We start from the raw sequence: 56466 nt of genomic DNA, 5'->3' as shown, positions 1-56466 counted from the left end.
GGTCGGTATGCGTTCGGCGTAGTCCCAGTTGCTCATCCAGCCGATCGTGACCGCCTTGCCGTCCGGCGCGTTGGCGAAGGTTCCGGCTGCATAGTAATCGGCGCCGTGGTCGAGCCACTGGTAGCGCGAAGGATCCGAACCTGGCGGCGCCACGTTCTCCGGCGTGAACGTCCTGCCGTCGAAGCGGCCGACGAAATACATCGCGCCGGATCCGCCCGCAATCGACCACGGATTGACGTTGACGATCATCACCCACTTCTGCTGGCGGCTGTCTCCATCGAGAGGCAGCGGGAACAGATCGGGCATCTCCCAGAGTGCCCCTTGATGAGGAATGCCGGGAAGACTGAAGTCGCTGAGGAAGTCCCAGTCGATGAGATTGTTCGAGCGGTACATCTTGACGACCTGGGCATCGGCCACGACGGTGGTCATCAGCCAATAACCTCCCGGCGCATACCACGACACCTTCGGATCGCGAAAATTTTTCGATTCCGGGTTGAGCGTCAACACCGGATTGCGTGCGTACTGGCGCCACGTCTTGCCGTCATCCGTGCTGTAGGCGAGCGATTGCGCCTGAGTGCCCGGCCGATGTCCGGAGCCGGCCTTGTATGCGCTCGTATAGAGCGCGATCAGCGGCGACGAATTCGCCGTGCCCAGGCCGGACGTATTGTGTTCGTCCACGACGATGGAGCCGGAAAATATCTCCTCGGTGTCATTGGCGCGCATGGCGACAGGCTGCTCGCTCCAGTGAAGGAGATCGTGGCTGGTGGCATGTCCCCACGACATGTTGCCCCATGCGTTGCCTTCCGGATTGTATTGATAGAACAGGTGATACAGGCCCTTGTAGAAGACGAGCCCGTTGGGGTCGTTCATCCAGTTGCGTTGCGGCGTGTAGTGAAGCGCCGGGCGCCATTGTGTCGTGCCGGCATCGGCTTCGCCGGGCAATGCCGACGGCGCCGCGTATGCCGCGCTCGAAACGCTCAGCATGGCGAACAGCCAGGCTGCCAGCCGGCGCGGTTTGGACCTGTTGGGACGTTGCGGGTCGTACATGAATTGCCTTTTGCCTGCTTGCGCACGCGCGTCAGCGGAAATGCCGCCGCGCTCCGCGAGCGCAGTGAATGAATACTCATGGGCTCGACCGGCTATCAGGCGGCGAGCCTGAGAATGACAGTGCCCCTGCGCCGGCTGCCGACTGTCAAGCCACGGCGCGACGTCTCGCGAATGGCGCGATTGACGGTGTTCACGTGCAAGCCGAGGAAGTCCGCCAGCATCCGTTGCGAAGGCAAGATATCGCCGGGCTTGAGGTGGCCGGATCCCACTGCCGCTTCAATCGCATTCACCACCGCGCGGTACGCGGGACCGTCGTACGAAGACAAATCTGGAATCCAAGCTTTCATCGCTGCGTTCTCACTACCGGCGCTCGCCGTTCGGACACGGCCATGACCGGACGCTCGTCCAGTGCCGTGCCATGGTCGAATGGCCGGAGCGGGCGACGAACCGAATCGTCACCCGCCCGGCCTTCGTTAGACTGCCTTGCCGCGCAGGGTCTTATTAGTTGCCGTTGCCACCTTGATTGCCCTGACCGCCCTGATTGCCCCGGCTGGCGTCGGCGTTAGCCGGAATGTCGCCGTAGCCGCCCAGACCACCCTTGCCATAGAGCCGGTCGAGGTCGGTCGAATCGCCGTGAATATTGAGCTTCACGGTCGGCGCCAGCGTGCCGCCGCGGCGCGGACCGACCGCGTCGATGAACGATTCGACCAGACCGCCCGGCATCACGTAATGCGAGTACGACTGGAAGGCTCGCGGATTCTGATTCGGGTCCAGCGCGTACGGAGCGCCGATCGGCTGATCGAAATCGGTCGGATTGCCGAGCACCAGGCCGCTGCCCTTGTTCAACGGCAGGAAGTCGCTGCGAATGCCGTTGCCGACGAAACCGTACACGCCGTCAGGACCGTCGACGCCCGCGGCATAGGTCGGCCGGTGGCTGATCGTGAACAGGTAGTACTTGCCGTCCTTGATGTAGATCTGCGGACGCTCGGTCTGATCGTTGACGCAGTTGGCCGACAGAAGCGGCGGCAGGAACTTCCACTGCGTGAGCTGCGGGTTGGTGGCCACCGCCAGACCGACGTTCGCCTTCTGATAGGTCGCGCCGGAATTCATCACCGCGTTGAGGTCTTCCTTGTACGGATCGTTGGGCGCGTAACCCAGATCGGCCTCGGTACAGGTGCGGGCGCCGCGCGGGCCCGCCGTGTTGCCTTCGAACACCATGAAGGTCTTGCCCGGATGCGCCGGGTCGACGAACACGAACGGATCCCGGAACGAGTAGTACACGTTCTGATCGCGCGACTGATACAGCTTGCCGTCCGGTTCGAGCAGCGCGTCGTGCTTGTCGAAGCCGTCGAACCACACGTGCTTGTCGTCGGCGTGGATGTGCCCGTCCGTGCGCGTGATGATCGCGATCGGCGGCGTGATGTCCTGGCCGCCCTCAGCCGTGCGGTTGAACGACAGCGCGGTGTAGTAGAGGCTGACGTTGTTGCCGTTCAGCATCCGCGCGGAGCCCGACCATTCCGCGTTCTGCGTCATCGGCGCAGTGCCGAAGACCTTCACGCTCGCGCCATCCGGGAACAGATGCCCACCGTAGGTCCATCCACCGTTCGCCGGACGCAGCGCGGCCGGAATTCCGGCACGGCGATAAAAGAAACCGATGCGCGCGTGCACGTGACGGTCGTCGAACGAATAGCCCGCGTGCGGATCGGCGGTCAGCGAGAAGATCACTTCCCAGCCCTTGAAGCTCAAGTTGTTCGCCTTGACGTCGGACAGCGGCCACGTGTCCCACACCCAGACGTTCGAGTCGATCAGCGGGAAGTCCGCCGGAATGTCCGGCATGGTCAGCGCCGCCGGCAGCGAATTCTTGTCCGCCGCCGTCGCGGTATGCGATTGCGCCTTGATCTGCCGGACATCCGCGCGCGTCCAGCGCATCGTGAAATTGCTCTCGGGGTCATACGCCTGCTGCGAGTGCGGGGTCGGCGCGGGGAATCCGTCGACCGCGTGAGCCAGCGTGGGCATCGCCGCGGCGGCCAACAGGGAACCGGAAATCAGGCCGGCGCGCAGGCGGGTGCGGGCTAACGTCGCTGGTGGAAGTGGGGGGCATTTCATCGTGACCGCGTCCTTATGGGTGAGGAGAGAACCTGTAAGATTTCGCAACAAAACCGGTTTGGATGCTAAGCCAAACCGGTTTGGAAGTCAAACGTTTGCGCAAGCCATGTAACATGCCGTGTGTTTCGGCACGGGGCGGCCTGCCAGGCCTTGCTGGCAGCCGGAAACGGGGTTCACGAGGGTGTCACGGTGAAGGTCAATTTAAAAACGCTATCCAGCTCGCTCGGTCTTTCGCGCACCACCGTCAGCCGGGCGCTGAACGGCTACGACGATGTCAGCGAAGCGACCCGCGAACGGGTCAGAAAAGCCGCCGAAGAGCTGGGCTATCACGCGGACCCGACGGCGCGCCGCCTCGCAACCGGCCGCGCGGAGGCCGTGGGCATCGTCTATCCGTTTGGGGCGTGCGATCTCGGCGATCCCCGGTTTGGCGAGGTGGTTGCCGGCATGACGGAAAGTCTTGGCGCGAAGGGGCTCGATCTCTTTATCGTCTCGGCGCGGCCGAATGCGGAACTCGAGACGTACCGCCGCCTTGTCGAAGGCAAGCTGGTGGACGGCCTGGTCGTGGCGCGTACGCTGATGGACGATCCGCGTATCCGCTTTCTCCAGGAGGAGAATTTCCCGTTTATCGCGTACGGCCGCACCAACAGCCCGGTGCCCTACGGATGGTTCGATTTCGACAATGAAGCAGGCGCCCGCGCGGCGACCCAGCGCCTGATCGATTTCGGGCACCGCAGAATCGCCATGGTCAGCGCGCCGCAGACCATCAGCTTTGCGGCGCAACGGCGCGCTGGTTTCCTGAGCGCATTGCGCGAGGCGAATATCGAGCCGGAGGCATCGCTGATCGTCGAATGCACGTTCGACAGAACGGGAGGCTACGAAGCAACGCGCGCCCTGCTGAACTGCGCCGATGCGCCGTCAGCGGTGCTGATCGACAACAACATTGCGGGCACGGGCGCGTTTCGTGCCATTGTCGACAGCGGCAGGCAGATCGGCACGGACATCTCCCTGATCGTCTACGACGGCGTGCCGCCCGATGTTGCTTTCCCGTACACGGTGACCTCGGTCGTGCAGCCTACCGGGCACGCGTCGGGCAAGATCATCGGCGAACTGATCATGGGCGCGATTGCCGACAGGGCGCATTGCGAGCAGCGCCTGGCGCTTCCCTTGATCGAGCCAGGCGACACAGACGGCCCGCCCCGCTGACAGCGCGAGTCGACCTGCGACGCGACTGCAATCAACAGTCGCTCAAAGGTTCTCTTGCGTGACCAGTTGCAGCGGCGTCTCGATGAAGCGCGACAACTCGCTCTGTTTTTTCCCTTCGGCGATGGCCTTGAGCGCGACGTCGATGCCGAACACGGCCTGCCGGTCGGCGAACTGGTTCATCGTCGCGAGCACCCGGCCGCGCGCGAGCAGCGGTTTGATGGCGTCGATATTGTTGTAGCCGGTGACGTAGACGCTGCCGGTTCTGCCCGCATCGCGCACGGCCTCGACCGCGCCCATCGCCATATTGTCGTTGCCGCACAGCAACGCGCGCAGCCGCGGATGTTCGCTCAACATCCTGGATGCCGCCGCCTTGCCTTTGCCGGCGTCCCACTCGCCGGAGCGGACGGCGACGATCTCCATGCCTGCCGCGCGCATCGCCTCTTTGCTGCCTGCGGTGCGCTGCTGCGCATTGCGGTCGGCGGAAATGCCTTCGATGATCCCGACCTCGTCGCCCGCCTTGAGTCTGCGGGCCAGATAGTTGCCCACTTCCAACGCGCCTTTGCGGTTGTTCGGACCGACGAACGGCACGGTGATGCCCGCGGCGCGCTGGGATGCCTCGTCGAGTGAGTTGTCGATGGTGATCATGATGATGCCCGCTTTGACGCCCCGCGCGACGACGGGCGTCAGCGCTTTCGAATCAGTCGGTGCGATCACGATCGCGTTCATCCTCGCACGGATCATTTCGTCGACGATGCGGATCTGGGCTGGCGTATCGGTTTCCGCTGCGGTTCCTCGAACCGTCAGATCGAACTGCGATGCGAAGTGCTTCTGGTAATTCTGCGCGGCGCTCGCCATCGCCACGGCGTACGGGTCGGCAAGAGACTTCAACACGAGCGCAACCGTCAACTTGCCGCCCTGCATCGCATCGGCGCGAGCCGCGCCTGCCAGGCCGGCCGCTGCAAGCGTGCCGGCAACCAGCACACGGCGGCGCATCCTTTGAGTCATTGCTTCTCTCTCCTCCTTGCCCAGGCTTGCGAACGGTCGCCGCGCCTTCACATAAAAACGCCGCGACATTGTACTGACTCGACTGAAGGAGCCATGCATTACTCCGTTTCGGCAGAACCCGCCAGCGCAGACAGACGGGAGGCGATCTCATCGAACAACGGCCTGCTGCCCACGTCCTCACTCAGGCACTCCGCCTTCAGTGTTTCGAGCTTCGTCACGATGCCGTGCGCCTCGTCCCGCACATCGCATCGATCCATCAATTCCTCGAGCAGACAGCCATACGCCCGCACTTCCAGCCGCTGAAGCGCAAGCCCGAGCGCCGGATCTTCAGGCGCGTGGAAAGAGGCCGCGCCAAAATCGCCCAGCAACGCCCGGCCTTGTCCGCAATGCAGAATATTGTGGGCATACAGGTCTCCGTGCATGACGCCTTGCCGATGCAAATGACAAGCTGCCGAAGCGATGCCATGTGCGATGCGTAACGCGGAAGTCAGATCGAAACGGGTGTCGGGACCGTAGATGTCGCGCGTACACGATTCCAGACTCGGCGGCCCGGCAAGGTTGCTGTATTGCGGATCGATCAGTTCCATGACGAGCCCGTGCGCGCCCGCCGGATGGTCCTTCACTTTGCCCACTACCGGAATCAGATTCGGATGATCGCCGGCACGGATGCAAGCCGCCATCTCGCAGTCCGGCAAACCATCGCTCGTCACCGCGCCTTTGAACAACTTGACGGCCACCGAGCGAGACGCGTCCCTCGCCGTCCGCAGAAGCGCCGCACGGTAGATGACACCGGAAGCGCCCTCGCCCAGTGGCTCCTCGAGCCTCAAGGTGCCCCAGTGAATCTCGGCGATCGGCGTGTCGGTCAGCGCCGCGGTCTCCCGCGCTGCGCCGAACGGATTGCCGGCATACGCGAGCCAGGAAAGCCGTGGCAGACTCGGCAGCCACGCGGGCAACTCGCTCAACTGGTTGGCCGCGAGGCGCAGAAGTTCGAGCCGCGTGCAGGCGGCCAGCGTCTCGGGTAAGGTCTGCAACCGGTTGCCGGCAAGCATCAGCTTCTGTAGCTGGGTGCAGTTGCCGATTTCGGCAGGCAGCGTTTCGATTTCGTTGTCGGTCAGGATCAGCCAGCGCAGTTGAGCGGGAAGCGATCTGCCTGACACCTTGCGTATGCGGTTTGCCTTGAAGCCGATCATGCTCAATTGCGAGCATTGCCCGAGAACTTCAGGCAGTTCGGTGAACAGGTTGTCGGAGGCGAAGACGATGCGCAGCTTGCTCAGTCGCGGCAAATCCGCGGGCAGCGTCGAGAGCGCATTGCCGGACAGGTCGAGGATTTCCAGCGTGTCGGACAGATCGAAAATCTCGCGCGGAAATTCGGTCAGTCCGCAAGCCAGTTTGAGGCGTCGGGTACCCGCCAGTTGTCCGGCCCGCAGTTGTTCAAGTGTGGTTGTCACAATCGTAGAGAAGATATCCGGGTTGCCGGTGGGCATCGTGCCCTGGGTATCGATTCTAATCCGCGGCGCGCGCGGCCACCGCGACAGCGCGAGGTGGCGAGCGAATTTTGGTCACCTCGCCTGGTCACCTCGCGTTAGTATCCGGACACGCACTGAAGGCCGACGCGAGGAATTGAATAGCAAGATCCGGCGCGCCTCCAGACAATCCGCGGGTTAAGTTATCGGCTATCGGCACGATTTCATCGCGGGTTCACGAACCCGCGTGGGCGGCCCGCCATCTGCGCCGCCAACCAGCCAGGAGTTGAGCAAAATGATCTACGCGTACAAGTTGATGGACTCTCCCGTCGGCAAGCTGAAGCTCGTTGCAAAAGGCGACCGGTTGAGCGCGATTTTGTGGGAGAACGACAAGCCGAACCGGGTGCGTCTGCATCAGATGGTCGAAGCCAACGATCGTCCGATCCTGATCGAAGCCGAGCGGCAACTGAACGAATATTTCGCCGGCACGAGAAACCAGTTCGACCTGGCGCTCGATTTCGAAGGGACCGGCTTCCAGAAAAAGGTTTGGGACGCGTTGTTGACGATCCCGTTCGGCGAAACGCGCAGCTATAAGGAAATCGCCGCGCAGATCGGGGACCTCAAGGCCGTGCGGGCGGTTGGTGCGGCCAATGGCAAGAATCCGCTCTCCATCGTCGCGCCCTGCCATCGCGTGATCGGCGCTTCCGGCGATCTGACGGGTTTCGCCGGCGGATTGGCGGCCAAGCAATTTCTGCTGTCGCTCGAATCCGGACAGACTTCGCTGGACATGAATGCGGCTACGGGCAGCGACGAAACGCAGGCGCAACCCGCACGGCAACCGTCACGATCGGCCAAGCAGACGTCGCTGTTCGGCAACGGTGGATAGGTTGGGCGTCTGTGACGCTTGGGGCTGAGCCCGGGGCTGAGCAGCATCGTCAACACAGGTGCTCAAAAAACAGAAAATCCCGCAAAACGCGGGCTTTTCTGCTGACTGCTGACTGCTACACCGACCGCTTAGAAGCGGTGACGGATACCCACCGCGCCGACAATCTGCGAGTCGGTCGACGAGCGGCTCACGCCGACGATATCCGCCGTGATGCCCTCGTCGGCCGCTCGCTGCGCACCACGCCCTTCCTGATAGCCGGATAATGGGGCTTCCGTTGACCGATCGAGAGGAGATTGCAGCGATGTCTGCCTATGAATCCAAAGTACCGCGGGCGCTGTTGACGAACGACGATGGTATCGACGCGCCCGGTCTCGCCGTGCTCGAAGCGGTTGCCGCCGAGCTCGCGCACGAAGTCTGGGTGGTCGCGCCCGAGCATGATCAGAGCGGCACGTCGCACTCGATCAGTCTGCATTCGCCGCTGCGCGTCAGCCGCCAGGGCGAGCGGCGTTTCGGCGTCGTGGGCACGCCCGGCGATTGCGTCGTGATGGGCGTGCGGCATCTGATGCGCGACGCGCCGCCCACGCTCGTTCTCTCCGGCGTCAATCGCGGCGGCAATCTCGGCGTGGAGACGATGTTCTCCGGCACGGTCGGCGCGGCCATGACGGGTCTGTTGCTCGGCCTGCCGTCGTTCGCATTGAGCCAGACTTTCAGCGATCGCGACAAGGTGCGCTGGGACACCGCGCGAACACTTGCGCCGGGCGTGATCCGTCAGTTGCTCGCGATCGAACACGATGTCCCGACCTGCCTGAACATCAATTTCCCCGATGTCGACGCCGCCGCTGCCGGCCCGCTCACGCCGACCAAGCAAGGCGTCGGGCTCGTCGAGGATATCGAGGTGCTGCCGCAGGTCGATCCGCGTGGCTTTGCCTATCATTGGCTGCGTTTCCAGCGCGGTGCGCGCGCGGACGACCCTGATAGCGAAACGGCTGTCGTGGCCTCGGGACGTGTGTCGGTGACCCCGCTTGCCTTCGATCGCACGGATGAACGCACATTCGCTAAGCTCGCTGCGTCGTTGCGCTGACGGCCGGCTCGCATGCCGCGCTCACTGCCGATACTGCCAGCTTGCGTTGCCGGTTACGGTAGCCCGTTCCCGCAATAGGCGGCGAAACCCGGGCGTTGCGCCAGGCGTTCGAAATAGTCGGACACCGCCGGGAAATGAGGACGTTCTAACGGGGTGCTGAACCAACGGTTCACGGACAGCCCCACCGGTATGTCGGCGAGCGAAAATCGCTCGCCGGCAACGAATGCCCCGGTCGCCTCAAGCTGCCCATTCAGTATGCCCATGTGCCTCGACCAATTCCGGCACGACAGACTGATCTCGTTGCGATCCTGATGAGCGGGCGACTTCCTGACCAGACCGAGAAACGCGTAGCTCCATGAACGATTCAGGTCCGTTGCCTGCCAGTCCATCCACTGATCGACGCGGGCACGCGCCAGCGGATCGGCCGGATAAAGATGCTCGCCGCCGTAGCGGGACACAAGGTAGCGAATGATCGAGTTGGATTCCCAGAGGACCAGGTCCTCGTCCTTGATGACGGGCACGAGGCCATTGGGATTCAGGGAAAGAAATTCAGGCGTGTCGGTCGATCTGAACCCCACGCCCCAATTCTCCTGTTCGAAAGGAAGTTGCAGCTCGGCACACGTCCAAAGCACTTTGCGAACATTGATGGAGGATGCCTTCCCAAGTATTTTCAGCATGCAAAGTCCTTGTAGTTGAGCGCGCGACCATTCTAGGAAAGTGCAAGCGTCGTTGAAATGGACAGTTCCATGCACATGATCCAGTCCACTTTCGAGCCGCCGCAGGTGCCCGCCTCCGATCTGAAAACCTCGCTCGAAAGCCACTGGAACCCACCTGCGGTACACGAGTACGGCGGCGCATCATGACAATAGCGTGTCAGGCGGCTACGCCTCGCCGACTATCATGTTCGAGCGCTGCGCGTAAATTTCACCTACGCTTTCTACCAGGTATGGTAGCTTCGCGATCAGCCTTCACGGCCGGCGGTGAAGATCGGCGATGTCCCGCCCGCTCAAGACAAACCGAACTGAAATCGATCCACGGTGGAGCCCGACATGACAATACTGATCCTGGGATTGCTGATCTTCTTGGGCGTGCATTCGGTGCGCATTGTCGCCGACGACTGGCGCAGCGCGCAGATCGCACGTATCGGCGAGAAGCGCTGGAAGGGCATCTACTCCATCGCTTCGGGCATCGGGCTCGTGCTGATCATCTGGGGCTACGGACTGGCGCGCGCGCATCCCGTGTCCGTATGGATTCCGCCGACATGGGCGCGGCCCGTGGCGATGCCGTTGGTCGCCATCGCGTTCATCCTGCTGCCTGCCGCGCATGTCCCGAACAATCACTTCAAGACGCTGCTCGGTCATCCGATGGTCCTGGGCGTGCTGCTGTGGGCCTTCGCGCATTTGCTGGCGAACGGCACGTTGTCGGCCATCGTGCTGTTCGGCGCGTTCCTGCTTTGGGCAATCGTCGATTTCATCGCCGCGCGGCGACGCGACCTGCTCGCCGGGACCACCTACCCGCCGGCCAACGTGGCGCGCGACGGCATGGTTATCGTCTCCGGACTGATCGCATGGGCGTTGTTTGCATTCTTACTTCACGGATGGTTGTTCGGCGTGCGGCCCATGGGGTAGGCAACGCCATGCGCCTTCAGGGCGATCCGGCAGACGTCCCGTCCTTGCCGCGACGTTGAGACGCCACGGAGCGCGATAAAGCGAAAACACCGGCCATCCGGGCCGACCGGGCCAATGCGGCTAGTCGGCCACAGACCGGCATTGTGTCGAGCGTCGTCCTGGGATCCGCTTGCCCGCCGGGAGCATTCCCGAACTGACTGGCAGCCAATACGGAGCCAGCGGCGGCGCCAACCGCGATGAATGCGATCGCTATCCGGCGCAGCCGGGCGCCGCGAACCAGCCACGTCCTGAATCTGGTTCGCCAGGCGACCAGCAAGGTCATTGCAAGTGCAACAATCGCGCAGCACATCGCTCAGCCTATGTATGAGCGTGAGCGCCGCAGGCGCATGCCGGGGCCTGATAGCGGCCGTTGCCTTCGACTACTCCGCCCTGGCCATACATGTTGTGCGGCCGGGCCCAGTCGACCAGGGAGTGAAACGGACCGTTCTCGTTGCGCCCCTTCGGCAACACGTCCAGCAGCCCGTAAATCCCAAGGAACTGCTCGCCGCCACGGCAAAAGGTCGAATAGGTCAGGAAGATCTCGCCCGCTGCGTTCCTGAAGAAAACGCTGTCGCCCGAGAGATCCTGCAATCCCGCGGCCCAGTCCGGCGCCGGCTGAAAGTTATAGAGCGCTTCGCCTGAAGCGATCTGCTCGGCCGTAAAGGAAACATGGAAGTCGTAGTTGAAGTCGCTGCGCGAGGAAGACACCCACCGGAAGCGCCATCCCATACGCTGGCGCACCGCCTCTATTTCGGCGATCGGCGCCCGTGCGACGGCGACATAGCTCACGTCGTTGTTCTCGAGGTGCGGCAGCAGCGGACCGATATGGTCCACCTCGAGCGAACACCCGACGCACTGATGCTCGACGCCTGGGCCCATCATGAAGTGCTTGATGAAGAGCTGGCTGCGTCCATCGAACAGGTCCGACAGCGTAACCGGTCCGTCCGGCCCATCGAATACATACTCCTTTTCAATTTTCATCCAGGGCAGCTCGCGCCGCTCGGCGGCGAGCGCGTCCTTGCGACGCGTCAGTTCCTTTTCCCTGGCAAGGAATGCGACCCGCGCCTTGACCCATTCATCAAGCGACACAACGCTGTGCGTTTCCATGTTTCAATCCTTTCCGAAGTATGGGCGGGGTTAGGACCCGCCTGGCGGAAGCTCACGCGTTTGCCGCCGTTCTCGCCGGAAACGGCTCCCGCCATGCGTCGATTGCGTTGAGCTGATCGTGCCAGCGCCGGACCTCCGGAAACTCGTCCAGAGGCATCGCCGCCCGTTTCGCGTAGGGAAGCGTCACTGCGACGGAAAAGTCGGCCACCGTGAGGTCATCGCCGACAAGCCACTTGCGGCCCTTGAGATGCTGATCGAGCACGCCGGCAAACTTGCGAAACATGCCCTGCCCTTGCGCCACCGCTGACGGATCAGGGTCGCCGAGCCCGAGCTGCGGCTTGATCAGGTATTCGAAGTAAAGCGACCCGCCATGCCGATAAAAATGCTGGCTATTCCAGCTGAGCCAACGCACGACATCGGTCTGGCGCGCGCCTTCCGGCCAGAGACCTGAACCCGTGCGCTGCGCCAGATGGCAGATGATAGCGTCGGCCTCCCAGATGCTCCTGTCGCCGTCAACCAGACATGGAACCTTGCCGTTCGGGTTGATCGCCAGATAGCCAGGCGCGTTCTGTTCGCCTTTCTTCAGGTCGACAAAGACATACTCCATCGGCACACCGAGATACTTGGCAACAGCGCATGCTTTCCGGGGAGCCAGGGTTTCAGCGTAGTAGAGCTTCATCGTCGACCTCTATATGAGTTGCATCTGATTTGAAGATCATCTGTTGCGGCCTCGCGAAGCACCGCACGGGATGCGCTTGCATCACCGGTCTCTTCCAGTCAGGCGAAGAGCGCTTCGAGCTTGTCGAGCGCGCCGTTCCAGCCGACGTAGTGGGCGTCGCGAGCGACTTCGTCGAAGAACTGGGCATGGGTAAAGTCGAGTTCGGTGCCTTCCGCGACAGGACGCAGCCGGATCGTCACGAGCGACCGGCGCTCGGGCATGGTGACCCACTCCCACGTGAAGACGAGCTTGCGGTCCGCTTCGACTTCCCTGTATTCCCCGCGGCAATCGTGCGTTTCGCCGTCCAGCGTCTGAAACACGACGCGGAAGCGGCCGCCGACGCGCGGGTCGGCTTCGGCGCTCAACACCGGTCCGCCGTCAGGTCCCCACCACCGCACCATCAGTTCGGGCTGGGTCCATGCTGCGTAGACCTTCGCCGGCGACGCCTTGATGCGCCGGACAATGGTCAGGCTCGGCTGCTCCTTGATCATTCGTCATCCTCCTCAACAAAGCCGGCGAGTCGATCGAGGCTCGCGGACCAGAACCGCTCGTAGCGCTTCAGCCAGGCCATCGCCTCTTCCATCGGGCCGGCGATCAATTCCACCGAAACAGTTCGTCCACGCTTGGTGCGCGACACCAGGCCCGCGTCGCTCAGCACATCGAGGTGCTTCATGACCGCGGGGAGCTTGAGCGGCAGCGGACGGGCGATCTCAGTGATCGACAAGCCGGGCTCCCGCTCGAGACGCGCGAGAATCGCCCTGCGTGTGGGGTCCACAAGCGCAGAAAAAGTACGATCGAGTTGACTGACTGGAGACTTCACCATATGGCGAACTATAGGCGATGATTTTCCGCTGTCAAGGTGTTGTTCAGGTTTTCATGCGCTATTCATGAATCGCGCTCAGGCGACCGGCCGGTCGCCAGCGAGCCGCTGTATAACCTCGTCGACCGCGCGGCGAAGGTCGAGCAATTGCCGGCGGCGGCGCATCACTACGGTCTGGGCGTGTCGTACAGCCCGCTGGCGCGCGGCGTGCTCAGCGGCAAATACGCCGTGGATGCGCCGCCGCCCGCCGCACGGTTTAACACGCGCGACACTAGACGCCGCTGCCGCCCACCGTCTTCACGCTCTTCCATTGTCCCTGCTGGACCTGGAACAGCGTGTAAGGCGGCTTGATCAGGTCTCCGTACGGATCGAATGTGATCTTGCCCGTCACGCCCGTCACGCTGACCTTCGACAGGTTATCGACGATCTTCGCGCGGTCGAGCGAATCGGCGCCGTGAACCGCCTTGATCATCGCGAGCGCGGCGTCATACGCAAACGGCGCGTACAGTTCGACATCCTGATTGAAGCGCGCCTTGTAGCGCTTGCCGAACTCCTGCGCGGCCGGCAGCTTGTCCAGCGCCGGACCCGGCTCCAGATCCTGCGTACCGTCTCCCGCCGTGCCGGAAATCTGCAGGAAAGCATTGCTCTTCAACGCACCCGCGCCGAACAACTGCGCGGGCATGCCGAGCGAGCGCATCTGCTTGACGAGCATCGCGCCCTGTTCATCCAGGCCGCCGAAGAAAATCAGATCGACGTTCTTGCTCTTGAGCGTCGTCAGGATCGCGCGGAAATCGACCGCTTTGTCGTTGGTGAATTCGCGGTCCACGATGTTGCCGTTCGCTTCTTTCGCGCCTTTCTCGAAGGCGTCCGCGAGTCCTTGCCCGAATGCCGTGCGATCGTCGATGATGCCGATGCGCTTCGCCTTCATCTGCTCGACCACGAAGTGCCCTGCCACCACGCCGCCGATGCCGTCATGCCCCATCGTGCGAAACACGTTCTTGTAACCCTGCTTCGTCAGCTGCGGATTAGTCGAACCCGGCGTAATCATCGCAACGTTCGCCTGATGGTAGACCGTCGAGGCCGGAATGCTGCACCCCGAGTTGTAGTGGCCGATCACGCCGACCACGCCGTCATCCACCAGTTTCTGCGCGACCTGAATCGCCACGCGCGGATCCGCCTGGTCATCCTGAACGTCGAGCACGAACTTGACCGGCTTGCCGCCGATCGTGGGATGCCTGGCGTTCTCTTCGTCGAGCGCCAGTTGCGCACCGTACTGCAAATCCTTGCCGACCCGGGCAACCGGGCCGGTCAACGGTCCGACAAAACCAATCTTGACGACTTCCGGATCGGCAGCCCACGAAATCGGCACGTGCGTGCCGAGTGCGCAGACGGCCAGTGTCAAAAGCCAATAGCGGCGATTCATGATGCGCTCCTTGCGAGATGTCACGTCGCGCGTTGTGGTGATCGACCGGTTCGATGCGCGACGCGTCGAAACCGTCCTGCGATGCCCGCTGTGAAATTTGAACCTATGCTGCGAATCCCTCCGCGAAATCTAGAAACGTGTGGCCGCGTACGGCGCGAGATCGAGTGGGGGCTCACGCCGCGCAATCAGATCGGCGACGATACGCCCGCTCACGCCAGCCAGCGTCAAGCCAAGATGCTGGTGGCCGAATGCGTAGATCACACGGTCGCTTGCACGCGAACGTCCGAGCACCGGCAAGCCGTCCGGCAAGGTCGGCCGAAAACCGAGCCAACTGCTGTCGGGCGTATCGAGCGCGGGCAACGCGCGCTTCGACGAGAACGTCAGCAGGTCGAGCAGCGAGCGATTACGCGTGTCGCTGAAGCCGCCGAGTTCGACGGTGCCCGCGACCCGAATGCCGTCGCTCATCGGCGTCATGTAAAAGCCGCGCTCGGCCCAGCCGACCGGCCGTGAAATCAGCTGCTGCGCGCCTGGATAGCGCACGTGATAACCGCGCTCGGTATCGAGCGGCACTACGTCGCCGCATTGTCTGGCGAACTGCGCGGAGTGCGCGCCGGTCGCGATCACGACGTGGCTGAAGGGCCGCGCGGCGCCGTTGACCTTCAGTCTCACGCCATCGGCCGACGGCTGCACCACGCTGACCGCCGAGTGATCCAACGCCAGCCCTTGCGCGGCAAGCCGCTCATAAAGCGCCTGCAAAAAGCCCCGCGGATCGGAAAAATGCCAGCTGTCGCTGAACAGCACGCCGCGCTCGAAAATGGGCGCCAGCGACGGCTCGAGCCCGCGGATGTCCGCGCCGGCAAGCACGTCGAACGCCACGCCGAGCTGGCGGCGCAGATCGAGCGCGGCACCCGCGGCGTCGAACGAAGCCGCATTCGAATACAGATAAAGACACTCGCGCGGCCGGACGAAACGCGCGAGTTCCGGATCCGCCAGCAGCGGCGCGTAGCCCTCCTGCGCAAGCGCGAGCAACGCGGCGAGTGCGCCGGCGCTCGCTTCATAGCGGCGCGGCAGCGAACTCACCATGAAGCGCACGAGCCACGGCGCCAGATGCGGCAGATACTGCCAACGCAGCCTGAACGGACTGTTCTTCGACAACAGGAAGCGCGGCAGATCGCGGAACACGGACGGGTTGTTGACCGGGATGCACGCGTAGTGCGCGAAGGTCCCGGCATTGCCGAACGACGCGCCCTGCCCCACGCCGGACGGATCGAACAGCGTGACGCGATGACCGTCGCGCATCAGCGCCGCGGCGCTCGCGAGGCCGATGAATCCCGCTCCGACGATGGCGATATCCGGCATTACTTGCACCCGTCCAACGCTGATGCGCCGATCCGCGACAGAGATCCGCTGACGGCGCCGGGTTTCGGGGCGGCCTCGGGTACGGCGAACGGCACAATGCTCATGGGAAAAACTCCAGCTGACAGTGCCAGGACACGCCCTGGCGATGCCTCAAAGCACCCTAATCGGACCAACTCCGCGGACCAACTCTGCGGACAAACTCTGACACATAGAATCACACAATATTTTTTTGTGTGCAATTAAAACGAGTCTTGTGTGGCCCTGGCATTTTCCCTGGATGGTGATTGGCGCGGTCCTTGCGGCGTGTCGCGGCGGCGCCGCTGTCTGCCGGACGCCCCATCGGTTGAGGCTTGCAGTCGGGCTTGTGTGGTATAGAATCGGCACACATCCGCAAAACTGCGGACAAAGACGATTTTGTATGGAGACATCTGACTCATGGCTTCTGGCAAAGACGCGGCGCAACGCGCCAACGGTGCGCCGGCGCGAGCGAAGCGCTCCACGTATGTCGAGGTGTCCAGCTCGATCGAGAACGAGATTCGCAGCGGCATTTATCCGCCCGGCAGCCGTCTGCCGCCGCAGCGGCAACTCGCGACTGAGCTGGGCATCAACGTGTCGACGGTGTCGCGCGCCTACAAGGAATTGCAGCTGCGCGGGCTGGTGATCGGCAGCAAACGGCGCGGCTCGCTCGTCACCGGCGGCGCGATGCCGAGCGTCGAGCCCGCGCGGGCGCTGAACAACGCGGCGATCGATCTGACCGTCAACCGGCCGGCCACCGGCGAATTTCTCACCTGCCTCGCGCGCACGCTCGCGGAGTTGCCGCAGGATCCGCGCTACCCGCAACTGCAGGAATACCAGCCGCCACAAGGGCCGACATGGGCGCGCGCCGCCGGCGCTCGCTGGATCGCCGCGCCGGGCTTTACGCCCGCACCCGATCACGTGGTCGTGACAAGCGGTGCGCAGCACGGCCTGTACGCCGTGCTGAACAGCCTGATCGGCACGGACGGCGTGATCCTCGCCGATCAACTCACCTACTACGGCCTGAAGGCGCTCGCGCCGGTTTTCCAGTTCGAAATCGTCGGCATTCCGAGCGACCGCGATGGCCTGCTGACCGATGCGGTCGAAGCCGCCTGCCGGCGTATGCCGGTAAAGGCCATCTTCACGGTGCCCAATCTGCAGAACCCGACTGTCACGACGATGAGCCTCGAGCGCCGCATGGCGCTCGTCGACATTGCCCGACGGCACGGCGTGGCGATCATCGAGGACGACGTCTATGGGCCGCTGGTATCGCAGCGCTTGCCGACCATCGCGAGTCTTTGCCCTGAGCTGACGTTTCATATCGGCGCAACCTCGAAGATCCTCGCGCCTGGGCTGCGGCTCGGCTATCTGCTCAGCCCGCCAGACAGTTCCGCGCTCTGCGCGGAGGCGGTGCGCACCACCGCATGGATGCCCGCGCCGATGTCCATGCTGATCGCGTCGATCTGGATCGAGGACGGCACCGCGCGCCACATCATGGACGCGCAACTCGCCGAAATTCGCGCGCGCCAGGATCTCGCGCGCGAGCTGCTGCCGCAGGAGCTGCTGCAAACCGATCCGGCGTGCATGTTTGTCTGGCTCAAGTTGCCGCCGCCGTGGCGTGCGGATGATTTCGCCGCGAATGCGAAGGCGCGCGGCGTGGTGGTGATGCCGTCGTCGGCGTTTGCCGTCGACCGTTCCGAAATCGAACACGGCGTGCGGATCAACCTCGCGTGCGCGACGAGCCGCGATCAACTGGTGAGCGCGCTACGGCTGTTGACGGGAACGCTCAAGGACCGTCCGCGCGCGCTGTTCGGAACGATCTGATCCCGCCAAAGTATTGAAGAACCGCCAGGCCGTCGAATCGCGCCGTGGCGAAGGACGGCTACATCTCGCCGTTCTCGACGGCGCGGCCTTCCGCGCGCCAGCGAAGCATGCCGCCGGCGAGATTGGCGACGGCTTCGAATCCTGCCTGCCGCAGGATGGCCGTGGCTTGCGCCGACCGTCCGCCGGCCCGGCAGACCGTCACGATCGGGCGCTCCCGAGCGAGCTCGCCGGCGCGTGCGGCCAGCTCGCCAAGTGAAATGAGCCGGGCATCGGGAATGCGCCCTAGCGGCCCGTCGAACTCGGCAGGCTCGCGTACATCGACGATCTGGACCGAACCGGGATTTTCCTCGAGCCATTGCGGATCGATTTCCCAGATGCCCGCAAAGGTGTAGGTCAGCGGCGCCCAACCGGCCTCGGCCATTTGCGTGGGAACGCCCGCGGCGAGCCCGCATTTCAGATTCGCCGGCACCGCTACGTCGATCTGCCTCGGATGCGGCAGCCCCAGATTCGTCATGTAGACAGCGAAGTCGTCCTCGCAAAGCGCACCGCCCAGGCGCGGATTGAAGCGCCGCTCCTCACCTGCGCTCGTGACGGTCAGACCGCGATAGTCGTGGGCCGGGTAGAGCAGGCACGCGTCGGGCAGCGTGAAAATCTGCTCGTGGACAGCCCGGAACATCGCGCGCGCATCGCCGTGCTGGAAATCCGTCCGGCCGGTTCCGCGAATCAGCAGGCAATCGCCGGTAAACGCCATGCTCTCGTCGTCGAGCACGAGGCTGATGCAGCCGTTCGTATGACCAGGCGTGGCACGCACCGTCAGATACCGTGCGCCGAATCCGCATCTGTCGCCATGGCTCAGGTAGCGGTCAGCGCCCTCGGCGCCGCTCGCGGCCGATATCGCGATCCGGCTGCCCGTGCGCTGCTTGTGCATCCACGCGCCGGTCACATGATCGGCGTGAACGTGGGTGTCGATGGTATACAGCAGGCGCAATCGCAGCTCGCCGATCAGTGCGGTGTCGCGGCGTACCTGTTCGAATACCGGATCGATCAGCACAGCTTCCGCCGTAGCGCTATCGGCAAGAAGATACGTGTAGGTGGACGATTGCTGGTCGAACAATTGCCGGAAGATCAGCACGATGGCGCTCCGTCGCCCGCGCTTGCGGGTCTTCGAGAATGGCGGCAGAAGCGGCGCCGCCGAGCCGCCCTGCAATCAGCGGGCGTCACGGCGGGCACCGGCCCGGATTGGCCGGCACCCGCCGCCCCGCTTCAGCCGGCCCGTTACTTCGGTTGCTGCACATACCGCAGATACGGTTTCAAGGTTTTGAATCCCTGCGGATATTTCTTCCTGGCGTCATCGTCCGAGACAGATGTCGGAATGATGACGTCGTCACCCGGTTTCCAGTTCACCGGCGTCGCCACCGTGTGCTTGGCGTTCAGCTGCAGCGAATCGAGCAGGCGCAGCACCTCGTCGAAATTACGGCCCGCGCTCATCGGGTACACGAGCATCGCCTTGACCTTCTTGTCGGGCCCGATGAGGAACACCGAGCGTACCGTTGCGTTGTCCACAGCGGTGCGCGGGCCGCCGCTCGCGTTCGGGTGAATCATGTCGTAGAGCTTCGCGACGTTCAGATCCGCGTCGCCGATCATCGGGTAGTTGATGGCATGTCCCTGCGTCTCTTCGATGTCCTTCACCCATTTCTGGTGGTCGCTCACGGGGTCCACGCTGAGTCCGATGATTTTCGTGTTGCGCTTGTCGAACTCCGGCTTGAGCCCCGCCATGTATCCCAGCTCAGTGGTGCAAACGGGCGTGAAGTCTTTCGGATGCGAGAACAGGATCACCCAGTTGTCGCCGATCCATTCATGAAAATGGATCGTCCCCTCGGTCGTTTCAGCGGTGAAATCGGGAGCTTCTTCTCCTAATCGAATCGACATCTTCCTCTCCATGAAAGGGGTCGCCAAGGTACCGCCGCCGCTGTCGAAGCGGCGGCGTCCGGCTAACAGGGTTGTAGTCAGACGAATGGTTGATTAACGATCGGCCGCCGGCTCATTGGACTGCTCATTGGACTGCTTAAGGGACTCTGCTCATTGCCCTGCACTGCGGCGAGCACCTTCAGCGAACGCAGCTGATTCAGAGGCCCTCTCCAATAGCCGTAACGCGGGAGGTCGCGCTTATAGCGTAGAACAAAATAAGGATTTCACTACGGCCAACATGCAGTGCAAACCCGCAGGCCTTTGCGGCGACGGGATGCTCGCCGTGGTGCCGGGGTAGCACCGGCGGCGGTGGCGGTGGCGGTGGCGGTGGCGGTGGCGGTGGCGGTGGCGGTGGCGGTGGCGGTGGCGCCGATCTTACCGAATCAGCTTCAGATCCTCGGTCCTGACATCGCAAACCAGCATGTAACCGGGGGCGTGAGTGATGCATATCGGCGGCCGCGCTTCCACCGCCGCAGCCTGAGGCGTGACGCCGCAACCCCAGAAAACCGGAATCTCGCCGGCGCGGATTTCCGTCGGCTCGCCCTCATCGGGCACGTCCACATTCGCGATGCCGATCAGCGCCGGATCGCCCATGTGGACCGGCGCACCGTGCGCACCCGGCAACGGCCGACAAACCTCATAGGCGATCGCCGCTTCGGCCGGCGTATACGGCCGCATCGACACGACCATCGGTCCGCGAAAAGCGCCAACGGGTTTCGTCTGAATGGAGGTGCGGTACATTGGAACGACCTTGCCTTCGTCCACGTGCCGCACACGCAGCCCCGCCAATTCCAGAGCGTGCTCGAACGATAGCGAACAACCGAGCACGAAACCCACGAAGTCGTCCTGCCAGATCGCGGAGATATCGTCCCGCTCCTCCACGAGAGCGCCACCGCGCCAGACCCGATAGCGTGGAATGTCGGTGCGCAGGTCGACGTCATCGCCCAGCATCGGCACAAGACTGCTGCCGGCCTCGGTCATGCCGATGAGCGGACAAGGCGTGGGATTGGCGCGGCAGTACCCGATGAAATCGCCAGCCCACGACTGCGGCAGAATCACGAGGTTTCCCTGCGCAAAGCCGGGCGCCATGCCGCTCGTGTTGCCGTTGAATCCGGCGCGAATGCGTGCTCTCGCACCGCGAGGCGTGGCCGCCCAACCGGGCAGGATATTGCCTCGTGGCGCTTCGCTGATTGCCTGCTTCATGACAAGGTCTGCTAGCCGGAGTGGGTTGATATCGGGTTGAATTCTGTTCGGCGGATTGGCCTTTACAGCAAGGAGGCATCCGCCGTTTCGCGCGTCCTGGTCAGCGTCAGCAAAGCGATGGCCGCCGCACCGACGAGTATGAACGCGGGACTCAGCAGGTTGGCGGTCTTGCCGATCAACGCGGTCGCAATGTAAGGCGTCACGCCGCCGCCGAAAATGGCGCCGAAATTGAAGCTGAAGGCCATCCCGGTGTAGCGGACCCGCGTCGGGAATTGCTCGGCATAGGTCGGATATCCGACCGATTGAACGACGGGCATCGGCAGCGCGACGATAAACATCGAGAGGAAAGCGAGAGCGAGATTCTGGTGGTTCATGAGCATCATCATCGGGAACACCAGCACGATGTATCCGGCAAATCCGATCGCCAGCACGCGGCGGCGGCCGATGCGGTCGGACAGTCCGCCCCACACCGGCATCAGCACGGCCATCGAAATGCTGACGATCGACATGATCCAGTAGACGCTCGCCTTGTCGTATTTCAGGTACGTGGTCATGTAGATGTTCATGAAGACGAAGCCCACCCAGTAGCCGGCATTCTGTCCGAACGAAATCAGGAAGACCTTCAGCATGGCCGCGCGATGGTGCGCAAAGACTTCCTTGAGCGGCGCTTTCAGCGGCTCGCTGTGTTCGAGCGTCTTCCTGAATGCAACCGACTCTTCGACCCGTTTGCGCACACAAGCCGATATCAGCACGAGCGGAACCGCCGCGAGGAAGGGAATCCGCCAGCCCCAGTCGTGCAGCTGCGACGAGCTGACGAGTGCGGTAGTCAACCCGCAGACTGCCGCGGCAAGCGCGCCGCCCAATGCGACACCGACTGGCGTGAACGCGCCGTATAATCCGCGGCGTCCGCGAGGCGCGGATTCAGCGACATAAGCCGCTGCACCGGTCACCTCCGCGCCCGAGAAAAATCCCTGCGCCAGACGCACCACCAGCAGTGCCGCCGGCGCGAAGACTCCTGCGCTCGCCGCAGTCGGCAGCAAGCCGACGACAGCGGTCGCCATGCCCATCCCGATCACGGTCACCAGCAGGATGGCGCGGCGCCCGAGCTTGTCGCCGAGACGCCCCAGTACGATTCCGCCGACTGGACGCATGAGAAACGCACTGCCGAAGATCGCCAGGATCGACAGCAGCGCGGCGGTCGGATTGTCCGACGGGAAGAACAGCGGCCCGATTACCGCGGCCATGTAACCGTACACGCCGAATTCGTAGTATTCGATCGCGGTTCCGACAGCTGCGGCGGTCGCTGCCTTGCGAGCGACTTGCCTTGTCGAGAGGGGCGCAGCCGGGATGTCTGCGTCGAGGGTGGCGGTTGGGACGTGGGGCATTTTGCGTTCCGTTGTGAGGATGAAAGATGGACTACGTCCCGCCGAGGCCGGGGTTGAAGTCGAGGTTGAAATCGCTGCGGAAATCGCGCTTCAGATCGCGACGATCACGCTCGGCACCAATGCGCGAGCTGCGCAAAACTTCGCTCCTGGGACAGAAACAGGCGCTGTGCCTCCGCAAGATCGACCAGCTCGAAGCGCACGTCGTCTCCGGGTATCCGCTGGGCAAGACGCGGCAAATCGACAGCGCATACGTGCGCGATCTTCGGATAGCCGCCGGTTGTCTGGCGGTCCGCCATCAGGATGATCGGCCGACCATCGGCGGGCACCTGGATCGCGCCGAAACCCACGGCCTCGGACACCACTTCCCGACGCGCAACGAGGCTGAGCACCGGGCCTTGCAGGCGATAACCCATGCGGTCGGACTGCGCCGTGATCTGGTATGTCTCGTGCTCGAGAGTTCGCCTTGCGTTCGCCGTGAAGTAGCGCCATTCGCGCCCAGGCGTGATTCTGATCGGCGCGTCATGCGATAACAGCACGTCTTCGGCAAACACCGTTTCTAAAGAGAGCGAGGCGCTTCGGCAGGTGAAGCTTTCCTGAGTGAACAACATGTCGCCCTTCTTCAGCGGCCGACCGGCGTGCCCACCGTAACCGCCGCGCGCGAACGTGCTCGCGCTGCCCATCACCGGCTCGATCGAAAAGCCGCCACGCACCGCGAAATACGTACGCAGCCCTGCATAACGAGTGCCGAACGATATGTCGCAGCCCGCCGGCACCTCCAGGGCGCAATCGCTGAAGAGCGGCTGTCCATCGAGCTGGCAGTCGAGATTCCCGCCACAGAACGCAATCGTCGCCTTCTCGTGAAACCTGAGCGTCGGTCCCATCAACGTGATTTCGAGCGTCGGCACAGTGGGCGCGTTGCCGACCAGCGCATTGGCCAGCCGGTGTGCCCGTTCATCCATCACGCCGTTGACCGGAATGCCGAGATGCTGATGGCCCACACGGCCGAGATCCTGAAACGTGCTCAACGCACCCGGCTTGATGACTTCGATGCTCATCGCGCGGCTCCCGCATACCGGCTCGCCGATTCATAGGCCTGGAACTGCTCCGGCGTGATCGGCATGAAGCGGATCCGGTCGCCCGCGTTCATCAGACACGGCGTTTCGCGCGACGGATCGAACATCCGGCATGGTGTGCGGCCGATCAGATTCCAGCCGCCCGGCAGCGCCATCGGATAGATGACGGTTTGCCGGTTGGCGAGACCGATGGAGCCGGGAGCGACCGCCGTGCGAGGTGTCGCGCGCCTGGCCGGCGACAGGCGTTTGTCGAACATGCCGATATACGGGTGTCCCGGTGCGAACCCGAGCAGCATCACGTCCACCAGCGAATCACTGTGCAGCGCGATGATCTCGCCGGTGGCGAGACCGCACGAGCGGGCCACTTCCTCGAGATCCGGCCCATGTTCCCCGCCGTAGCACACGGGAATCTCCACGACGCGCGCCGACTCGGGCTGCGCCTCGGATGCGCTTTCGAGCAGGCCGGCCACCACCTTCGCCAGCGCGTCGTAAGGCGCGTGCGTTTCATGCGGGAGCGGAACTCGCGACGGCGCGTAGTGAATGCCGACAGTCGTCATGGCGGGCGCGATGTCGATCACGAAGTCGAGCTGCGCGGCCGCCACGCGCGCCGCGAAGGCTCGCGCCCGGCGGTTCTGCTCGACGCGGTCGCTTCCTGCCACCTCGATGATCAGCAGGCTCTCGCCCGACGGGAAGAGCGACCATGAATTCTCAGGAACAGCTTCCGGCAGGACAGGTTCGCTTTTCATGGGACATGATCCGGCTGCGGGGCAGATTCGGCGCGATGCGCGGCGCGTTGGACGGCGCAATAAGCAGCGCCGTCGTTCGGGAAGTGACTACACGGCTGAACGCTTACTTCGCGAACAGCGACTCGATATTGGCGAACGCCTTGATTTCGAGCGCGTTGCCCGACGGGTCGAGGAAGAACATCGTGGCCTGTTCGCCCACTTCGCCCTTGAAACGGATGTGAGGTTCGATGATGAAGTCGGTCCCGGCCGCGGTCAGCCTGTCCGAAGCAGCGTGCCACTGCTCCATCGGCAGCACGACGCCGAAGTGCCGGACCGGCACGGCGTCGCCGTCTACTTCACTAGTCGTGCGGTGACCGGCTTCTTCCGGCGCCAGATGAGCCACGATCTGATGACCGTAAAAATTGAAGTCCACCCAGTCGGCGGCGCTGCGTCCTTCAGGACAGCCCAGCAGATCGCCATAGAATTCGCGCGCCGCGGAGATGCTGTGCACCGGAAATGCGAGGTGAAAAGGAGGGATGACGGCAGTCGTGTCGCTCATGGTCGGACCGATATAAGTTGAAGGATGTAGACGGCGACGGGAGCGCAACCGCGCTATCCCGCCGTGCTGGAACGACCCGTTGGCCACGCCATGAGAAGCAGTCTAGGGATGACAAAAATAGCGAAAAAGCGATATATTTTCACCCTCAGCAACAATAATTTCGATCAATCGATCGGACCAATCGACCCATGATGCGAGAGCTGAAAACCTTCCTGGCTGTCGTGCGCTACGGCACCTTTGCGAGCGCCGGCTCGCATATCGGGCTCACGCAATCGGCCGTCTCCGCACAAATTCAGCGGCTGGAAGAAGACCTGGGTTTCGCGCTCTTCGATCGAACGGGCCGCTCCGCGACGCTCAACGAGGCCGGCAAACAAACGGTCAAACTGGCCGAAGACGTCTTGTCCGCTTACGCGCGGCTGGCGGAAAAAAGCGGCGACGCGGAGCGCTCAGGCATCCTGCGCATCGGCGCCATTGCATCGGCGCAAGCGTCGTTTCTCATCAGCGCGATTCAACAGTTCCGTCAGCATTCGCCAGGATGGAGAATTCGCGTCGTTCCCGGCGTATCGCTCAATCTGCTGACACAGGTGGACTCGGGCGAGGTGGATATCGCGGTGATCATCAAACCGCCATTCGCGTTGCCCGCCGAGCTGCAGTGGCGCACCTTGATTACCGAGGCCTTTGCGCTGCTGGTTCCCCGCGAGCTGGCGGATCAGTCATGGCGCACGCTGCTCAAGACAGAACCCTTTGTGAGGTACGACCGGAATTCCTTCGGCGGCCGGCTCGTCGATCGTTTCCTGAGAAGGATCCGGGTCACGGTGCATGACGTGGTCGAACTGGATGAACTGCAGGGGATCGTGGGGCTCGTCGCGCAAGGCGTGGGAATTTCGCTGGTTCCCGAGGCGGCCGCGCTTCACTTGCCGAAGAATGTCGTCGCGCTGTCTTTGGGAGAAGACACGTTCAACCGTGAAATCGGCCTCGTGCAGCGAGGCACGCAACATCAGCAACCCGCGATCGCGCAGTTTTCCGCTTGCCTGCGTTCCGCGATCGACGCGCTTGGGCAAGCCGGGTGAAGCGGTGAGCGCTCCAGCGCATTCCGCAGCAAGCGCTGAATATCCACTTCGCGAGTAATGCCGGTTTTCCCACATACCTGAAATTGACGCTCCGTCATCCTGTCAGTTCGGGCGTGTGTCGGGAGGTCGCCATGTCGGTCTATGTCGACGAGGGGTTCAGGCCCTGTGTCACGGAATGCGCAACCGTGGCCTTTCGTGTCTGCTTTGATGATCGCGCGCAGATCTTCGAGGTGAGCGCTGAGGCGCTGATCAGATATTGCGGGGCCGCGAGCAGGCGGCGGACCGACCTTCTCATCGCGTTCGAAGACGCGCAGTTCGAGATATTGAAGGTGGCGGAACTCAAACAATCCTTCAAGCCCGCGGAGCCCATCAAGCTAGGGCTCGATGAATTCAAAATGGTCATGCACTAGGTACCGGCGGTCACGGTACGGCCGAAGGCGGAAGCTGAAGCGGTCACCCGCCGGGTGTGGCAGTGCAGGTTCGAGCAGGATCCCGGCATCCGCAAGCCCGCCAGCGAGTTGCCGTGGCTGGACGCATGAGCTCGGGTGCCAGGGCATTCGCCGTTGGCACATCCGGCAATTCCACCAAGCCGCACCCATTTTTTTCAAGCGGTGTCGATTTCAGTCATCCCGATTCGTCGTAGTATCAGAGCCGCCGTTCGATCCTGAATCTACTTCGGGATCGCGCGACTCCAACTACTCACTCAAGGAGAACGACGATGCGTGTCATGGTGATGGTCAAGGCGACGAGCGAGTCAGAAGCCGGCAAGATGCCGAGCACGGAGCTGCTCACGGCAATGGGCAACTTCAACGAAGAACTCGTCAAGGCCGGCGTGATGCTCGCGGGCGAGGGCTTGCACCCGAGCGTCCGGGGCAAACGGGTACGCTTTTCGGGCAGCCAGCGCAGCGTGATCGACGGACCGTTCGCGGAGACCAAGGAACTTGTCGCCGGGTTCTGGCTGTGGCAGGTCAAATCGATGGAGGAAGCCGTCGAATGGGTCAAGCGCTGCCCCAACCCCATGGAAGGAGAATCGGAGATCGAGATTCGCCCGCTGTTCGATGCCGCCGATTTCGGCGCCGAATTCACACCCGAGTTGCAGGCCCAGGAAGAACGCGTGCGCGCCGCGGCCCATGACGCCGCAAACCAGCCGCGCTGACGCGCAGACACTGAATTGTTGAAACGGCGTTCGTGTCGAAATCGGACGTGGCAACCGTCAAATTAGAGTTCTTCACGCCGACGCGACAGATTGCTCATTGCGGGCACGCGACAATCGCTACATTTTCGCTTTTAAGAGAACTCGGCAGGGTGAATGCCGGCGCGTTGACGAAGGAAACTATTGACGGTTGCAGAAACGTTCTGGTGGACGACCACGTAGTCCTGATGAAACAGAGTTCGCCGACGTATAGGCCAATCGCATCAGGATCGGATCTCGCTCAAAAAGTCGCGCGGTCGATGAGCCTCGAAGTTTGACGAGCTTGTGTGGCCGCTATTGGGATAGTTGAAGGACCGTTGAGGGTCGACCAGGCGTCGGCCGCATCGGGCAGAGGTCGGCCCAACTGCAGACGTTGGTCGGCACTCGCGCCAGGACACTCCGGCGTCGGTGTTTCAACCGATAACGGTCATCCAGACACGGGCCTGGCCGGTCTCGTCAAGGGAGCGGGCCGACGACGCGTTCGCGCGCGGTCGTCGGAATCCGCATACCCGCGAACGCTGCCCTGAAACAGGCTCAAGTACGTGTAATCGAAGCCCCGCCGTCGACCAATGAAGCCGTACCCGTGACGAACGACGAATCGTCGGAAGCAAGATAGAGGGCCGAGCGCGCAAGCTCTTCAGGTTTCGCGACGCGCTTGAGCGCGTGCAGGCCCGTGACGAATGCCTGCGATTCCGACGTGTCATTCATGCCGCGATACATCTCGGTGTCGACCGCGCCCGGGAGGATTGCGTTGACGCGCACACCTTGCGGACCGAATTCGGCCGCCAGTGCCTGCGTGAGTCCGATCAACCCGGCTTTGCTCGCAGCATAGGCCGCAGTGCCTGGGAAGGCGAACGAATAGCCGACGAACGTCGAGGTGAAGATGATCGATCCGCCGCCCTGCTTGACCATCTCGGGGATCTGATACTTGGCGCCCAGAAACGCGCTCGTCAGGTTAGTGGCCAATGTGGACGACCAACCCGCTTCCGAGACGCCGGTTGACGGTCCCATTTCTCCCAGCGTTCCGGCATTGTTATAGGCGATGTCAAGGCGCCCGAACCGGCTGACAGCGAGTGCGACGAGCGCTTTCGCGAAGTCTTCGGATTGCACGTCCCCTGCTAGCGACACGGCCGTGCCGCCTGCGCCAACGATCTCCGTGACGAGCGTGTCAAGCTCGGCTTCGCGGCGCGCGGCCACGACGACCTTGGCGCCTTCAGCGGCGAACAGTTTTGCGGCAGCCCTGCCAATGCCAGCACTCGCGCCCGTGACGATAGCGACCTTTCCTGATAAGCGTTGCATGTTCAATCTCCAGCTTCATTCGTGGACCGATGCCCAATGCCCGGCTCCGTGATGTGAACTATAGGATTCGCTTCTTGTTACAGGAAGGCATAAAAGATGGCTGTATCATTCAGCTTTTGTGAATGATCGAGGCGTTGTATGGACCGTCTGCGCGCTTTTGAGGTTTTCGTGACTGTGGTCAACCGGGGCAGCTTTGCGCGTGCGGCCGATGCGCTCGACACCTCGCCTGCGAACGTGACCCGCTACGTGAATGAACTGGAGACGCATCTCGGCACCCGGCTGCTCAATCGCACCTCACGCAAGTTGTCGCTTACCGAGGGAGGCGACACGCTTTATTCGCGATGCAGGACTATCCTCGAAGACGTCGCCGAAACGGAGGGGCTGCTGTCAAGAACGTCAATCGAGCCGCGCGGTCGATTGCGTATCAATGCTCCTGTCAGCTTCGGTGTGCTGCACCTGGCGCCGCTGTGGCCTGAGTTCATGCAGAGATATCCCGATGTCGAACTTGAAATCGCGCTCATCGATCGCGTTGTCGACATCGTCGAGGAAGGTTTCGATCTGGCCATTCGCATCTCGCGTGCCGGCACGACCGAGCACGCAGCCCGCAAACTGGCGACATCGAGAAACGTGCTGTGCGCTTCTCCTGACTATCTGAACCAATGGGGGTATCCGGAAATACCGCAGGATCTGCTCAGACACCAGTGCATCGGTTACACCTATGCAGCCACAGGGGACGATTGGCAACTGACAGACAGCAACGGCCGCGATCACCCTGTTCAGGTCAACTGTCGCATGCACACCAATAACGGCGATACAGCGCGCGCGGCGGCGCTTGCCGGACGAGGCATTATCTGGCAGCCCACGTTTCTGATTGGCGACGACCTTCGCACGGGCAAGCTCGTTAGAGTGTTGCCTGAATACCGTTTGCCGGACATCGATGTGCTTGCACTGTATCCGAGCCGTCGTCACGTGAGCGCCAAAGTGCGTGCGGCAATCGATTTTCTGGTCGATGCATTTTCGGGTTTGCCGCCGTGGGACAACGTGTGAAACGGCGAAGGACTCTTCCGCTACCCCAATGATCGCCTGCACGGGATTCGGGATCGTTTCAGAGCCGACCGAGTGATGCAATGTGATGCGCGCAGCCAGTCTTCCTCGCGATTGACTGCACGGCTGCACCGTCGCCGTTCGAGTTGTGCCGACCGCATCGGGCGAAGTTCGGCCAGAAACAGTCCAGCGTGACGATAACGTGGGCGCCTGTTCCTCGCCGTTTAGCGGACGTTCGTCGCAGTCGGCTAACGGATCAACGCGAGCGCTCGTTTGTCGCACCTTTGCGACGCCGTAACGCTATCGCCAAATCGAAACGTGCCAAACTCAGTGCGACGAGACGTACGTCGCATCAGCAAACGCTGCCGGAATGGCGAAGCTCTCGCGCATACGCTTCGTCTCCGCCGCCGGCGTCAAGCCGAAGAGACGCTTGAACTCCCTGCTGAACTGGGACGAGCTCGTGTAACCCACGGCGTGGCTCGCCGCCTCCGCGGTCAGGTCCTGGCGCACCATCAACAGGCGAGCCTGATGCAGACGCGTCGACTTCACGTACTGCATGGGCGACACCTGCGTGATCGCCTTGAAGTGGCTGTGGAAGCTCGGGACGCTCATACCCGCTTCCGCGGCAAGCTGCGTCACGTCAAGCGATTGCGCGTAGCCGGCATGGATAAGGCGTAGTGATTTGCCTATCCTGCCGAACTGTCCTCGCATCGCCAAAGCCTCTCGCATCGAGCCTCCCTGGGCCCCGGTGAGCACGCGGAAATACAGTTCGCGCAGCAGGCCCGGGCCCAGCACAGCGGCTTCGAGCGGCCGGTGCATCGCCTCGAGAAAGCGCAACACGGACGTCTGCATCGCGTCATCCATCGGCGTCGACATCATGCTCTGAGGCGGTGGTGCGCGCGTTGTTACGCCTTCGCGGTCAATTTGTGCCGCCAGTTCGGCGGCCAATGTGAAATCGAGGTGCAGGTACAGCGCTAGCAGTGGACGCTCCTCGGTCGCGTCGGTCTCCATGCTGAACGGCACAGGCACGGACACGGCCAGGTAGTGGTGCTCGTCGTACAGATAGAGCTGTTCGCCGAAGTAACCTCGCTTGCGGCCCTGGCAAACGATCACGATGCCGGGGTCGTACAGAACCGGCGTGCGCGACAGTGCGCGGTTCGACCGCAGGATGCGGACGCTCGGCAGTGCCGTCAGGTTGTAGCCCTCCTCGGGAGCCAACGCGCGCAGCAGGGCAACCATGCGTTTCTGGCTTCGGGAGGATAGATCCGGATGCCGGGTCGAAGCACGTATCGTGCTCATAGTTTTATGCAAGAAAATTAGCGAAAATCGACTTACTTTGCCTCGTTCGTCAGACTAGTATGCACTCTCCAATCGACATTCAGGAGAAGCTTCAATGGCATCCAGTAAAACTCTGCTTATCACTGGGGTCAGCAGCGGCTTTGGCCGCGCGCTCGCACAAGAAGCGCTGGCGGTGGGTCACAAGGTCGTCGGTACGGTGAGAAGTGCCCAGGCAAAGCGTGATTTTGAGTCTGTGTCCGCGAATGCCGCTTGGGGGCGTGTGCTCGACGTAACCGACTTCGACGCCATCGATGGCGTCGTGGCGGAAATCGAGGCTGGCGTCGGACCAATCGATGTGCTGGTCAACAATGCCGGCTACGGCCACGAGGGCATCATGGAAGAATCGCCGTTGTCGGAAATGCGCCAACAGTTCGATGTGAATGTATTTGGTGCGGTCGCCATGATGAAGGCCGTCCTGCCCTTCATGCGCGAGCGCCGCCGCGGCCACATTCTGAATATCACGTCGATGGGCGGCTACATCACGATGCCGGGAATCGCTTATTACTGCGGGAGCAAATTCGCGCTGGAGGGCATCTCCGAGGCGCTCGGCAAAGAGGTCAAGTCTTTCGGCATTGCCGTGACAGCCGTGGCACCGGGCTCGTTCCGCACGGATTGGGCAGGCCGCTCGATGACGCGGACGCCCCGCTCGATTGCGGATTACGACGATATCTTCGACCCCATCCGCAAAGCCCGTGAGGAAAAAAGCGGCAAGCAATTGGGAGATCCCAGGAAAGCAGCGCGCGCGATGCTCGCCGCCATTGCTGCGGATCGCCCGCCCGCGCATCTTTTGCTCGGCAGCGATGCACTCGGCCTCGTGCGAGGCAAATTGTCGGCATTGGAGAATGAGATCGATGCGTGGGAGACCGTTACCGTCTCGACGGATGGATAAAAACCGCTGGAGCTGGGCAGCGGTCGAGGACCGCATCCGATGCTCGAAGGCCGGCCAGGCTGGGCCGGGCCGCTCGAAGCATCCGGCGGTGCCGGCGCTGTGATGCTGCCCCTTGCACAAATCCACTGCGAGGTGTCAGGCGAGGTCGCACGCATGCTAGGTCTTTCGAGCGTTACCGACGCCGCACTGCGTCACATTTTCGAAACATGGGACGGCGTAGGCCTGCCCGGGCGTATCGCGCGTGAGATGGTGCCAATGCCTGTGTTCGTCGTTGCGCTTGCGGGCGACCTGGAGTCGCCACAGACGGCTGCTTAGCCCGGCCAACAACAATTGAAGGTCATCATCGAAGTGTCATAGACGAAATTATCGGCGCATGCCACGCCCACACAGGCATGTGTAGATCGTTCTCGCGTACCTTTGGGAGAGCTCCGTTTCGCGCGGCGGTCCACCGGCGCCGACGAACGAAGCCGTTCGCGCGACGCACCTGGGCGACACGCGCACGCTGGTGATTCCGGTTGCGCCGACCATCTACTGGGAAACGGGCCCCGAGCGGCGCGCGTCGATGGGCATTGCCGATTCGCTGGTGCGCGTCTCGGTCGGCATTGAAGACGAAGCCGACCTGCTGAGTGATTTCACCCAGGCGCGGGACGCAACGCCCGTCACCTGAGGAACGGTCGGCGAAGGGATCAGTGGAAGAAGAGTTCCCGCATGCCGAAGGTGTGATGCGCTTCGGCAGCCATCAGGACCAGCAGCACCAGCAGACACAGGGGCGGTATCAGGATGGCGTACACCAGCGCCAACCGCTCCCACATCATGTGCATGAAAATCGACACGATCAGCCCGGCCTTGGCGATCATGAGGACGACGATCAGCGTCCAGCGCAGCAGGCCCTGCACGTGGAAGTAATCCACCATGTACGACATCGTGCTCAGTACGAACAGCAGCCCCCAGATCTTCAGGTAGAGGCCGATCGGATGCTGCTGCCCGCGCGCGGCGTCGGGTCGATGGGCGAGATCGGTGTGGTCCATGGTCTGCCTCACCACAAATAGAACAGCGCAAAGATGAACACCCACACCAGGTCGACGAAGTGCCAGTACAAGCCGGCAATCTCGACGATCTGGAAGTTGCCGTGCTCGGTGAACCCCGGCTGCAGGATCTTGCGTGCGATCAGCAGCAGGTAGATCACACCGCAGCTCACGTGAAAGCCGTGGAACCCGGTGATCATGAAGAAGCAGGCGCCAAACTGCGCCGCGCCCATCGCGTTGCCCCAGGGGCGGATACCTTCATGGAAGATCAGCTTGCTCCATTCGAAGGCCTGCATCGACACGAAGCTCACGCCCAGCAGCGCGGTCGCCAGCAACAATGTGGCGGCGCGCTTTGCGTTGCGCCGGTAGCCAAAATTGACAGCCATCGCCATGGTGCCGCTGCTGGTGATCAGGATGAACGTCATGATGGCGATCAGCAGCAAGGGCACATCCACGCCGCCCACAGTGAGCGCGAACACCTTGGAAGGGTCAGGCCAAGGCACCGTGGTCGACATGCGCACCGTCATGTAGCCGATCAGGAAACTGCTGAAGATGAAGGTGTCCGACAGCAGGAAGATCCACATCATCGCCTTGCCCCACGGCACCTTGAAGGCTTCGCGGTCGGCCGACCAGTCCGTGACGATGCCGCGCCAGCCGTCAGGCCCGGCGTCGGTCGGCGCGGTGGCAGCGGATTCGGTGGGGAGCGTGGGCGTGGTCATGGCGCGGCTCCATACAGCGGCCCGCAGATGGCGGCGACGAACTCAGGGGTGATCCACCACATTGCCGCCAGCAGCACGAGCCAGACAGCCAGCAGGAAATGCCAGTAGATGGCGCACAGCACGATGGCGCGCTGGGTTCGGAAGGGGTCCGAGCGCTGGAGATACGCGATCGTCACGGCCCAGGCCACCAGCCCGCCCAGCACATGCAACCCGTGCAGGCCGGTGAGCAGATAGAGGAAGCTATTGGAAGGATTGACGGTGACGGTCTGCCCGGCCGCCGACAGCATGCGCCAGGCGGCCAGTTGTCCGATCACGAACACGGCCGCCAGCACACCGCCGGACACCAGCCACGCCGCGCGGTGTAAGGTCATCTGCCGGGCACGCTGCATGGCAATGCTTGCCAGCACCAGCGCACCGGTGTTCCACCACAGCTGCGCCGGATGCGGGATCGGCTGCCAGTCGGGCTCGCGCATGCGCATGACATAGGCGAGCAGCAGCAGTGAAAACAATGTCGTTGCCACCGCCATGAAAACGATCAGGCCGACGCGGCTCGCATTCGGCAAGACCGGTGGCGCGCCAGGAACGAAGGGGCGGGGCAGTGTGGTCATTCGCGTGCCTCGCCGGGTTGAAGCGTCGGGTGGACCGGTTCAGACGCCGTCGCAGGCGGCTGGTTTTGCGGGACGAAGTCTTCCTCGTGTCCCGGCGGGCTGTATTCGTACGCCCAGCGGTAGACGACGGGCGGCGCGGCGCCCCAGTTGCCATGCACGGGCGGCGTTTGCGGCGTCTGCCATTCCAGCGTGGTGGCCCGCCACGGGTTGCTGTCGGCACGCTTGCCGCGCACGAGGCTCCACGCCAGGTTGTACAGGAACAGCAACTGCGCCGCCGCAACGATCAGCGCAATGACGGTGATGAACGTGTTGAGCGTCTGCGCCGAATGTGGAATGAAGCTGTAGCCCTCATACGCGTAATACCGCCGCGGCATGCCCAGGATGCCGAGATAGTGCATCGGGAAGTAGATCGCATAGGTGCCGAGGAAGGTGACCCAGAAGTGCACGCGCCCGATCGTGTCGTTGAGCATGCGGCCCGTCACCTTCGGATACCAGTGGTAGATGCCGCCAAACACCACCAGGATCGGCGACACGCCCATCACCATATGGAAGTGCGCCACCACGAAGTACGTGTTCGACAGCGGAATGTCCACGCTCACGTTGCCGAGGTAGAGCCCGGTCAGCCCACCCAGGACGAAGGTGCTGATGAAGCCGATGGCAAACAGCATCGGCACGGTCAGGTGGATATCGCCGCGCCACAGCGTTAGCACCCAGTTGTAGACCTTGAGGGCGGTCGGGACGGCGATGATGAGCGTGGTGGTGGCAAAGAAGAAGCCGAAGTACGGATTCATGCCGGCGATGAACATGTGGTGCGCCCAGACCACGAAGCTCAGCACACCGATGATGATGATGGCCCACACCATCATCTTGTAGCCGAAGATGTTCTTGCGCGCGTGCGTGCTGATGAGGTCCGACACGATGCCAAAGGCCGGCAGCGCGACGATATAGACCTCCGGATGCCCGAAGAACCAGAACAGGTGCTGGAACAGCAGCGGACTGCCGCCGGCATGCTTGAGCGTCTGCCCCATCGACACCACGGCCGGCATGAAGAAGCTGGTGCCGAGTGTCCTGTCGAGCAGCATCATCACCGCCGACACGAACAGCGCCGGAAACGCCAGCAGCGCCAGGATGGTCGCCATGAAGATGCCCCACACCGTGAGCGGCATGCGCATGAGGGTCATGCCGCGCGTACGCGCCTGCAGCGTGGTGGTGACGTAGTTCAAGCCGCCCATCGTTGCCGCAACGATGAAAATCGCCAGCGACACCAGCATCAACACGATGCCCCATTCCACGCCCGGCGTACCCGGCAGAATGGCCTGGGGTGGATACAGCGTCCAGCCCGCGCCGGTCGGCCCGCCTGGCACGAAGAAGCTCGACACCAGCACCAGTACGGCCAGCAGGTAGACCCAGTAGCTCAGCATGTTGAGAAACGGGAACACCATGTCGCGCGCGCCCAGCATCAGCGGGATCAGGTAGTTGCCGAAGCCGCCCAGAAACAGCGCCGTCAGCAGGTAGATCACCATGATCATCCCGTGCATGGTGACGAACTGGTAGTAGTGGTTGGCGTCGATGAAACTGAACTTGCCGGGAAAGCCGAGCTGCAAGCGCATCAGGTTCGACAACACAAGGCCGACCAGTCCGATGGCGATGGCCGTCAGCGAATACTGCACGGCGATGACCTTGTGGTCCTGGCTCCAGACATAGCGGGTCCAGAAGCTTTGCGGGACGTGGTCGGTGTGCGCGTAGGACATTGCGTCTGCTCCGCTAGGGTTTGGCTGTGCTGCTGGCGGCCGGGCCGCCTTGCGATTCGATGTAGGTCACCAGCGCGGTCAGCTCCTGCTCGCTCAGGTCGAAGGTCGGCATGATGGGTGCGAAGCCCTTCACGACGCGGGCCTTCGGGTCGCGGATGAAGGCGCGCAGATAAGCTTCGTCCACCTTCGCGGTGCCGCCGTCGGCCATCGTTTCGGTCTTGCCGTACAGGCCCTTCCAGGTGGGGCCCACGCGCGGACTGCCGTCCACGGTATGGCAGGCGACGCAGCCCTTGACCTCCGCGAGCGTCTTGCCCTGGTCAGCAAGCGCCTGGGCGCTGCCGCCTGCAGAGGCGGGTGCGGCCTGCACGTTGGCCTGCTGCCGCTGCGCGAACGTGCTCTGCTGCGCCAGCCAGCGCGAGAACGATGCTTCGTCCTCCACCACCACCACGCCGCGCATGTTGGAGTGCCCAATACCGCAAAGCTGCGCGCACAGGATGTCGTAACGCCCCGCCTTGGTCGGCGTGAACCAGAAGGTGGTCACCATGCCGGGCACCATGTTCATGCGCGCGCGGAACGGCGGTACGTAGAAGTCGTGCAGCACGTCGCGCGACCGTGTCAGGACCTGGATCGGCCGGTTGAGCGGCAGGTGCACCTCGGGCGTTTCGATCAGGTAATTGTCACGGCCGTTGGGGTCGCCGGGGTTCATGCCGAAGGGGTTGTCGTTGCTGATGTAGCGCACGTCCGTCGTGCCCAGCTTGCCACCGGGGCCGGCAAAGCGGAAGCGCCATTGCCATTGCTGGCCGAGCACTTCCATCTGCAGCACGTTGGACGGCGGCCGTACGTAGTCCGCGTAGACGAAGAGCCCCGGTGCCAGCAACGCTGCCACGCCGACCGTGGTGAGGCCGATCAGCCACCATTCCAGCCGCTTGTTGTGCGGCTCGTACGCAGCGCGATGCCCCCCGCGGTGGCGGTAGCGCATCAGTGCGACCGCGATGAACAGGTTGATTGCGATGAAGAGCGCGCCGGTAATGACGATCGTGATCGTCAGCATGTCGTCCATGCGCACCCAGTTCGAGGCGATCGGCGTGATCCACCAGGGACTGGCAAAGTGAAACCCTACCGCCAATACGACGATCAGGCTCAGGGCAATCGCAAGCGCCATAGGCCGCCTCGCTGCGTTTCACTCGCTGGAGCCGCTAGCAAAAAAGCGCCTGGCAGACGTGCCGCCTTGCCGTACTTCGTACTGTCCGTGCCGGCACGTCTGCCAGGACCGCTTCGCTGAGCGTAGTAAGCGGCTCTAAAATAAAGGTAGTCCTCTCCTCTGCATCGTGCAAGGCAGCGCAAGGGGAAGCGCGCCCCATATACGGATCGCGCGAATGAAGGCGTCACTTGCTGCGATGCAATGCAAAACGGCTGCCTCCAGCATGGGTTGCCGAGGCGGTCGTCTCCCGAGGGCGCCGGGTGTTTAGGGTCTGTTCACGTGTGCGACGTGCGTATGTCGCACACGTGAACAGACCCGATCGGCGACGCGGGGAAAAACGGCGCGTCAGGCGATCGCGTCCTGCCTGCGCCGTTGCAGCAAGCCGTAGACGATGGCGGTGACCACACCGAACAGCAGGTTTGCCAACAAGGGTCCGGAACCCCGCTCCGAGACGAACCATGGGAACACGGCCGTCATGACATAGAAGTTCCACACATACGCGACGATCCCGAAGGCCACCCCAATGACAGCCTCCATGCCCACACTCGAATCGAAGCGGAAAGGCGCAATGACCGCTCCGAGAATCATCCCCATGATGGCGCCGAGTACGTAGTGCAGTACCAGCGCCGTCGCCACGATGCCAAAGCTGAAGTACGACATCTGTTCGAGCGCACTCGGGCCCATCACCATCGCCGCGATCTTGTGGGTCGGTCGCCACGGGCTTTCATTGAGCACCATGATCGACCAGAGGAATTCCAGCACGATCACCAGGGCAGCACCCGCAAAACCGGCCACGGCAGCGGCGAGCCAGTCGGGCATGCGCCGTTCCCAATGGTGTGATTGAATGTGCAGTTCCATACGACCTCCTTGTCGACAGTTCAACTTCGGCACACTCAGGTCCCGAAAGCGCGACTTGCTTAGCTTGAGCGCCGCTCGCGCCAAAAGTGCGTCCCTTGTGCGATTCAGGATGGCAGATATGGGTGCCAACGCAAGGTAGAAAAACCCTGCACGTCGCATGGCACCACGGCGTTCTGCTCGAAGTTCAGCATCAGCGTGTCGGCGATGGCGGGGTCGTCGATACGCGTCGATCAGTTCTGGCGAGGCACCGGCGGGGGCCGGTGCGCCATGGAACGGAGATTGTTGCGCCGCGCGGTTGTGGGCGTCAGCTCAGGTGTTGTGTATGCGGGTTTTCGAGTTTCAGGGGAAGATCGGCGTCGTAGGCTCGCCGCCCTCCAGATCGGCCTTCGGAAAATGCTGGGCGACCATCTGCTCGATTTCCTGCTCTCGTGATCCCGGCACGTCGGCCATGATCAGGATCTGGCCTTCCTTTATAGCGTCACGAAATCGCTCGAGTCGCGCATTCGGCTCGGCGATGCCGATCATCGCGGCCGTCCACGCCCCGAAGCCCGCTCCCGCCACCGTCAACGCGACGACGGCGCCGCCCGCAATCGCGAGCTCCGCAGGGGGGTACACAAGCGCGACGAGGCCGAGAAGCGCGCCAGTCGCGCCGCCGAGTGCGACGCCGCGCTCGAGCGAGTGCACGACATCGCTGCTTTGCAGCAAAGACGCTTCAGGCAACTGATCGAGCGTGACACTGTGATTGGCGAGGATGTGGATATGGCGCCAGATGATACGCGCGCGCAGCAAGTCGTCGACGATCGCCTTCGCCATCTGCGTATCGGGTACGAGGAAATAAAGGCGTCTCATGTTGGCACTCCTTTTTTTACTATCAGCTCATCCTCGAGCGAGGATTCTTTATTCTACGTCAGCATTTCCGGAGGTTGCTCCCGTAATTGTAGAAACTGTGATAGTGGCGCGCCGCATTGTCCTGATCCGAGCAGCAATAGAGATTTCGCCAAAGAGAAAATTGAGCTCGGTCACAGGGTTGCGCAAGTAGCCTGGCATCAGGCCGATCGCGCTCGATCGCTCGTTCCGGGTGAGACGAAAATGCTCGTGATCTGATCGTGACACGATGCGTATCGATTGCACGCACCTCCTTCTCGGGGGCTTCCAGCACTTCTGGCCGGATAATCGCGACAACGCGGCGTGATGCCATGATGAACGCCTCGATCAATCACCTGCTACGCTTTCTTCACATAGGCGCTGCACCAGCCTTTTGCATTGACCTGCTTGCCGCCGAAAATCGTGCACGGCGCCATCGCGTCGCCGGTCTTGCCCTGGAAGAACTGGCAGTTCACACAGGCCTGGCCAGCCTGAAATTTCGGAAACTTCGTATGATCGACCCGGCTTGCATCCGTCTTGTAACCAAGGGCCTGGGCGTTTGCATCGGATTCCTGCACGGCACCGGCATCTGCCGCCGCCGCGCGGCGTCCAAAGGCCAGCGCGGATGTCAGGACGGTGGTGGCCGCAATAAAACGTCGGCGTGAAAATTTCATGATGTCCTCCTTCATGTTTGCGTGAACGGATATCTGAGAAACCTCGTCCGATTATTTCGTCATGTCAGAACCAGATAGTTGCGCATCAGGCCTGACTCCTCGTGCTCGAGCATGTGGCAGTGATAGAGAAACGTCCCAGTATGCGCGCCGAAATTAATCACCAGGCGCACGCGCTCGCGAGGCATGAGAAAGACAGTGTCCTTCCATACTGGAAAGCGCGATCGAAGCGAGAAGGCGGCCGATCAGTCATTTTTCTTGGCTGACCACTTCAAGACTGTCGAAGCGGATGTTAGGCGTCAGCGCCAGAATTCGGTGAGCTGATCGGCAAGGGCTCTGCCTTGGTTGTAACCGGCTTGAGCAGCGGGCGGACGCGTCGACAGATCCATCATGTTGAGACCGAACGCGCTGAGCGAGTCGCCGTCCGGGAAGATCGCCTCGACTCTGCTGTTGCCCGCGCGGAGTTCGTCGACCTGTGCAGCAAGGTGCATGCCCCACTCCAGCGGATGCCGTGATCTGCCACCGAAGGGCGACAGCACCAGCACCCGTGCGTATCCGGCTGCCAGATCGGCATTCTCGTTGCGTCGGTAGCCGCCGTCGATGTATCGGTTGTCGCCGATGCTGTAGGGAGGGACACCGAAGCCGTTGGAAGTGCTGGCGGCGACGGCGTCCACGAGGTCGACTCCGCTGTGGCGGTCGAACACGACCGGTTCGCCGGTATGGGCATCGACCGCCGTGATGAGTAACGGCCGTTCCGGCCAGCGCTGACTGGGCAGCCGAGCGGCGACGACAGCGCGCCACCGCGTTTGCCCGGAGCCGTCCGACGCCGCGTCCATTTCGAGCGCCGCCGCACCCATTCTGCGGCGCATATCGGCCGCATCCTCAGCGGCGGCGATGATTCGGCTCGTTATCTCCATATGGTTCGCCGCCGGCCCAATGGGAACGCGTCCACCCTCGGGTCCGTTCGGACCAGTCCGTTGCTGGGATGCAGCGGAAAGGATGGCGGCAAGCAGTTCGGTCGGGGTCGCGCTAGTGATCTGGGCCACTGCAGTCGATCCAGCCGACGTCCCGATGATCAAATCGGCCTCGGTCACATCCAACCCGGCATCGAACAGGCCGGCGACGACGCCGATCTCCCACGCATTGCCGGCCGATCCACCACCATGGAGGACCAACGCTCGCTCACGTCTGGTTTCCATGCCTCCCCCTGTATGGATTGATCCGGTCGAGTCGATGATTTTTGCCTGCTGGCCAAGAAGGTCCGCTTCATTGGGTCAAAAGCGGATCTTTCAGAATATAGCCTGTGGGGCCTGACGGCAGCAGGCCACCCGCCCCTGGTCAGCACCAGCAGGGTGTTCAATGCTCGCCGGAGTCAATGTTCAGCCTGACCGGAATCCGCATCTGACGTAGTTATCGACCGCAATTGTCGATGCCGAAGGCCGGCTTTTCGCCTTCGGACGGACGGGATGCTTGGATAATGTATGGGGCACTGCCCCTGGTGGGTCGGGTTCGGAAGTTCGGCAGCTGGTCGAGATCAGTGATGTTCGAGTCGACCGCGTACTTCCGGGTTCGTTAAGGTTTATTCGATGCCTGCCATCGGTCGCAGGAATGTGCATGCCTCCGCGCATGTCGGCAGGCGTCGAATAAACCCGATGGAGGAAACCGCGGAGTGCCCCAACGCGGTTGGAGGTTTCGCGGCTATGGCGATTGATAGGCCGGGATGGTCAGTGGTGTCGGATGCGGCACGATCAGGCGAGGTGCCGCCTGAGCATCGCCAGCAGCTTGTCGCCGTCCAGCCGGCCGGTCTTGGCGCGCCTGGCGCGTCGAACACCTCAGTGTCGTGGCTCGAGTTCCAGCCGTCTGTAAGCACTCGCTCTAAGCGTTTGACAGATCGCTTCCGCAGCCACCTCGCATGTTTCGGATACTCGGGGTATGCAGGTATTGCGATGTTGTTCCAATTCTTGCATCAGTTCTACCCCACGTGCTTCCCGAGCGAGTTTAATCAGCTTCGAATTTGCTACCACTTGTTCATCTGAAGGGACGACGTCATCCAAATCGTGTTCCACGGTGTCTTCACCACGTATCAAGTCAAGACTGCATAAAATTCCGTAAACGTACGTGCTGTGATACCCATGCACCATGGCATATCCCATTTTCTGATTATCCGGTAGCGCGTTATATGTTTCGGCAACGAAATTCGGCCCCGGCATGAACCAGTCGCGCGAAAAAACATCCGATAATACGGAACTCGCTGTTTTTGAAAAAATGGAATCGCGAGATTGAAGAAAACGCTGAACCATGACAATCTCACCGAGCAAATCCCAGTCAGAATAGGCAAGACACCAGGAGATGGAATGGTCAATAAATCCACATAATTTCCATCGATCTATACTGGGCAAAAATGTCGAACGGCCGAAATCGGTTAGATACATCGCCGCATGAGTGACTGCATATGCGTCTTCCCGCCGCATGAAAATTGGATGCATGGGTTTATTAATGATGCTGCACGGGAGCAAATCTGAGAAATCTGGGATTGTATTGGAGTAGAGACTGTATAGCCATCTGATCTCCATCTGTCGAAAATTGGGTCGATCAATTGAATCAATATAGGGCGATGCAAATGCTGCCTGTACTGCGGCGTCGAAGGTTTCATCCCGCTTGCCTAGACACGTCAGCGCAATATGAGCCAGGGCAATGCCTCCGACGGCTTGCGGGCTCGCAGCCAGCAGGAAGAGATGCCGAGCGGTGCGGGCGTGGGGGGATAAAATCGCGCTCAGCTCACGAATATCTGTTTGAAAACCGGAGTTTTCAGGGATACGGTTTGCTACGAGGAGCAGCAACGCCGTTTCAGCAACTAGCTTATCCAGGATTTGATGTCTATCCAGCGCAGGATCATAACGGGATGACGATTCCGCAAATCTGTCCAGATCCATTAGCAAGGACCGCGCGAATCCAAGGACGTGTGCAAGATTATTTCGGGTGTCGTGCATTGATGGGCTCGCTTGGAAAAATCGCCCGCACCTTCGCGGGCGGAAATGGCTACGTGCGCCAAGTCTGGGGCTTCTACGGCGCGTTACTGGCCGCTTCCTTGCGCAGCAGCACCTTGATTGATCACAGTAGCACCTGGGTTTTGGCCACAGACGATGACATAGTGATCGCCACCCAACGCGTACCAGCCGGCTTGAACGCCTGGATTGGTGATACTGTCCGCAGAAATGGATAGCAAATCGTTCAGCGTGGTGCTGGTATTCAGGATGCTCTTGTTGTTCATGTCTGTGACGAGGCGATGAATATCGCTAATGTTCGGCATGATGGATCTCCTTGAATGGTTGAAAATCACGTCAGGGTCGACGTGACAATCAGTAAACGGGGAGCGCCTGCTTTTTTATGAAGAATTGAGCCATTTTTTATTGGGACGATCCGCTTATTCAATTGCCCCGTAGCACCGAACGTATCAAGGCAGCTACTTAATTAGTGACGAACTGGCTGTGCGACGCTGCTGGTGAGATTTCACGCGAGGTGCGGGCATCAACCGACGGTGACTGGCGCTTTCACGCGGGCAGTCGAACGTAGACAGAGCCCCAATTAACGGTCGTCTGCGTTCGCTCGTCGAAGATCTCTAGTGGGTCGAACGGTCTTGGCTGCGCTGGAAACCCGACATTGGCCATCTGCCGTGACACCCTGGCGTGAATGGCCGGAATGGCCGAACTGCCGCCGACCTCCATGCCGACACCAACGACCGTTGTGCTTCAAAAGCGCACGCTGCACTTAGGGCGACACGACGGGCAGCTCGGGGGTCGAACTCAGTCAGCCGCGGGCCGGACACGCAAAGAACACGTCCTGGCCCCAAATTTTGATGTTGCAGCGCACCCAAAATCATCCTAAAACCATCCACATGGATGGCATAAGGATGGATAAATGAAAAAACCGGCGTTACCCAACGCGACGCGTTTCAAAGGCGGCGACTCGGAAAAAATCACGATCAACCTTGGCCCTGTTGATCTCGGGCAGATCGATCTTCTGGTCGAAGAAGGCTTTTATTCGAACCGGACCGACCTGATTCGCACGGCGATTCGAAACCAGCTCGCTGTGCATGGGCAGGTCGTCCAGGAAACCATTACGCGTCGCGCGCTCGTGCTCGGGCTGCAGCATTTCTCCAAGCAGGATCTCGAGGCGGTACGCGCCGCCCACGAGCGCCTCAACGTTCACGTGCTGGGACTGGCCAGCATTGCCGCCGATGTCTCACCGGAGCTCGCGCTCGCCACCATCGAGAGCGTCGTGGTACTGGGCGCCTTTCACGCTTCGCCTGCCGTCAAAACGGCGCTCGCCGACAGAATCCGCTAGCCGTGCGCCGCCCAACCCGAAAACCGGACAAATTTTATGAAACTGAACGAAGGCTTCCTGAACGCAATGCGCGAAGCGATGACTTTGCTGCGTACCCGCGGCCCTGCCGAAGCGACGGAAGTGATACAACGCGCACTGCGAGGCGAAACTGCCGGCGCGGCGAACGAATCCGCGTCGCGCGACAAGGCGCCGGAACCCGTCGGCTTCCGGATTGCCGAGGCCAAGGCGAAGCAAGCCGCCGCGCACACGGCGCGGGATGCAGGCATCGACGTGGAGGATCGCGGGCATTTCAGCACGCTTGCGCATTCGAATACAGCCGGCTCCCGTCAATATCGGCTGTATGTGCCGGCGGAGACCGCCGGCGAACCGCTTCCGCTGATTGTGATGCTGCACGGCTGCACCCAGAACGCCGACGATTTCGCCGCAGGCACGCAGATGAATGCGCTTGCCGGGCGGCATCGATGTCTCGTTGCTTATCCGGTGCAGCCGCGGCGGGCCAATCCGTCGAAGTGCTGGAACTGGTTCAAACCCGAAGATCAACATCGCGAGGGCGGCGAGCCGTCACTGATCGCGGGCATCACGCGCGATATCATCGCGGCCCATCACGTCGATCCTGCGCGAGTGTACGTCGCGGGCATGTCCGCGGGGGGCGCAATGGCGGCGATCATGCTAGCCGCTTATCCCGAGTTGTATGCCGCAGCCGGTGTGCATTCCGGTCTCCCCGCGCGGTGCGCGCACGATTTACCCTCTGCGCTCGCGGCGATGAAAGGCGGCAAACGCCCCGCAGAGTCACAGCGCGCGAAGCGCGATACAGACTCACCGCAACGGCCCATGATCGTCTTTCATGGTGACGCCGACGCCACGGTTCACATAGCGAATGCCGCGCGGCTCGTGCACGGCTTCGAAGCACGGCCGGACGCCGGAGGCGAAGAGCGTCGGTTCGATGCGGGCCGACGTGCCTGTACCGTCTCGCGGCTGGTTTCCAGCGACGGTGTCGACGCGGAGTTGTGGACCATCCATGGCGCGCCGCACGCGTGGGCGGGCGGCAATGCGCGCGGCAGTTACACGGACCCCACCGGTCCGGACGCAAGCGCCGAAATGCTGCGCTTCTTTCTTGATCATCCGCAACGGCAATAGCACGACGAGAGGCGGCACGCGCATGCGTCGTGAGGCTTGGCGCGTCAGATTTCCACGCGTGCGCCCAACTCGATGACCCGATTGGCAGGCAGCTTCAAATAGGCCGCGACGTTGCCGACGTTGTGCAGCATGACCGCGAACAGCCGCTCGCGCCACATCGCCATGCCGCTGTCGCGCGTGGGCACCACGGTCGCCCGGCTGAGGAAATAGGACGTCTCCGCTGAATCGAAGCCGAGGCCCGACGCCTTCAGTGCGCGCGGCAGATCGACCTCATCCATGAAGCCATAGGTGATCGTGATCTGGTAGCAGTCCGAGTCGAGCGCGTGCACAGTCACTCGCTCGCTCGCCGGAACCCACGGTATCTCCTCGTTATTCACTGTCACGAAAATCACGCGATCGTGCAGCACGCGGTTGTGCTGCAGATTGTTTATCAGCGAGTGCGGCACGCCATCAGGATCAGCCGACAGAAAGATCGCCGTACCGCCGACCCGCATCGGCGAGCGGGCCAGCAGCTTCGCCAGGTATGGCTGGAGAGGCGTCGTCCCGGCCCTCACGCGCGCTTCGGCACGCATCATCTCCCAGCCGCGTCCCCATGTCGCCATGATCGTGTAGATGATCAGCCCGATCAGAAGCGGGAACCAGCCGCCCTGCATCAGCTTCAGCAGATTCGCGGAGAAGAACGTCGCGTCGATGATGAAGAAAAATACGGTGGCGAAAACACACAGCAGCCAGTTGTAATGCCACGCGTAGCGCACCACGAAGAACGTGAGAACTGTTGTGATCAGCATCGTGCCGGTCACGGCAATACCGTATGCGGAGCCGAGCGCCGTCGATGAGCCGAAGCCGAGCACCGCGGCCACGACGGCCGCAAGCAATGTCCAGTTGATGCCGGGCACGTAGATCTGCCCCATCTCTCTTTCCGACGTGTAGACGACGTTCATGCGCGGCAGGAAGCCGAGTTGCATCGCCTGCTTCGTCATCGAATACGTACCCGAGATGACGGCTTGAGACGCGATGACGGTCGCAATCGTCGACAACACGATCATCGGATACAGCGCCCATTGCGGGAACAGCCGGTAGAACGGATTCTGCAGCGCCCCCGGATCGGCGAGCAGCAACGCGCCCTGCCCCAGGTAGTTCAGCGCGAGCGCCGGGAACACCAGGCCGAACCAGGTCAACCTGATCGGCTTCGCGCCGAAATGTCCCATGTCGGCATACAGCGCCTCGGCGCCCGTCAGCGACAACACGACCGCACCCAACGCAACGAAGGCCAGCCACCGGTGACGCAGGCAGAATGCAAGCCCGGTGAACGGATCGAGCGCGACCAGGATCGCGGGCGCCCTCGTCATGTTGACGACGCCCACCACGGCAAGCACGATGAACCAGAGCACCATCACAGGTCCAAAGATATTGCCGATGCCGGCTGTGCCACGCTTCTGCATCATGAACAGCGTGACCAGCGCGACCAGTGTCACCGGTATCACGTACGTCTTCAGAAACGGCGCGGCGACCTCCAGACCTTCGACCGCGCTCAGCACCGAGATCGCCGGCGTGATCACGCTGTCGCCGTAGAAGAGCGCTGCGCCCATGATGCCGACGCCCAGCAGCGTATGACGAAGCCGTGGCCGTGTCGCCACGGATGAAGCAGCGAGCGCCAGCAGCGCCATGATGCCGCCTTCGCCGTGATTGTTCGCGCGCAAAATCAGCGCGACATACTTGAGCGAGACGACGATAGTCAGCGACCAGACGATCAACGACACAATGCCGACCACGTTCAGCGCGTTCAGCGTGAGTCCATTGGCCGGATCGAACACCGTCTGCAGCGTATAGAGCGGGCTGGTGCCGATGTCGCCGTACACGATTCCGAGCGCCGCAAGTGCGAGCGCGGGCATCGCCGGCCGGTGAGGCGCGGGACGGCCGGGTTGGTCGGGATGGCCTGGATGGCCAGCCTTCGCCCTGGCGGATACTGACTGGCTCATGTCTCGCTCCAGATTGGCGCGCCTGCGACGCAACGCACTCGAGGTGCCGCTGCGCCGTGAGGAACAGATCGTCGCGTCTTCGCTCCCGATCGATCTGAAAGCACGATCAATGATCAGTTGATTGGCTTGCTGCCTTAATTGTTCAAAGTATAGGGAAGCAACAGCTGAAAAGCAGGTTCGATGTGACAGTGAAAAAAACCTACCGCGACGGCCCGTCAGCGTCGGAACGCCGCCGCATGCCGGTCGATTGCCGCTGTTCGGTCGATAAATTCCGCCAGGCGGTTCGGATAGGGCGGCACGCCTAGAAGTTCGCGAAAAAAGCCCGTGCAGCGACCATGCAGAACGGCGCGACCAGGTCGCCATGGTAGGCCTGCAGCACTGCGGAGGCGCCGCCGTCGGTGGCGCCTGCCGCCACCGCCTGACTGGCGAGCGTCGATTTCGCGAGCGCAAAACCTTGCTTGATCGGTGCGTAGGCGTCGTTGGGCCCGGAGACCGGGGAGTCGACATCCAGCACCGACGTGAGCCCCGCCGGCACTTTGGCGTTCAGCCAGTAGGCCTGTTCGATCTCCGCGTTGAAGAAAAACACCGTGGGATCCGACTGGCCTCCGCAGAGCAGAACCGGCGAACGCGGACGCCAGTTTCGCAGATCGTTCCGCTTGAATGCCTGGCGCAACGGATGGGTCGGATTGGCAGCCGGCGCGAGCGCAACCGTTGCGCTGGGGAAGGCGCCGTCGGGATTGACGGATGCGTCTTCGAGAAGGCTCAGCCGATACTCGTTGCGCACGAGGTTCGCGCTGCCGAACCCTGAAGCAAAGAGCGGCGTCAGCGCGGCGGGCACGAGAGGGGGAGCCGTCGGCGGCGTCACGGAAGCGAATTGCGGGGCCGGGGGGACGCTGCTGAAGAGTTGCGTCGCGGGCAGCTTACCTTTGGCAAACAGGGTATCGAGCGGTTTCACATTGGGCAGCAGGGTCTCGATGCCGGGCGCGTAGGCGGCTTCGTAAAAATCGCCCGGCTTGCGATAGATGTTCTGGTACGCATGCTGGTAGCCCGTCACGACCAGCGTCGTAAACACCGTCGAGCCCAGGTTCACCTCGCCTGCGACGAGCGCGTCGGCGGTGGCGGCCAGCGCGTAGGGTCCCGATCCCGGCGCGGCCGCGGTCACGCTGACGCCTGCCGCTTGCAACGCACGATGCGTCGCCATGGCGACAAAGCCGCCTTGCGAATAGCCGGTGATAAAGAGCTTGCCGTTTTCCCGCGTTTTTCTTTCCGACCGCTCCGACTTTTCCGGCCTTTCCGGTTTTGATTCGCCCAGGACGATGCGCGCCGCCCGCAGCGAGTCGAGCATATCCGCCGATTGCTGATCGGCGTTCAGATAAGGGTGGTACGGAAGATCGGAGCCGGCATAGCCCGCATAGTTGCTGGCTACCACGATGTAGCCCTGGGCCGCGTACATGGCGGCGACGCTGATGCCCTCCGACGCACCGTCGCCGTTGCCCGGATCGGTTTGCGTCACATCGGCGATGTTGTAGTTGCGATAGGCGGTGGTGCCGTGCGCGTAGAGCATGAGCGGGCGCGGGCCGCTACACCCCGTACGTCCGCCGGGAATCATGAGGGCGGCGCTGGCGGTGGTGGGCTCCCCTGCTCCGCCGATGGTGCGGTAGCGGAAATACACGACCTCCACGTTGCACGCGGGGGTGCCGGCGACTTGAGCGAGTTGCTGGCCGGAGGCGGTCGATGCCAGCAGTTTCGAGAATGCGGCTGCGCTCAGGCGCAGCGTGGCGCGTTGATCGAGGAGTTGGCCGCGAGGATAGCAATTTGCGGAGTTGCATCTGGCATCGGCTTGTACGCAGACCGTGGCGCTCAACATGGAGCAGGTCAGTAATGCCAAGGCCGCGTTTCGCATTGCTATCGGCATGTGAGGCTCCGTGTTGTTCGTGTGACAGCGGTTGGGGGGCGCCTTTCAGAGTGAGATGAGTATAGGTAAAGAGGTGATGCGGGGCTAGCGTCGCCTTCAAAGCTAGAATCCGCAGGAATGCTTCAGGCCGCATGACACTACACTCTCCAACAGATCGCGAGACAACCGGAGCCCGCCACACCATGAAACCCTACGACGACGACCTCGTGCATTTCGAAGCGCATGGCGCCGCGCCTCTGCCTGCCTCTAGCGACCAGGGTCACGTAGAGCACGACGGTGCGCGTATCTGGTACGCGACATACGGAACAGGCTCGCCCGTGATCCTGCTGCATGGCGGTCTCGGCCATAGCGGCAACTGGGGTTATCAGGTGCCCGCGCTGGTCAGCTCGGGGCATCGCGTGGTGCTCGTCGACAGCCGCGGCCATGGCCGCAGTACGCGCGATTCACGACCCTTCGAGTATGAGTTGATGGCGTCCGACGTTCTCGCCGTCATGGACGCATTGCAGCTTGCACGAGCGGCCATCGTGGGCTGGAGCGACGGCGCCTGCGTCGGCATGATCCTCGGCATGAAATCCCCCGAGCGGGTGGCAGGCGTATTTTTCTTCGGCTGCAACATGGACCCCAGCGGCACAAAGGAATTCACGCCAAGCCCGGTCATCGACCGGTGCTTCAGCAGGCACGCCAAAGACTATGCGCAACTGTCCGCCACGCCGGACAACTTCAATGCGTTTGTCGGCGCGGTCAGCGAGATGATGAAAACCGAGCCCAACTATTGCGCGCGCGAGCTGGCCGAAATTCGCGTACCGGTTGCGATCGTGCAAAGCGAGCATGACGAATTCATCAAACCGGAACATGCCGACTATCTCGCCCAGAGTATTCCCGGCGCGGAATTCATTCTGCTTCCTGGCGTGAGCCATTTCGCGCCCCTGCAAAGGCCGGATCAATTCAACAGCGTGATGCTGGCGTTCCTCGATGAGGTTCTCGCTCAAGGAAATGGCGAGCAAGGTCCCGCTTCGTCTTGAGTCCGCGGCGCTTTATGTCACGCCACCCCCAAAATTTCACGATGCGGCATGACGCGTTGCTCTGTAAAAAATCGTGGTGCACGGCACAAATTCGCCATTTCGCAATGTCGCCCCACGTTGCACATCGCGGAACGAAGCAATCAAATCATTGTTTTTAAATGATATTTTTCGATCGAATGAACCATCTAACGATCCCTTGCGACGCGACCTGCTGACGTAGACTCTTTTACATGAGTTGGCGCTTCACGCGGTCGGGTCGAAACGGATAGGACGAAAACGCTGTCGAGTTTGTCCCCACCGCCCGCAGGAAGCCACCACGTCGTCGCGGTTTTTTATGGCAATTGGGAGACTAAAAATGAAAGGCTTTCGCTTTGGCTCGCCCCAGGGAGCGTTCTACATTTTGCCGGGACAGGATGGTTGGGAGGCAACCTTCGGCAACGAAACACTCGGTGAGTTTTCCAGCCCGCAACAGGCGGCCGACGACCTCGCGCGCGGCTTGACCTGCCCGCATCTGTCCGAAGTCGACACGTCGACGCTCGAGATTCCGGAGAAAATCGGCGATTGGGAAATCGTTCACGTGTGACGGCAGGGATGGCCGCCGCCCACGTGCAGGTAGAAACGACGATGGCGCTCACGAGCGCCATCGTCATGCTTACCGCTTGCTTCACTGCTTACTTCAGTGCGTGCTGCAGTGATTCACGCGATCACTTACGCAACCCTTTACGCAACCCGTTACGCAACCGAGTCCACGATCTGGTTCAACGTGGCGCTCGGACGCATTGCCTTGCTCGTCAGTTCAACGCTCGGACGATAGTAGCCGCCGATATCCACCGGCTTGCCTTGCGCTGCGCCCAACTCTTCGATGATCTTCGTTTCGTTGTCGGCCATTGCCTTCGCCACACCGGCGAACTGCACCTGCAGCGCGGCGTCTTCGGTCTGCGCAGCGAGTGCCTCGGCCCAGTACATCGCCAGATAGAAGTGGCTGCCGCGATTGTCGATACCGCCGACCTTGCGCGCCGGCGACTTGTCGTTATCGAGGAACTTGCCGGTCGCCTGATCCAGCGTCTTCGCCAGAACCGCTGCCTTCGGGTTGTGATACGCGCTGCTCAGGTGTTCCAGCGACGCAGCCAGCGCGAGGAATTCGCCGAGCGAGTCCCAGCGCAGGAAGCCTTCTTCAACCAGTTGCTGAACGTGCTTCGGCGCCGAACCGCCCGCGCCGGTTTCGAACATGCCGCCACCGGCCATCAGCGGAACGATCGACAGCATCTTCGCGCTGGTGCCCAGTTCCATGATCGGGAACAGGTCGGTCAGGTAGTCGCGCAGCACGTTGCCGGTCACCGAGATCGTGTCCTTGCCGGCGCGGATGCGCTCGAGCGAGAACGTCGTGGCTTCGACCGGCGTCATGATGCGGATATCCAGACCGCTGGTGTCGTGATCCTTCAGGTATTGCTCGACCTTGCCGATGATCTGCGCGTCATGCGCACGAGCCGCGTCCAGCCAGAACACGGCCGGCGTGCTGGTGGCGCGTGCGCGGTTCACTGCGAGCTTGACCCAATCCTGGACCGGTGCGTCCTTGGTCTGGCACATGCGCCAGATGTCGCCTGCTTCGACCGGCTGCTCGAGCAGAACCGTGCCGGCTGCGTCGGTCACGCGAACCACGCCGTTCGCCGGAATCTGGAACGTCTTGTCGTGTGAACCGTATTCTTCCGCGGCTTGCGCCATCAGGCCGACGTTGGGCACGGTGCCCATCGTGACCGGATCGAACGCGCCGTTTTTCTTGCAGTCTTCGATCACGGCCTGATAGACGCCTGCATAGCAACGGTCCGGAATCACGGCCTTGGCGTCGTGCAGCGCGCCGTCCGCGCCCCACATCTTGCCCGACTCGCGGATCATGGCCGGCATGGATGCGTCAACGATCACGTCGCTCGGCACGTGCAGGCTCGTGATGCCCTTGTCCGAGTTGACCATGGCGAGTTGCGGACGCTGTTCGTACTGCGCCTTGATGTCCGCTTCGATCGCTTCGCGCGTTTCGGCCGGCAGGTCCTTCAGGCGCGCATACAGATCGCCGATGCCGTTGTTCGGATTGAAGCCGGCTTGCGCCAGCGCTTCAGCGTGCTTGGTCAGCACGTCTTTGTAGAACACCGACACCACCTGGCCGAAGATGATCGGATCCGATACCTTCATCATGGTGGCTTTCAGGTGCACCGAGAACAGCACGCCCTTTGCCTTCGCGTCGTTGATCTCGGCTTCGATGAAGCTGCGCAGCGCGTTCTTGCTCAGCACCGAAGCGTCGATAATCTCGCCCGCTTGCACTGCCGTTTTTTCTTTCAGGACCGTCTTCGTGCCGTCAGCGGCCGTCAATTCGATCTTCACGCTGCCGGCTGCCGCGATCAGCGCGGACTTTTCGCTGCCGTAGAAATCGCCGCCGCTCATGTGCGCCACGTGCGACTTCGAGTCCGCGCTCCACGCGCCCATCTTGTGCGGGTGCTTGCGCGCGTAGTTCTTCACCGACAACGGTGCGCGGCGATCCGAATTACCTTCGCGCAGCACCGGGTTCACCGCGCTGCCTTTGATCTTGTCGTAGCGCGCCTTGACGTCTTTTTCAGCGTCGGTCTTCGCCTCGTCCGGATAGGCCGGCAGCTTGTAGCCCTGGTCGCGCAGTTCGGTGATCGCAGCCTTCAGCTGCGGCACCGACGCGCTGATGTTCGGCAGCTTGATGATGTTCGCTTCCGGGCGCGTGGTGAGTCCACCCAGTTCCGCCAGATCGTCGGAACCCTTTTGTTCCGCGGTCAGGTAGTCCGGAAATGCAGCGATGATCCGGCCGGCAAGCGAGATATCACGCGTTTCAACGATCACGTCGGACGAGCGCGTGAAAGCCTTGACGATCGGGAGCAGCGAGTAAGTCGCCAGTGCAGGCGCTTCGTCGGTAAGGGTGTAGATGATCTTTGGCGTGGACATGTTTAATGCTTTGCTTGGTGAAATGAAAGACAGAGCGTTGTAGCGCTGAGCCAGCGAGGTTGCGACGAACGGCGCAAAGGCAGCGCGACCCACGGCACTACTTTTTACGGCCCGCACGTGAGTATATGCGTGTTTTCCAGTACGCGCTGCTAGATAAACATATTCCGCCGACGCCTCAAACCGGCCCAACGCCCGCCAGGCATGGGTTTGACGGCATCTCCCCAAGTCTTTTGTCAGATGTCTTATAGATGACTGTGACGATGTAATTATGAATGAGAATCGGATGCATTAACATTCACCAGAACTTGCCGTTCTGCACGTTCAACCAGATAGTTTTGTCTGACAAACGGGGGATGTTCCGCGACGTGGATGAACCTACGCGCCGGCATAAATGGATTTGACCGGCCAATTCAGCGAGTTGAACGCGACCGCGCTGTTATTCACTTTGGCGACTGTTGCCGGTGGCGCGACGGGCAACGCATGCGGACACGCGTGGATTTCGTCCGCCTTGCGCGGCTGATTCAACGTGAACAAAGCCGAAAAGTCGCCCGCATCCGCGAAACGCGGCGTGTCGAGCAGCGGCCCATCGGCGTGCTGGACGATCTTCGCGAGCGTCTTCGCCATCGACAGATGGTCGTAGAACGTATGGTCGATCGTCGCCTGCTTCACGTAGGGCGAGACGACGACCGCCGGGACGCGAAAGCCATAGCGATCGAAGCGGAAGCCGCGCTTCGTCAGCGCGGTGGGCGCAACCGGCGCGAGCGCGGGCATGCCGGACACGACCGTCGGATGCGCAACGACATGATCGAAAAAACCGCCGTGCTCGTCGAACAGAATGAGCAGCACGCTTTCCTCCCAATACGGCGAGGTCCTGATGGCGTTGTAGACGCGCTCGACCAGCGCGTCGCCGAGGCGGACGTCGCCGCATGGATGCATCGATTCGCCATTCCGAAAGTTGCCCATTGGATCGTAGGTCGGCTCGATAAAGACGAAACTCGCATCCACGTTGCCGCTCGCCAGGCTCGCGAAAAAATCCGCATGGGTGACGAAGCTCGACGCGTGGGCGTCGACGCCCTTGAGCGCCCATGACTGAGGGATGTCGCCGTGCGCGACCAGCCATTGCGTAGGCGCGAGGCGGGTGAGCAGCGAGTCGCCACCGTTGCCGAACTTCGCGCCGTCGAACAGAGTCGAGCCGATCGACTCAGAGTCGCTAGGCGAATGATCGAGTCCCCACGACGTCCCGGCCAGCGCGAAAAAACGGTTCGGCCATGTCGGACCCGGCATCGACGAGAACCACCGGTCGCAGACCGCGAACTGCTGCGCAAGGAAGTTGAGCACGGGAAGCTGGTCGGGAGTCAACGCGCGCAGGCCCGTCGCGATGTCGTAGCCATGCGCGCCGAGGTCGCACGCAAAGCCCAGATCGTTGGCGCCGGCGGCCGGTGGCGGGTAGATGCCGTCCTGCAGCACGGCGGAGTCGGCCACGGCGTTTGCCATCAAGCGCCGGGCGTCGGCCCCGCCGCACGACTGCACCAGCGTATCGGTGAACTCATGGCCCGGGTCGAACGCGAGCCGGTATGGCGCACCTTGCGCAATCGTATAGGCATGTCCACTGGCGTCCACGCTTTGGAACGGCGGCTTGCCGAGCAGGCCGTCCGCCTGCGTCGCGACGCCGTTCGGCGTCCAGCCGCGTAGATCCGACCAGCCGAAGATATTGTCGTATGAACGGTTCTCGAGCATCAGCACAAACATCTTCTTGATATTCTGGATTGCCGACATTGCATGCTCCTCGTGGCGTTCGAATCGACCAGGGACGCGCTGTTCAGACTGCGACTCCCGAAACAGCGCGGCGCTTGTCTTGAAGACGAATGGCCGGGACACGGTTCGCAAACCACGCGAGTTCCGGTTCCCGCGAATGTGCCAAGGATGATAGTGGGGATCGGCACGCGCGTGGGATGTAATGAGCGTACGCGGCCCCCCTCGTCCGGTGTTTGTTGGCGTCGGCTTGCACGCGAGCCGTTTTAATCGGCAGCGAACCGAGACGCGGTCGGTAAGTTGGCGCCAACGTTACGTTCGCCGCAGACGTTACGTAGCACCGGCGGAACATGGGATCGTCAAGCGAGACGAAATGACGTTTTTATAGGTTTAAATGTCTCGTTATCCAGACTCATCAAATATAAATACACTGCTTCAAGCGAATTAAGCGATATTCCGCATTTGGCCTGCAATTTGCTGCGATGGTCCGCCAACAGTATTTTTTTCGGGGACATCATGCAGAACTTCGCCAGTCGGACAGCTATCGCTGTTGCGACGTACGCATTGCTTGCACTCTACGGTTGCGGGTCAACCCTCGATACGCCTCGCGGGGTCGGCGGGAGTGGACTGGGCGGGACTTCTTCGGGGAGTTCGTCGGGGGGGTCTTCGGGGACCTCCTCGGGGAGTTCCTCCGGGACTTCTTCGGGGACCTCCTCAGGGACTTCCTCCGGTACGTCTTCCGGGACCTCCTCCACCCCCATCGGCACCGTCGTCACTCAAAGCAGCAACCTCATCACCGCGGTGGGCACGTCGGTCGCCGATGCAGGCGCCCAGGTCACCGGCACTTCCATGCCCGGCGTCAACGGCGCAACGACGGCCAATCTCGGCGCCGCTCTCACCGATCTCGGCAGCGGCGTCAACGCGTTAGGCGACGGCACGGCCGCAGGCCTGGGTACGCTCGGCAGCTCCGCCAATCCGCTCGGCCCGACCCTGACCTCCACATCAGGCGTCGTTTCGAATACGGGCGCGGCCGTTGCCGCGGTTGGCGGCGTCGTGTCGAGTCTCGGCACAGGGCCTCTGGCGCCGCTCGCACCTGTCACCTCGACGCTGGGCAGCGTCGTCGGTGGGGTGGGCAACGGCGTCGTCGCAGTCGGCTCCGGACTGAACTCGGCGCTCACCAGTGCCCCGGTTCAGAAAGTCGAGACGCAGCTGAGCTCGATCATCAACCCGATCACGCTCGCGGTCTCGAACGCGACACAGACCATCGGCAACGCCACCGGTCTGGGCACGCCGCTCAATACTCTGATCAGCACGCTCGGCGGTGGACTCGATTCGGCTGGTGTGCAAGCGTCGGGGGCCACCAGCAATCCAGTCGGCCAAGACGTTGGCGGCGCCGTCAGCCAGTCCGGCCAAACCGTCGCAAGCACCGGCGGACTGCTCACCGGCGCGACCACCGACCCGCTCGCACAGACCGTGAGCCTGCTGGGTCCGCTCGGCGGCGGACTCGGCGGCACAGGCGGCGGCGTCACCATCCCGCCGCTGACCGGGTTGATCGGCAATCTCGGATCGCTGGGCGGCGGCTCCGGCTCGGGCGGCCCGCTGGCCCCAGTCACCGGTCTCGTCAACACGCTGACCTCGACGCTGGGCAGCGCCTCAGGCCAAGGCGCGCCGCTCGCGCCGGTAACCGGTCTGGTGAGCGGACTGACCTCGACCGTCAGCGGCACCACGGGCAACAAGACTTCGCCGCTGGCACCCGTCACCGGTCTCGTCAGCGGACTGACCGGCAGCGCAGGCACGGCTGGCAGCAGCAGTTCGACGAACGCGGGTCTGCTGGCGCCGGTGACAAACCTTGTCGGCGGATTGCCCGGCGGCACCGCCGGCAAATAAGCACGACGTCGGAAGCAGTAGTCGGCACAGCGGCCGGACCTCAATAAATCAAAAGCCCGGCCGCCTTCCATGTCATGAATACGAGGACGGCATGAACTCCACCCTGGATACCGCAGCCCACCTTCAGGAGCGGCGGCCGCGTTCGGCCACGCCGTTTTTTGTGGGCTTGCTCGGCATCGCCGCCGGCCTGCTCACGCTCTGGTCACTGCGCAACAGCATCGCGCTCGACGGCGCGGGCCGAAGCACTGCCGCCTGTGTCGCGATCATCGCGACGATCGCCGCCTACGAACTGTTCGTTGCACGCGT

The 56466-nt window shown here is 62.3% G+C and carries 53 protein-coding genes and 5 pseudogenes (2 of these 58 cut by a window edge); 20 read left to right on the top strand and 38 right to left on the bottom strand.

Translation table 11 applies throughout. The annotated features are described in order from the left end of the window. From DLM46_RS11775 to DLM46_RS11765, 3 genes are all read right to left on the bottom strand, one after another. A protein-coding gene (locus DLM46_RS11775; RefSeq protein ID WP_115100917.1) for a glycoside hydrolase family 32 protein crosses the window boundary here: on the bottom strand, window positions 1–1047 show its 5' portion. It extends 582 nt beyond the left edge of the window; only the first 1047 of its 1629 coding nucleotides appear in the window; its start codon is at window positions 1045–1047; the stop codon falls past the left edge of the window. A gap of 95 nt (window positions 1048–1142) precedes the next feature. Continuing rightward, window positions 1143–1373, bottom strand: coding sequence for a GntR family transcriptional regulator (locus DLM46_RS11770; protein WP_244306094.1), 231 nt, complete (start codon window positions 1371–1373; stop codon window positions 1143–1145). 175 nt (window positions 1374–1548) lie between these two features. Continuing rightward, complete coding sequence (locus tag DLM46_RS11765; protein WP_244306128.1) at window positions 1549–3063, bottom strand: glycoside hydrolase family 68 protein; 1515 nt, start codon at window positions 3061–3063, stop codon at window positions 1549–1551. Window positions 3064–3342: 279 nt separating this feature from the next. On the opposite strand from DLM46_RS11765, the gene DLM46_RS11760 reads away from it, so the two are divergent. Continuing rightward, entirely contained in the window at window positions 3343–4356 is a 1014-nt protein-coding gene (locus tag DLM46_RS11760) for a substrate-binding domain-containing protein (protein ID WP_115100960.1), read from the top strand. A 42-nt stretch (window positions 4357–4398) separates the two neighbouring features. Here the strand turns inward: DLM46_RS11760 and DLM46_RS11755 are convergent, their stop codons facing one another. Together DLM46_RS11755 and DLM46_RS11750 are read right to left on the bottom strand one after the other, a co-directional pair. Then, window positions 4399–5361, bottom strand: a complete 963-nt coding sequence (locus DLM46_RS11755; protein WP_115100959.1) for a substrate-binding domain-containing protein — start codon at window positions 5359–5361, stop codon at window positions 4399–4401. A gap of 98 nt (window positions 5362–5459) precedes the next feature. Then, window positions 5460–6809, bottom strand: coding sequence for a leucine-rich repeat-containing protein kinase family protein (locus DLM46_RS11750; protein WP_115100958.1), 1350 nt, complete (start codon window positions 6807–6809; stop codon window positions 5460–5462). Between the two features lie 310 nt (window positions 6810–7119). Between DLM46_RS11750 and DLM46_RS11745 the strand changes: the two genes are divergently transcribed. Both DLM46_RS11745 and surE read left to right on the top strand, forming a co-directional pair. Next, window positions 7120–7710, top strand: a complete 591-nt coding sequence (locus DLM46_RS11745) for a methylated-DNA--[protein]-cysteine S-methyltransferase (protein ID WP_115100915.1) — start codon at window positions 7120–7122, stop codon at window positions 7708–7710. Window positions 7711–8011: 301 nt separating this feature from the next. Continuing rightward, entirely contained in the window at window positions 8012–8791 is a 780-nt protein-coding gene (gene surE / locus DLM46_RS11740; protein ID WP_115100957.1) for a 5'/3'-nucleotidase SurE, read from the top strand. Window positions 8792–8844: 53 nt separating this feature from the next. Here the strand turns inward: surE and DLM46_RS11735 are convergent, their stop codons facing one another. Then, window positions 8845–9468 carry a glutathione S-transferase family protein gene (locus tag DLM46_RS11735; protein WP_115100914.1) on the bottom strand — a complete coding sequence of 208 codons (624 nt, stop codon included), beginning with the start codon at window positions 9466–9468 and terminating at the stop codon, window positions 8845–8847. Window positions 9469–9840: 372 nt separating this feature from the next. Here DLM46_RS11735 and DLM46_RS11730 point away from each other — a divergent pair, with 372 nt between their 5' ends. Beyond that, the gene (locus DLM46_RS11730) at window positions 9841–10419 is read left to right on the top strand and encodes an NnrU family protein (protein WP_115100913.1); all 579 of its coding nucleotides are present in this window, start codon (window positions 9841–9843) and stop codon (window positions 10417–10419) included. 357 nt (window positions 10420–10776) lie between these two features. Here the strand turns inward: DLM46_RS11730 and DLM46_RS11725 are convergent, their stop codons facing one another. The 4 genes from DLM46_RS11725 to DLM46_RS11710 form a co-directional block, all read right to left on the bottom strand. Next, window positions 10777–11565: a DUF899 domain-containing protein gene (locus DLM46_RS11725; RefSeq protein WP_115100912.1), complete on the bottom strand. Its 789-nt coding sequence runs from the start codon at window positions 11563–11565 to the stop codon at window positions 10777–10779. A 52-nt stretch (window positions 11566–11617) separates the two neighbouring features. Next, complete coding sequence (locus DLM46_RS11720) at window positions 11618–12244, bottom strand: glutathione S-transferase family protein (RefSeq protein ID WP_115100911.1); 627 nt, start codon at window positions 12242–12244, stop codon at window positions 11618–11620. Between the two features lie 98 nt (window positions 12245–12342). Further along, window positions 12343–12774, bottom strand: a complete 432-nt coding sequence (locus DLM46_RS11715) for an SRPBCC family protein (protein WP_425273975.1) — start codon at window positions 12772–12774, stop codon at window positions 12343–12345. Continuing rightward, window positions 12771–13106 (bottom strand): ArsR/SmtB family transcription factor, encoded by a 336-nt coding sequence (locus DLM46_RS11710; protein ID WP_115100910.1) that lies wholly within the window; start codon window positions 13104–13106, stop codon window positions 12771–12773. Before DLM46_RS11710 ends, DLM46_RS11715 begins: the two co-directional genes overlap by 4 nt. Window positions 13107–13187: 81 nt before the next feature. On the opposite strand from DLM46_RS11710, the pseudogene DLM46_RS40185 reads away from it, so the two are divergent. Continuing rightward, window positions 13188–13400: pseudogene (locus DLM46_RS40185) on the top strand (aldo/keto reductase); the annotation flags it as partial. On the opposite strand, the gene DLM46_RS11700 reads toward DLM46_RS40185, so the two are convergent. Both DLM46_RS11700 and DLM46_RS11695 read right to left on the bottom strand, forming a co-directional pair. Then, window positions 13375–14526, bottom strand: a complete 1152-nt coding sequence (locus DLM46_RS11700; protein ID WP_115100909.1) for a branched-chain amino acid ABC transporter substrate-binding protein — start codon at window positions 14524–14526, stop codon at window positions 13375–13377. The pseudogene DLM46_RS40185 and the gene DLM46_RS11700 overlap by 26 nt on opposite strands. Before the next feature lie 129 nt (window positions 14527–14655). Continuing rightward, window positions 14656–15885 carry an NAD(P)/FAD-dependent oxidoreductase gene (locus DLM46_RS11695; RefSeq protein ID WP_115100908.1) on the bottom strand — a complete coding sequence of 410 codons (1230 nt, stop codon included), beginning with the start codon at window positions 15883–15885 and terminating at the stop codon, window positions 14656–14658. 435 nt (window positions 15886–16320) lie between these two features. Here DLM46_RS11695 and DLM46_RS11690 point away from each other — a divergent pair, with 435 nt between their 5' ends. Next, on the top strand, window positions 16321–17724 hold the full coding sequence (locus tag DLM46_RS11690; RefSeq protein WP_115100907.1) for an aminotransferase-like domain-containing protein: 1404 nt from the start codon (window positions 16321–16323) through the stop codon (window positions 17722–17724). Between the two features lie 58 nt (window positions 17725–17782). On the opposite strand, the gene DLM46_RS11685 is transcribed toward DLM46_RS11690, so the two are convergent. The 7 genes from DLM46_RS11685 to DLM46_RS11655 all read right to left on the bottom strand — a co-directional run bounded on the left by DLM46_RS11685 (window position 17783) and on the right by DLM46_RS11655 (window position 24637). After that, complete coding sequence (locus tag DLM46_RS11685; RefSeq protein WP_115100955.1) at window positions 17783–18853, bottom strand: rhodanese-like domain-containing protein; 1071 nt, start codon at window positions 18851–18853, stop codon at window positions 17783–17785. 146 nt (window positions 18854–18999) lie between these two features. Further along, on the bottom strand, window positions 19000–19653 hold the full coding sequence (locus DLM46_RS11680) for a peroxiredoxin (protein ID WP_115100906.1): 654 nt from the start codon (window positions 19651–19653) through the stop codon (window positions 19000–19002). A 414-nt stretch (window positions 19654–20067) separates the two neighbouring features. Further along, window positions 20068–20895, bottom strand: a complete 828-nt coding sequence (locus DLM46_RS11675; RefSeq protein WP_115100905.1) for a putative hydro-lyase — start codon at window positions 20893–20895, stop codon at window positions 20068–20070. A gap of 62 nt (window positions 20896–20957) precedes the next feature. Then, the gene (locus tag DLM46_RS11670) at window positions 20958–22280 is read right to left on the bottom strand and encodes an MFS transporter (RefSeq protein ID WP_115100904.1); all 1323 of its coding nucleotides are present in this window, start codon (window positions 22278–22280) and stop codon (window positions 20958–20960) included. 104 nt (window positions 22281–22384) lie between these two features. Next, window positions 22385–23335: a 5-oxoprolinase subunit C family protein gene (locus tag DLM46_RS11665; RefSeq protein ID WP_115100903.1), complete on the bottom strand. Its 951-nt coding sequence runs from the start codon at window positions 23333–23335 to the stop codon at window positions 22385–22387. Further along, the gene (gene pxpB, locus DLM46_RS11660) at window positions 23332–24099 is read right to left on the bottom strand and encodes a 5-oxoprolinase subunit PxpB (protein ID WP_115100902.1); all 768 of its coding nucleotides are present in this window, start codon (window positions 24097–24099) and stop codon (window positions 23332–23334) included. The genes DLM46_RS11665 and pxpB overlap by 4 nt, the downstream gene beginning before the upstream one ends. 103 nt (window positions 24100–24202) lie before the next feature. Then, window positions 24203–24637 (bottom strand): VOC family protein, encoded by a 435-nt coding sequence (locus tag DLM46_RS11655; RefSeq protein ID WP_115100901.1) that lies wholly within the window; start codon window positions 24635–24637, stop codon window positions 24203–24205. A 188-nt stretch (window positions 24638–24825) separates the two neighbouring features. On the opposite strand from DLM46_RS11655, the gene DLM46_RS11650 reads away from it, so the two are divergent. From DLM46_RS11650 to DLM46_RS11635, 4 genes are all read left to right on the top strand, one after another. Beyond that, on the top strand, window positions 24826–25707 hold the full coding sequence (locus tag DLM46_RS11650; protein WP_115100900.1) for a LysR family transcriptional regulator: 882 nt from the start codon (window positions 24826–24828) through the stop codon (window positions 25705–25707). Between the two features lie 131 nt (window positions 25708–25838). Beyond that, the gene (locus DLM46_RS11645) at window positions 25839–26117 is read left to right on the top strand and encodes a DUF1488 family protein (RefSeq protein WP_115100899.1); all 279 of its coding nucleotides are present in this window, start codon (window positions 25839–25841) and stop codon (window positions 26115–26117) included. Window positions 26118–26425: 308 nt separating this feature from the next. Beyond that, the gene (locus DLM46_RS11640) at window positions 26426–26863 is read left to right on the top strand and encodes a YciI family protein (protein ID WP_115100898.1); all 438 of its coding nucleotides are present in this window, start codon (window positions 26426–26428) and stop codon (window positions 26861–26863) included. Window positions 26864–26895: 32 nt separating this feature from the next. Beyond that, window positions 26896–27177, top strand: a complete 282-nt coding sequence (locus DLM46_RS11635; protein WP_279635183.1) for a PhzF family phenazine biosynthesis protein — start codon at window positions 26896–26898, stop codon at window positions 27175–27177. Between the two features lie 256 nt (window positions 27178–27433). Here the strand turns inward: DLM46_RS11635 and DLM46_RS11630 are convergent, their stop codons facing one another. Further along, window positions 27434–28198 (bottom strand): SDR family oxidoreductase, encoded by a 765-nt coding sequence (locus DLM46_RS11630; RefSeq protein WP_115100896.1) that lies wholly within the window; start codon window positions 28196–28198, stop codon window positions 27434–27436. Window positions 28199–28336: 138 nt separating this feature from the next. Here DLM46_RS11630 and DLM46_RS11625 point away from each other — a divergent pair, with 138 nt between their 5' ends. Continuing rightward, window positions 28337–29245 carry a LysR family transcriptional regulator gene (locus DLM46_RS11625; RefSeq protein ID WP_115100895.1) on the top strand — a complete coding sequence of 303 codons (909 nt, stop codon included), beginning with the start codon at window positions 28337–28339 and terminating at the stop codon, window positions 29243–29245. 324 nt (window positions 29246–29569) lie between these two features. On the opposite strand, the gene DLM46_RS11620 is transcribed toward DLM46_RS11625, so the two are convergent. Further along, window positions 29570–30541, bottom strand: a complete 972-nt coding sequence (locus DLM46_RS11620) for an AraC family transcriptional regulator (RefSeq protein WP_115100894.1) — start codon at window positions 30539–30541, stop codon at window positions 29570–29572. Between the two features lie 94 nt (window positions 30542–30635). Here DLM46_RS11620 and DLM46_RS11615 point away from each other — a divergent pair, with 94 nt between their 5' ends. The 3 genes and pseudogenes from DLM46_RS11615 to DLM46_RS11605 all read left to right on the top strand — a co-directional run. Further along, complete coding sequence (locus DLM46_RS11615) at window positions 30636–31469, top strand: oxidoreductase (RefSeq protein ID WP_115100893.1); 834 nt, start codon at window positions 30636–30638, stop codon at window positions 31467–31469. Between the two features lie 39 nt (window positions 31470–31508). Continuing rightward, window positions 31509–31763, top strand: a pseudogene (locus tag DLM46_RS11610) (HD domain-containing phosphohydrolase); the annotation flags it as partial. Between the two features lie 172 nt (window positions 31764–31935). Further along, a pseudogene (locus tag DLM46_RS11605) lies at window positions 31936–32136 on the top strand (PLP-dependent transferase); the annotation flags it as partial. Window positions 32137–32155: 19 nt separating this feature from the next. Here DLM46_RS11605 and DLM46_RS11600 read toward each other — a convergent pair. From DLM46_RS11600 to DLM46_RS11535, 13 genes and pseudogenes are all read right to left on the bottom strand, one after another. Next, a complete protein-coding gene (locus DLM46_RS11600; RefSeq protein ID WP_115100892.1) occupies window positions 32156–32497 on the bottom strand; it encodes a cytochrome C oxidase subunit IV family protein in 342 nt (113 codons plus the stop codon). An 8-nt stretch (window positions 32498–32505) separates the two neighbouring features. Beyond that, entirely contained in the window at window positions 32506–33213 is a 708-nt protein-coding gene (locus DLM46_RS11595; protein WP_115100891.1) for a heme-copper oxidase subunit III family protein, read from the bottom strand. Next, window positions 33210–33821, bottom strand: a complete 612-nt coding sequence (locus tag DLM46_RS11590) for a cytochrome c oxidase subunit 3 (RefSeq protein WP_115100890.1) — start codon at window positions 33819–33821, stop codon at window positions 33210–33212. The genes DLM46_RS11595 and DLM46_RS11590 overlap by 4 nt, the downstream gene beginning before the upstream one ends. Continuing rightward, on the bottom strand, window positions 33818–35572 hold the full coding sequence (gene ctaD, locus DLM46_RS11585; RefSeq protein WP_115100889.1) for a cytochrome c oxidase subunit I: 1755 nt from the start codon (window positions 35570–35572) through the stop codon (window positions 33818–33820). The genes DLM46_RS11590 and ctaD overlap by 4 nt, the downstream gene beginning before the upstream one ends. Before the next feature lie 13 nt (window positions 35573–35585). Further along, the gene (locus DLM46_RS11580; protein ID WP_115100888.1) at window positions 35586–36734 is read right to left on the bottom strand and encodes a cytochrome c oxidase subunit II; all 1149 of its coding nucleotides are present in this window, start codon (window positions 36732–36734) and stop codon (window positions 35586–35588) included. 384 nt (window positions 36735–37118) lie between these two features. Further along, a complete protein-coding gene (locus DLM46_RS11575) occupies window positions 37119–37631 on the bottom strand; it encodes a hypothetical protein (protein WP_115100887.1) in 513 nt (170 codons plus the stop codon). A 104-nt stretch (window positions 37632–37735) separates the two neighbouring features. Continuing rightward, window positions 37736–37852, bottom strand: a pseudogene (locus DLM46_RS40180) (DUF3293 domain-containing protein); the annotation flags it as partial. A 118-nt stretch (window positions 37853–37970) separates the two neighbouring features. Continuing rightward, the gene (locus DLM46_RS11565; protein ID WP_115100886.1) at window positions 37971–38480 is read right to left on the bottom strand and encodes a DUF1269 domain-containing protein; all 510 of its coding nucleotides are present in this window, start codon (window positions 38478–38480) and stop codon (window positions 37971–37973) included. Window positions 38481–38854: 374 nt separating this feature from the next. After that, window positions 38855–39169, bottom strand: a complete 315-nt coding sequence (locus DLM46_RS11555) for a high-potential iron-sulfur protein (RefSeq protein ID WP_115100954.1) — start codon at window positions 39167–39169, stop codon at window positions 38855–38857. A 59-nt stretch (window positions 39170–39228) separates the two neighbouring features. Beyond that, window positions 39229–39369: pseudogene (locus DLM46_RS11550) on the bottom strand (multicopper oxidase domain-containing protein); the annotation flags it as partial. Between the two features lie 96 nt (window positions 39370–39465). Further along, window positions 39466–40365 (bottom strand): patatin-like phospholipase family protein, encoded by a 900-nt coding sequence (locus DLM46_RS11545; protein ID WP_115100884.1) that lies wholly within the window; start codon window positions 40363–40365, stop codon window positions 39466–39468. Between the two features lie 633 nt (window positions 40366–40998). Then, window positions 40999–42156 (bottom strand): DUF6895 family protein, encoded by a 1158-nt coding sequence (locus tag DLM46_RS39015; RefSeq protein ID WP_133300328.1) that lies wholly within the window; start codon window positions 42154–42156, stop codon window positions 40999–41001. A gap of 83 nt (window positions 42157–42239) precedes the next feature. Further along, on the bottom strand, window positions 42240–42476 hold the full coding sequence (locus tag DLM46_RS11535; RefSeq protein WP_115100882.1) for a hypothetical protein: 237 nt from the start codon (window positions 42474–42476) through the stop codon (window positions 42240–42242). A gap of 608 nt (window positions 42477–43084) precedes the next feature. Here DLM46_RS11535 and DLM46_RS11530 point away from each other — a divergent pair. Continuing rightward, window positions 43085–43510: a CopG family transcriptional regulator gene (locus tag DLM46_RS11530; protein ID WP_115100881.1), complete on the top strand. Its 426-nt coding sequence runs from the start codon at window positions 43085–43087 to the stop codon at window positions 43508–43510. Between the two features lie 36 nt (window positions 43511–43546). Next, window positions 43547–44647 carry an extracellular catalytic domain type 1 short-chain-length polyhydroxyalkanoate depolymerase gene (locus tag DLM46_RS11525; protein ID WP_115100880.1) on the top strand — a complete coding sequence of 367 codons (1101 nt, stop codon included), beginning with the start codon at window positions 43547–43549 and terminating at the stop codon, window positions 44645–44647. A gap of 44 nt (window positions 44648–44691) precedes the next feature. On the opposite strand, the gene DLM46_RS11520 is transcribed toward DLM46_RS11525, so the two are convergent. Beyond that, on the bottom strand, window positions 44692–46626 hold the full coding sequence (locus tag DLM46_RS11520; protein ID WP_115100879.1) for a potassium transporter Kup: 1935 nt from the start codon (window positions 46624–46626) through the stop codon (window positions 44692–44694). Window positions 46627–46927: 301 nt separating this feature from the next. Continuing rightward, window positions 46928–48541, bottom strand: coding sequence for an alpha/beta hydrolase family protein (locus DLM46_RS11515; RefSeq protein WP_115100878.1), 1614 nt, complete (start codon window positions 48539–48541; stop codon window positions 46928–46930). Window positions 48542–48723: 182 nt separating this feature from the next. On the opposite strand from DLM46_RS11515, the gene DLM46_RS11510 reads away from it, so the two are divergent. Next, window positions 48724–49563 carry an alpha/beta fold hydrolase gene (locus DLM46_RS11510; protein ID WP_115100877.1) on the top strand — a complete coding sequence of 280 codons (840 nt, stop codon included), beginning with the start codon at window positions 48724–48726 and terminating at the stop codon, window positions 49561–49563. A 355-nt stretch (window positions 49564–49918) separates the two neighbouring features. After that, window positions 49919–50146, top strand: coding sequence for a hypothetical protein (locus DLM46_RS11505; RefSeq protein WP_115100876.1), 228 nt, complete (start codon window positions 49919–49921; stop codon window positions 50144–50146). Window positions 50147–50295: 149 nt separating this feature from the next. On the opposite strand, the gene DLM46_RS11500 is transcribed toward DLM46_RS11505, so the two are convergent. Then, the gene (locus tag DLM46_RS11500) at window positions 50296–52521 is read right to left on the bottom strand and encodes an NADP-dependent isocitrate dehydrogenase (protein ID WP_115100875.1); all 2226 of its coding nucleotides are present in this window, start codon (window positions 52519–52521) and stop codon (window positions 50296–50298) included. Between the two features lie 375 nt (window positions 52522–52896). Continuing rightward, window positions 52897–54297, bottom strand: coding sequence for an alkaline phosphatase family protein (locus tag DLM46_RS11495; protein ID WP_244306090.1), 1401 nt, complete (start codon window positions 54295–54297; stop codon window positions 52897–52899). A gap of 492 nt (window positions 54298–54789) precedes the next feature. Here DLM46_RS11495 and DLM46_RS11490 point away from each other — a divergent pair, with 492 nt between their 5' ends. Further along, a complete protein-coding gene (locus DLM46_RS11490) occupies window positions 54790–56160 on the top strand; it encodes a collagen-like triple helix repeat-containing protein (protein WP_115100952.1) in 1371 nt (456 codons plus the stop codon). Between the two features lie 91 nt (window positions 56161–56251). Further along, window positions 56252–56466 carry the 5' portion of a methyltransferase family protein gene (locus DLM46_RS11485; protein ID WP_115100874.1) on the top strand. It continues 1054 nt past the right edge of the window, so only the first 215 of its 1269 coding nucleotides appear in the window; the start codon lies at window positions 56252–56254; its stop codon lies beyond the right edge, outside the window.

The organism is Paraburkholderia lacunae (assembly GCF_003353175.1).
GTDB classification, from domain to species: domain Bacteria; phylum Pseudomonadota; class Gammaproteobacteria; order Burkholderiales; family Burkholderiaceae; genus Paraburkholderia; species Paraburkholderia lacunae.
This window is presented reverse-complemented; position numbering and strand designations above follow the sequence as displayed.

Excerpts from the sequence above, each read along its gene's own strand:
- DLM46_RS11765 (WP_244306128.1), bottom strand. The coding sequence starts at position 3,063 with ATGCCCACGCTGGCTCACGCGGTCGACGGATTCCCCGCGCCGACCCCG.
- DLM46_RS11755 (WP_115100959.1), bottom strand. The coding sequence starts at position 5,361 with ATGACTCAAAGGATGCGCCGCCGTGTGCTGGTTGCCGGCACGCTTGCA.
- DLM46_RS11745 (WP_115100915.1), top strand. The coding sequence starts at position 7,120 with ATGATCTACGCGTACAAGTTGATGGACTCTCCCGTCGGCAAGCTGAAG.
- surE (WP_115100957.1), top strand. The coding sequence starts at position 8,012 with ATGTCTGCCTATGAATCCAAAGTACCGCGGGCGCTGTTGACGAACGAC.
- DLM46_RS11735 (WP_115100914.1), bottom strand. The coding sequence starts at position 9,468 with ATGCTGAAAATACTTGGGAAGGCATCCTCCATCAATGTTCGCAAAGTG.
- DLM46_RS11730 (WP_115100913.1), top strand. The coding sequence starts at position 9,841 with ATGACAATACTGATCCTGGGATTGCTGATCTTCTTGGGCGTGCATTCG.
- DLM46_RS11725 (WP_115100912.1), bottom strand. The coding sequence starts at position 11,565 with ATGGAAACGCACAGCGTTGTGTCGCTTGATGAATGGGTCAAGGCGCGG.
- DLM46_RS11720 (WP_115100911.1), bottom strand. The coding sequence starts at position 12,244 with ATGAAGCTCTACTACGCTGAAACCCTGGCTCCCCGGAAAGCATGCGCT.
- DLM46_RS11715 (WP_425273975.1), bottom strand. The coding sequence starts at position 12,774 with ATGATCAAGGAGCAGCCGAGCCTGACCATTGTCCGGCGCATCAAGGCG.
- DLM46_RS11710 (WP_115100910.1), bottom strand. The coding sequence starts at position 13,106 with ATGGTGAAGTCTCCAGTCAGTCAACTCGATCGTACTTTTTCTGCGCTT.
- DLM46_RS11700 (WP_115100909.1), bottom strand. The coding sequence starts at position 14,526 with ATGAATCGCCGCTATTGGCTTTTGACACTGGCCGTCTGCGCACTCGGC.
- DLM46_RS11695 (WP_115100908.1), bottom strand. The coding sequence starts at position 15,885 with ATGCCGGATATCGCCATCGTCGGAGCGGGATTCATCGGCCTCGCGAGC.
- DLM46_RS11690 (WP_115100907.1), top strand. The coding sequence starts at position 16,321 with ATGGCTTCTGGCAAAGACGCGGCGCAACGCGCCAACGGTGCGCCGGCG.
- DLM46_RS11680 (WP_115100906.1), bottom strand. The coding sequence starts at position 19,653 with ATGTCGATTCGATTAGGAGAAGAAGCTCCCGATTTCACCGCTGAAACG.
- DLM46_RS11675 (WP_115100905.1), bottom strand. The coding sequence starts at position 20,895 with ATGAAGCAGGCAATCAGCGAAGCGCCACGAGGCAATATCCTGCCCGGT.
- DLM46_RS11670 (WP_115100904.1), bottom strand. The coding sequence starts at position 22,280 with ATGCCCCACGTCCCAACCGCCACCCTCGACGCAGACATCCCGGCTGCG.
- DLM46_RS11665 (WP_115100903.1), bottom strand. The coding sequence starts at position 23,335 with ATGAGCATCGAAGTCATCAAGCCGGGTGCGTTGAGCACGTTTCAGGAT.
- pxpB (WP_115100902.1), bottom strand. The coding sequence starts at position 24,099 with ATGAAAAGCGAACCTGTCCTGCCGGAAGCTGTTCCTGAGAATTCATGG.
- DLM46_RS11655 (WP_115100901.1), bottom strand. The coding sequence starts at position 24,637 with ATGAGCGACACGACTGCCGTCATCCCTCCTTTTCACCTCGCATTTCCG.
- DLM46_RS11650 (WP_115100900.1), top strand. The coding sequence starts at position 24,826 with ATGATGCGAGAGCTGAAAACCTTCCTGGCTGTCGTGCGCTACGGCACC.
- DLM46_RS11645 (WP_115100899.1), top strand. The coding sequence starts at position 25,839 with ATGTCGGTCTATGTCGACGAGGGGTTCAGGCCCTGTGTCACGGAATGC.
- DLM46_RS11640 (WP_115100898.1), top strand. The coding sequence starts at position 26,426 with ATGCGTGTCATGGTGATGGTCAAGGCGACGAGCGAGTCAGAAGCCGGC.
- DLM46_RS11630 (WP_115100896.1), bottom strand. The coding sequence starts at position 28,198 with ATGCAACGCTTATCAGGAAAGGTCGCTATCGTCACGGGCGCGAGTGCT.
- DLM46_RS11625 (WP_115100895.1), top strand. The coding sequence starts at position 28,337 with ATGGACCGTCTGCGCGCTTTTGAGGTTTTCGTGACTGTGGTCAACCGG.
- DLM46_RS11620 (WP_115100894.1), bottom strand. The coding sequence starts at position 30,541 with ATGAGCACGATACGTGCTTCGACCCGGCATCCGGATCTATCCTCCCGA.
- DLM46_RS11615 (WP_115100893.1), top strand. The coding sequence starts at position 30,636 with ATGGCATCCAGTAAAACTCTGCTTATCACTGGGGTCAGCAGCGGCTTT.
- DLM46_RS11600 (WP_115100892.1), bottom strand. The coding sequence starts at position 32,497 with ATGGACCACACCGATCTCGCCCATCGACCCGACGCCGCGCGCGGGCAG.
- DLM46_RS11595 (WP_115100891.1), bottom strand. The coding sequence starts at position 33,213 with ATGACCACGCCCACGCTCCCCACCGAATCCGCTGCCACCGCGCCGACC.
- DLM46_RS11590 (WP_115100890.1), bottom strand. The coding sequence starts at position 33,821 with ATGACCACACTGCCCCGCCCCTTCGTTCCTGGCGCGCCACCGGTCTTG.
- ctaD (WP_115100889.1), bottom strand. The coding sequence starts at position 35,572 with ATGTCCTACGCGCACACCGACCACGTCCCGCAAAGCTTCTGGACCCGC.
- DLM46_RS11580 (WP_115100888.1), bottom strand. The coding sequence starts at position 36,734 with ATGGCGCTTGCGATTGCCCTGAGCCTGATCGTCGTATTGGCGGTAGGG.
- DLM46_RS11575 (WP_115100887.1), bottom strand. The coding sequence starts at position 37,631 with ATGGAACTGCACATTCAATCACACCATTGGGAACGGCGCATGCCCGAC.
- DLM46_RS11565 (WP_115100886.1), bottom strand. The coding sequence starts at position 38,480 with ATGAGACGCCTTTATTTCCTCGTACCCGATACGCAGATGGCGAAGGCG.
- DLM46_RS11555 (WP_115100954.1), bottom strand. The coding sequence starts at position 39,169 with ATGAAATTTTCACGCCGACGTTTTATTGCGGCCACCACCGTCCTGACA.
- DLM46_RS11545 (WP_115100884.1), bottom strand. The coding sequence starts at position 40,365 with ATGGAAACCAGACGTGAGCGAGCGTTGGTCCTCCATGGTGGTGGATCG.
- DLM46_RS39015 (WP_133300328.1), bottom strand. The coding sequence starts at position 42,156 with ATGCACGACACCCGAAATAATCTTGCACACGTCCTTGGATTCGCGCGG.
- DLM46_RS11535 (WP_115100882.1), bottom strand. The coding sequence starts at position 42,476 with ATGCCGAACATTAGCGATATTCATCGCCTCGTCACAGACATGAACAAC.
- DLM46_RS11530 (WP_115100881.1), top strand. The coding sequence starts at position 43,085 with ATGAAAAAACCGGCGTTACCCAACGCGACGCGTTTCAAAGGCGGCGAC.
- DLM46_RS11525 (WP_115100880.1), top strand. The coding sequence starts at position 43,547 with ATGAAACTGAACGAAGGCTTCCTGAACGCAATGCGCGAAGCGATGACT.
- DLM46_RS11520 (WP_115100879.1), bottom strand. The coding sequence starts at position 46,626 with ATGAGCCAGTCAGTATCCGCCAGGGCGAAGGCTGGCCATCCAGGCCAT.
- DLM46_RS11515 (WP_115100878.1), bottom strand. The coding sequence starts at position 48,541 with ATGCCGATAGCAATGCGAAACGCGGCCTTGGCATTACTGACCTGCTCC.
- DLM46_RS11510 (WP_115100877.1), top strand. The coding sequence starts at position 48,724 with ATGAAACCCTACGACGACGACCTCGTGCATTTCGAAGCGCATGGCGCC.
- DLM46_RS11505 (WP_115100876.1), top strand. The coding sequence starts at position 49,919 with ATGAAAGGCTTTCGCTTTGGCTCGCCCCAGGGAGCGTTCTACATTTTG.
- DLM46_RS11500 (WP_115100875.1), bottom strand. The coding sequence starts at position 52,521 with ATGTCCACGCCAAAGATCATCTACACCCTTACCGACGAAGCGCCTGCA.
- DLM46_RS11495 (WP_244306090.1), bottom strand. The coding sequence starts at position 54,297 with ATGTCGGCAATCCAGAATATCAAGAAGATGTTTGTGCTGATGCTCGAG.
- DLM46_RS11490 (WP_115100952.1), top strand. The coding sequence starts at position 54,790 with ATGCAGAACTTCGCCAGTCGGACAGCTATCGCTGTTGCGACGTACGCA.